39 protein-coding genes are annotated in these 45,805 nt (G+C 41.1%); 3 read left to right on the top strand and 36 right to left on the bottom strand.

Going from position 1 to position 45,805, the window contains the following annotated elements; translation table 11 throughout:
• Both ACFVSH_RS06160 and ACFVSH_RS06165 read left to right on the top strand, forming a co-directional pair.
• A partial coding sequence (locus tag ACFVSH_RS06160) for a cupin domain-containing protein (protein WP_387705250.1) occupies positions 1-632 on the top strand: 632 nt, incomplete at its 5' end.
• A 658-nt stretch (positions 633-1,290) separates the two neighbouring features.
• A complete protein-coding gene (locus ACFVSH_RS06165; RefSeq protein WP_387705252.1) occupies positions 1,291-1,977 on the top strand; it encodes a hypothetical protein in 687 nt (228 codons plus the stop codon).
• Between the two features lie 321 nt (positions 1,978-2,298).
• Here ACFVSH_RS06165 and mutL read toward each other — a convergent pair whose 3' ends face one another.
• From mutL to ACFVSH_RS06300, 27 genes are all read right to left on the bottom strand, one after another.
• Entirely contained in the window at positions 2,299-4,239 is a 1,941-nt protein-coding gene (mutL, locus tag ACFVSH_RS06170; RefSeq protein WP_387600034.1) for a DNA mismatch repair endonuclease MutL, read from the bottom strand.
• Positions 4,240-4,261: 22 nt separating this feature from the next.
• Positions 4,262-6,892, bottom strand: coding sequence for a DNA mismatch repair protein MutS (gene mutS / locus ACFVSH_RS06175; RefSeq protein WP_387600031.1), 2,631 nt, complete (start codon positions 6,890-6,892; stop codon positions 4,262-4,264).
• A gap of 270 nt (positions 6,893-7,162) precedes the next feature.
• Complete coding sequence (locus ACFVSH_RS06180) at positions 7,163-7,702, bottom strand: outer spore coat protein CotE (protein ID WP_192204090.1); 540 nt, start codon at positions 7,700-7,702, stop codon at positions 7,163-7,165.
• Positions 7,703-7,915: 213 nt separating this feature from the next.
• Positions 7,916-8,344 carry a YlbF/YmcA family competence regulator gene (locus tag ACFVSH_RS06185; RefSeq protein WP_063231802.1) on the bottom strand — a complete coding sequence of 143 codons (429 nt, stop codon included), beginning with the start codon at positions 8,342-8,344 and terminating at the stop codon, positions 7,916-7,918.
• Position 8,345: 1 nt separating this feature from the next.
• The gene (miaB, locus tag ACFVSH_RS06190) at positions 8,346-9,890 is read right to left on the bottom strand and encodes a tRNA (N6-isopentenyl adenosine(37)-C2)-methylthiotransferase MiaB (protein ID WP_387705254.1); all 1,545 of its coding nucleotides are present in this window, start codon (positions 9,888-9,890) and stop codon (positions 8,346-8,348) included.
• A 465-nt stretch (positions 9,891-10,355) separates the two neighbouring features.
• Entirely contained in the window at positions 10,356-11,396 is a 1,041-nt protein-coding gene (gene tdh, locus ACFVSH_RS06195) for an L-threonine 3-dehydrogenase (RefSeq protein WP_387600284.1), read from the bottom strand.
• A 225-nt stretch (positions 11,397-11,621) separates the two neighbouring features.
• Positions 11,622-11,954 (bottom strand): hypothetical protein, encoded by a 333-nt coding sequence (locus ACFVSH_RS06200; RefSeq protein ID WP_387705256.1) that lies wholly within the window; start codon positions 11,952-11,954, stop codon positions 11,622-11,624.
• A gap of 136 nt (positions 11,955-12,090) precedes the next feature.
• Positions 12,091-12,957 (bottom strand): 2-oxoacid:ferredoxin oxidoreductase subunit beta, encoded by an 867-nt coding sequence (locus tag ACFVSH_RS06205; RefSeq protein WP_192204085.1) that lies wholly within the window; start codon positions 12,955-12,957, stop codon positions 12,091-12,093.
• The gene (locus ACFVSH_RS06210; protein WP_076366399.1) at positions 12,944-14,701 is read right to left on the bottom strand and encodes a 2-oxoacid:acceptor oxidoreductase subunit alpha; all 1,758 of its coding nucleotides are present in this window, start codon (positions 14,699-14,701) and stop codon (positions 12,944-12,946) included. The genes ACFVSH_RS06205 and ACFVSH_RS06210 overlap by 14 nt, the downstream gene beginning before the upstream one ends.
• Before the next feature lie 217 nt (positions 14,702-14,918).
• Positions 14,919-15,854: a dipeptidase gene (locus ACFVSH_RS06215; protein WP_387705258.1), complete on the bottom strand. Its 936-nt coding sequence runs from the start codon at positions 15,852-15,854 to the stop codon at positions 14,919-14,921.
• A 133-nt stretch (positions 15,855-15,987) separates the two neighbouring features.
• A complete protein-coding gene (spoVS, locus tag ACFVSH_RS06220; protein WP_029281188.1) occupies positions 15,988-16,248 on the bottom strand; it encodes a stage V sporulation protein SpoVS in 261 nt (86 codons plus the stop codon).
• 174 nt (positions 16,249-16,422) lie between these two features.
• A complete protein-coding gene (locus ACFVSH_RS06225) occupies positions 16,423-17,220 on the bottom strand; it encodes a TIGR00282 family metallophosphoesterase (protein WP_260284303.1) in 798 nt (265 codons plus the stop codon).
• Positions 17,221-17,372: 152 nt separating this feature from the next.
• Positions 17,373-18,932: a ribonuclease Y gene (rny, locus tag ACFVSH_RS06230; RefSeq protein ID WP_387600015.1), complete on the bottom strand. Its 1,560-nt coding sequence runs from the start codon at positions 18,930-18,932 to the stop codon at positions 17,373-17,375.
• 353 nt (positions 18,933-19,285) lie between these two features.
• Positions 19,286-20,332 carry a recombinase RecA gene (recA, locus tag ACFVSH_RS06235; protein ID WP_387600013.1) on the bottom strand — a complete coding sequence of 349 codons (1,047 nt, stop codon included), beginning with the start codon at positions 20,330-20,332 and terminating at the stop codon, positions 19,286-19,288.
• A gap of 347 nt (positions 20,333-20,679) precedes the next feature.
• On the bottom strand, positions 20,680-21,912 hold the full coding sequence (locus tag ACFVSH_RS06240) for a competence/damage-inducible protein A (protein ID WP_387705260.1): 1,233 nt from the start codon (positions 21,910-21,912) through the stop codon (positions 20,680-20,682).
• Positions 21,913-21,934: 22 nt separating this feature from the next.
• Entirely contained in the window at positions 21,935-22,519 is a 585-nt protein-coding gene (gene pgsA, locus ACFVSH_RS06245; protein WP_034313524.1) for a CDP-diacylglycerol--glycerol-3-phosphate 3-phosphatidyltransferase, read from the bottom strand.
• A gap of 168 nt (positions 22,520-22,687) precedes the next feature.
• Positions 22,688-23,587 (bottom strand): RodZ domain-containing protein, encoded by a 900-nt coding sequence (locus ACFVSH_RS06250; protein WP_483878282.1) that lies wholly within the window; start codon positions 23,585-23,587, stop codon positions 22,688-22,690.
• A gap of 17 nt (positions 23,588-23,604) precedes the next feature.
• On the bottom strand, positions 23,605-24,396 hold the full coding sequence (locus ACFVSH_RS06255; RefSeq protein WP_034313530.1) for a DUF3388 domain-containing protein: 792 nt from the start codon (positions 24,394-24,396) through the stop codon (positions 23,605-23,607).
• 241 nt (positions 24,397-24,637) lie between these two features.
• Positions 24,638-24,895, bottom strand: coding sequence for a DUF3243 domain-containing protein (locus ACFVSH_RS06260; RefSeq protein WP_192204079.1), 258 nt, complete (start codon positions 24,893-24,895; stop codon positions 24,638-24,640).
• Between the two features lie 79 nt (positions 24,896-24,974).
• A complete protein-coding gene (gene ymfI / locus ACFVSH_RS06265) occupies positions 24,975-25,700 on the bottom strand; it encodes an elongation factor P 5-aminopentanone reductase (RefSeq protein ID WP_387600001.1) in 726 nt (241 codons plus the stop codon).
• Between the two features lie 18 nt (positions 25,701-25,718).
• Complete coding sequence (yfmH, locus tag ACFVSH_RS06270) at positions 25,719-27,005, bottom strand: EF-P 5-aminopentanol modification-associated protein YfmH (RefSeq protein WP_260284298.1); 1,287 nt, start codon at positions 27,003-27,005, stop codon at positions 25,719-25,721.
• The gene (yfmF, locus tag ACFVSH_RS06275) at positions 27,005-28,285 is read right to left on the bottom strand and encodes an EF-P 5-aminopentanol modification-associated protein YfmF (RefSeq protein WP_260284297.1); all 1,281 of its coding nucleotides are present in this window, start codon (positions 28,283-28,285) and stop codon (positions 27,005-27,007) included. The genes yfmH and yfmF overlap by 1 nt, the downstream gene beginning before the upstream one ends.
• Positions 28,286-28,496: 211 nt before the next feature.
• Positions 28,497-29,456, bottom strand: a complete 960-nt coding sequence (locus tag ACFVSH_RS06280; protein WP_387705264.1) for an ABC transporter permease — start codon at positions 29,454-29,456, stop codon at positions 28,497-28,499.
• Positions 29,457-30,500: an ABC transporter permease gene (locus ACFVSH_RS06285; RefSeq protein WP_387705266.1), complete on the bottom strand. Its 1,044-nt coding sequence runs from the start codon at positions 30,498-30,500 to the stop codon at positions 29,457-29,459. It abuts the gene before it with no gap.
• Positions 30,493-32,028, bottom strand: a complete 1,536-nt coding sequence (locus ACFVSH_RS06290) for an ABC transporter ATP-binding protein (RefSeq protein WP_387705268.1) — start codon at positions 32,026-32,028, stop codon at positions 30,493-30,495. The genes ACFVSH_RS06285 and ACFVSH_RS06290 overlap by 8 nt, the downstream gene beginning before the upstream one ends.
• 217 nt (positions 32,029-32,245) lie before the next feature.
• Complete coding sequence (locus ACFVSH_RS06295) at positions 32,246-33,343, bottom strand: BMP family lipoprotein (protein ID WP_387705270.1); 1,098 nt, start codon at positions 33,341-33,343, stop codon at positions 32,246-32,248.
• Between the two features lie 161 nt (positions 33,344-33,504).
• Positions 33,505-34,230, bottom strand: coding sequence for a GntR family transcriptional regulator (locus tag ACFVSH_RS06300; protein WP_192204071.1), 726 nt, complete (start codon positions 34,228-34,230; stop codon positions 33,505-33,507).
• A 304-nt stretch (positions 34,231-34,534) separates the two neighbouring features.
• On the opposite strand from ACFVSH_RS06300, the gene ACFVSH_RS06305 reads away from it, so the two are divergent.
• Entirely contained in the window at positions 34,535-34,834 is a 300-nt protein-coding gene (locus ACFVSH_RS06305) for a DUF6509 family protein (RefSeq protein ID WP_387599991.1), read from the top strand.
• 28 nt (positions 34,835-34,862) lie between these two features.
• On the opposite strand, the gene ACFVSH_RS06310 is transcribed toward ACFVSH_RS06305, so the two are convergent.
• The 9 genes from ACFVSH_RS06310 to dpaA all read right to left on the bottom strand — a co-directional run bounded on the left by ACFVSH_RS06310 (position 34,863) and on the right by dpaA (position 45,508).
• A complete protein-coding gene (locus ACFVSH_RS06310; protein WP_387599988.1) occupies positions 34,863-37,193 on the bottom strand; it encodes a DNA translocase FtsK in 2,331 nt (776 codons plus the stop codon).
• Between the two features lie 239 nt (positions 37,194-37,432).
• Complete coding sequence (locus tag ACFVSH_RS06315; RefSeq protein ID WP_098370978.1) at positions 37,433-37,660, bottom strand: YlzJ-like family protein; 228 nt, start codon at positions 37,658-37,660, stop codon at positions 37,433-37,435.
• Entirely contained in the window at positions 37,657-38,406 is a 750-nt protein-coding gene (locus ACFVSH_RS06320; protein ID WP_387599985.1) for a ClpP family protease, read from the bottom strand. The genes ACFVSH_RS06315 and ACFVSH_RS06320 overlap by 4 nt, the downstream gene beginning before the upstream one ends.
• 128 nt (positions 38,407-38,534) lie before the next feature.
• On the bottom strand, positions 38,535-40,205 hold the full coding sequence (locus ACFVSH_RS06325) for a ribonuclease J (protein WP_192204068.1): 1,671 nt from the start codon (positions 40,203-40,205) through the stop codon (positions 38,535-38,537).
• 284 nt (positions 40,206-40,489) lie between these two features.
• Positions 40,490-41,359, bottom strand: coding sequence for a 4-hydroxy-tetrahydrodipicolinate synthase (dapA, locus tag ACFVSH_RS06330; protein WP_260284290.1), 870 nt, complete (start codon positions 41,357-41,359; stop codon positions 40,490-40,492).
• A 47-nt stretch (positions 41,360-41,406) separates the two neighbouring features.
• The gene (dapG, locus tag ACFVSH_RS06335; RefSeq protein WP_387705272.1) at positions 41,407-42,633 is read right to left on the bottom strand and encodes an aspartate kinase; all 1,227 of its coding nucleotides are present in this window, start codon (positions 42,631-42,633) and stop codon (positions 41,407-41,409) included.
• A 104-nt stretch (positions 42,634-42,737) separates the two neighbouring features.
• Entirely contained in the window at positions 42,738-43,793 is a 1,056-nt protein-coding gene (gene asd / locus ACFVSH_RS06340) for an aspartate-semialdehyde dehydrogenase (RefSeq protein WP_098370982.1), read from the bottom strand.
• Between the two features lie 213 nt (positions 43,794-44,006).
• Positions 44,007-44,609, bottom strand: a complete 603-nt coding sequence (locus ACFVSH_RS06345) for a dipicolinate synthase subunit B (RefSeq protein ID WP_098370983.1) — start codon at positions 44,607-44,609, stop codon at positions 44,007-44,009.
• The gene (gene dpaA / locus ACFVSH_RS06350) at positions 44,606-45,508 is read right to left on the bottom strand and encodes a dipicolinic acid synthetase subunit A (RefSeq protein WP_387705274.1); all 903 of its coding nucleotides are present in this window, start codon (positions 45,506-45,508) and stop codon (positions 44,606-44,608) included. Before dpaA ends, ACFVSH_RS06345 begins: the two co-directional genes overlap by 4 nt.
• Positions 45,509-45,805 lie beyond the last annotated feature (297 nt).

The following is a 45,805-nucleotide window of genomic DNA, read 5'->3' on the forward strand; positions in this document are numbered from 1 at the left end:
GGGACTATACTTCGCCATCCACACAATACTTTTTTGATGTTAATAAAAGCAATTTAATGAAAAAAGACAATCAAAACTATATAAATGTATTAGGTATCAAACAATTGAACACACTCGAAAATGTTTCTTTATTAGATATTTACCTTAGTTCAAGCAATGTCGTAGAACCGCATTATCACCAAAATGCTGCAGAGCTAGTGTATTGCATTTCTGGAGCTGCAACCGTTTCATTACTGAATCCTTTTACTAAGCAAATACAAAATTATCCTATTAAACCTGGCCAAGTAGCCAACGTTCCCCAAGGTTGGTGGCATTATGAAGTGGCTAATACGGATAATACTCACCTGCTGGCCATTTTTAATGCTCCAACACCTGAGGTGATCCTGGGCTCGGATATCTTGAAATTGACACCTGCAAATATTATGGCACATACGTATTGCCTGGATGAAAACCAATGGAAAAAAGCGATAGCACCTGTTCAACCCTCAACATTCATCGGTCCGCCAGCCAATTGCCAACGAGCGGCCGAAGAAGACATGCAGCAATATAATAATCACTATGATAACCAAATGTATATTGCCCCTGCATATAACTATCAATTCCAGCCCACTCCCCCATATTATTATTATTGAAGATATGTGTTGGGAATTTGCTTAACCCTGTCCAACTCCTATCCCCCTTCAAGGATGGCGTCTAATAAAAGCAGAATCGAAAAAAGCAATGGAAAATCCCATTACATCAGGATTCTCCATTGTTTTTCATTACATGACCGGTTTAAAAAACCGAATTCATATACTTTCGCCACATCTTTCATTATGGTGGTCATCTAATGCAGTATAAGGGTATTTTAAAAACCGAAACACACTTGGATACAAATTTCATTATAAATTTTCTATATATTCTATCGAGTTTCTTCTTATAATATAAGAGATTCTCAATTTGATCCCCACTATTGAAACAGATTATTCTTTTAAAGGGCCTACCCATATCAAAGTTTTTTTCAATTCACTTCTATAAATTTTAACTACCTGACTCTTAGTATCTTTCTGGAATTTTATTTTTCCATATTATCATAAGTTCTTTAAATTGCTTTAGCTGAAATTTAGTTTTTGATTATCGTTGTTTGCGCATTCACTCCTTCTGTGTGCGAATTTTCTTCAGCATTCGTTGTATTGTTCCGCATAAAATCAATTCCATTCGCTGTGGTTTTTTAAGGATAAATTTCAGACAGTCATGTCCAATCAAAACCTGCCCCTTTCCCATAAATTAATTTGAAAAGGAGATGAAAAAATGAGTAGTGATAAAAAAAAAGATAAAGATAAAAGAGATAAAGGTACAGGTTCCTTAAGCAATTCTAAAAATGAACCTTTAAAGGAAGAAGCATGTCCATCATCGAGATACCAGGAATGCGTTGATCGTGCTTTTCGTATTCCCATATTTTTAAGCACCACAAATACGTTAAATCCAATACAACAACTGTTTCAAAACCGACTTATTTTAGAGATTGAGAACGCATTGCTTTTTCCACGTACATTACCTGTAAGTGAACAATATCCAGAAACCATTTTAACAAGTATTCGACGGTTGGTTTCATCAAGTTATGGAATGTTAGCAATCAACTTTCGTCGCTTCCTCGTCGAGATTACTGATACTAATGTAGGACAACCTCCATCATCCACTCCTTTCTGGGAAGGGTCAGTTTTTTTACAAATTGAACCCTCTATGGCTTTTCAATTTGGACTACCCATATTATTAGTAAGGGAAGCTAATACTGACACAAATAATGGAATTTGGGCAGGAGGAATTGCCCCTCTCAATACATTCATAGTTTGGGATTCTGAAAAACAATCTGTTGATGAATTCTTTAGCAGTATTCAATGGAGAGAAGCCTTTGCGAATTGGATTGCAGAGGTAAGAAATGGATATTATAATCAGACAGAGCCTAAATTCAAGTACAGATGCAGTACACAAGATTAAAAAATTATTTGATTGGGGTACGCTTTTTCAAAGCAAGATTATCGTAATAAAAGAGTGATATAGTACAAGCATGATTTACGCCATACACATGCAACTATAATGTTGGAGATCGGAGACCAAAGTGGTATCAGAAAGATTAGGCCATTCAAAAGTTACTATCACATTAGATAAATATACTCAGTTACTCAGAATATACAGGACTCCTCTGCAGAAAACTTTTCAAAAGCTACAGGAAAAATGAGCACGGAACAATAAAAGTGGTCATTTAACTAAAAAAGCAATGGAGAATCCCATTACATAAAGGTTCTCCATTGCTTTTCATTACATGACCCTCTTGAACATTTTCTCCATTTCATAAATGGAATAAGAGATGATGATAGGTCTTCCATGAGGACATGTGAAGGGATCGGTTGTCCGCCTTAGTTCATCCAATAATGCTTGGATTTCATCATTGCGCAGATGACGGTTTGCCTTTATTGAGGCTTTACAGCTCATCATGATGGCTGCCTCTTCACGCAGTTTTTTGATGTCGACCTTTTTCATTGATAGCAATTGTTCTATCATTTCTTCAAGGATTTCCTGTTCAATTCCTTTAGGGAACCATTGTGGATGCGATCGGACAATATAGGCGTTATAGCCAAACTCTTCTAAATAGACGCCGACTTTTTCCAATTCATGCCTATACTCATTTATCCTGATACATTGGTCTGTTGAAAATTCAAGAGTGATGGGAACTAGCATGTCCTGTAGCTCGTTTTCAACACGTCCGACCTTTTCTTTAAAATATTCGTATTTGATCCGTTCCTGGGCAGCATGTTGGTCTATGATGTACAACCCTTTTTCGTTTTGGGCAAAAATATAGGTTCCATGCATTTGCCCAATTGGGTACATGGGAGGGATGCGGCTATCCGGTTCATTCACTTCAATTTCTTCCTCTTGTTCAACCGTATAGGTTGTGTACTTTTCAGCTGACTCGTAATTTGGCTTGCTTTCATCATCTTGTAAAACCGGAATATAAGCATCTGCCATTTGCTGCTGTTCATTGCTATAGATTATTTCCTTTATTGGTTCTAGATTGAAATCTTCATTATAATTCACGTAACTCTTTTGTTCCTGCTTTTCCCGAATCAAGGTTTCCTTCAAGAGTGAAGCTTCTTTCTTGGCTTCTTCAAGGATGCGCTTGCCGCTTTCCACAACATGGTCCAATTCCAGCTCAGTTTGCTCACTTTTCACCTGTTCCGCCTTTGGTGTTGGTGTATATCCACTTGGTATTAGAGTCATCTTTTTAAATGAAGATTTGATCGTTTCCGAAACAAGACTGTACAATTCCTGTTCCTTGCTAAGCCTTACTTCCATTTTGGATGGATGTACATTGACATCGACAAGAATCGGATCCATTTCAATATTCAACAAAGCAATTGGAAAACGCCCAATTGGAAGGAGTGTATGGTACCCATCCAGGATTGCTTTCACGAGCGCATAGTTTTTAATGAAGCGGCCGTTTATCATGGTTGAAATATAATTCCTTGAAGCCCGGGTGACCTCAGGCATAACGATATATCCGGATAATTTGAAGTCCAAGGAGCTTGCCTGAACCGGAATCATCTTTTTGGCAATATTCATCCCATAAATAGCGGCTAGCACCTGCCTGACATCACCGTTACCATTCGTATGCAGGATTCGCTTCTCGTTGTGTGATAACCGTATAGAAACATCCGGATGCGAAAGTGCAAGCCTGTTAGCGACATCCGTAATATTTCCTAACTCGGTATGAATCGTTTTCATATATTTCAACCTTGCAGGAGTATTGTAAAACAAATCGGAAACCAGGATATCCGTTCCTTTTCGGCTTGATGAAGCTTCGAGTTCCTTAACCATTCCGCCTTCAAGAAGTATGCGTGTTCCCACATCTTCGCCTGTGCTGCTTTTCATTTCAAAACGGGAAACTGAAGCAATACTGGGCATTGCTTCACCGCGGAAGCCAAGTGTTCGAATTCGGAAAAGATCATTTTCATCTTTTATTTTACTTGTGGCATGGCGTTTAAATGCCGCTTCTATGTCATCAGCCAAAATCCCATCGCCATTATCCACGATCCGTATGGAACCAAGCCCAGCCTCCACCAATTCAATCTCTATAATGGTACTGTTTGCATCTATTGCGTTTTCCACAAGTTCCTTAACGACTGAGGCTGGGCGTTCAACAACTTCGCCAGCTGCGATTTTATTAGATAAAGCCTCATCAAGCTGTATGATTTTTCCCATTTTTATCGCCTCGCTTTAATTCTCATTTAAGTTTCTTTTGTAATTTATAAAGGGTATTCATTGCCTCAAGCGGCGTCATTTCAAGGATATCCAGTGATTTTATGTCATCCAGCACCTTTTTTTCCTTAGGTGAAGAATTCACTCTTCCTTTAGGAGCCTCTTCCCCAAAGAAGGAAAGCTGTGCCTCATTGACGGCTGTTACCGGGGCAGCTTCGGCAATAGGTGCTTCTACAGCAGTAGCAGCAGGCTGTTCAGGCATCGCCTTTGCCTGTCCATTTTCATTTTCTAGCTGCGCTAAAATAGCGGCCGCCCGATCTATTAACTGCTCCGGTAAATCAGCTAGCTTAGCTACATGAATTCCATAGCTTTTATCTGCTGGCCCTTCTTTAATTTTATGAAGGAAAACGACATTCCCATTTTGTTCAATGGCACTGACATGGATATTTTTCAATTTTGGCAGTTCTGCCGCCAATACAGTCAATTCGTGATAATGGGTCGAAAAGAGAGTCTTTGCCCCAATTTCCTCATGAATATATTCAATGATGGCCTGAGCAAGCGCCATCCCATCATATGTTGATGTTCCCCGCCCTATTTCATCAAATAATATCAAACTGTTTTCTGTCGCATTCATGATGGCATTTCTTGCTTCGAGCATCTCTACCATGAATGTACTTTGACCGGAAATCAAATCATCTGCCGCGCCAATCCTAGTAAACACCTTATCAAAAATAGGCAATTCAGCTATACTTGCGGATACGAAGCATCCAATTTGCGCTAGAATCGATGTTAGTGCAATTTGACGCATATACGTACTTTTACCCGACATATTGGGTCCTGTGATCAAGAGTAACTCCCTGTCTCCATCCATAAAGCAGTCATTGGGGACATACTCCTGTGATTGAAGGACTTTCTCAACTACTGGATGCCGGCCATCCTTCAGTACGATTCTTCGATCTTCAGAAAAGACTGGTTTCACATAATGGCGTTCTTCGCTTATCGTTGCAAAGCACTGGAGGACATCTAGTTCACTGACGCCTTTCGCTAAATCCTGTAAGCGCGGGATATAGCTTTTGACCTCTTCACGAAGATTGAGGAATAGGTCATACTCCAAACTGATGCTTTTTTCTTCTGCTTGTAAAATCAAAGCTTCCTTTTCTTTCAATTCAGGTGTGATATAACGTTCGGCATTCGTCAAGGTTTGCTTCCGTTCATACCGGCCTTCTTCAAGCAGATGCAAATTGGCTCGTGTGACTTCAATGTAATAGCCAAATACACGATTATATCCGATTTTCAAAGATTTGATCCCGGTCCGTTCCCGCTCTTCGCGTTCAAGCTGCGCAATCCAAGTTTTCCCGTTTCTACTGGCATCCCTGTAGGTATCCAGCTCCTTATGGAAACCATCCTGAATGATATTCCCTTCCTTCACGGACAATGGCGGGCTTTCTACAAGCGCTGTTTCAAGCAAATCCGTCACTTCTTCGCAAGGATCCAATTTATCGGCCAGAATTGAAATATCCTGATTGGAGACCATTGACTTCACGATTTCACGAATAATCGGCACCTGTTGTAATGAACGCTTCAGTTGAATCAAGTCCCGAGCGTTTACATTCCCGAAGGCAACCCTTCCGGCAAGCCGCTCCAAGTCGTACACTTCCTTCAGGCGTTCACGTAAGTCCTGCCGTTCGAAGTATTGATTTTTCAGGGTCTCAACAAGGCTTTGTCTCCGCTCGATCTGTTTTTTATTAATGAGCGGCCTATCAATCCACTGTTTCAACATCCTTCCGCCCATGGCTGTTTTCGTTTCATCAAGCAGCCATAATAATGAGCCTTTTTTTCCTTTGGAGCGAATAGTTTCAGTTAATTCCAAATTGCGTTTGCTATAATAATCTATTTTCATATATTGTGATGTTTCATATGCAAGCACGGGCTGTAAATGATCCAGGCTGCGTTTTTGGGTACGGTAAAGATAATTCAATAAACGTGAGGTCGTTGTCGCCAGTTTCTTGTCTTTTAACAGATGAAGTAATGCAACGAATGACTCGCTTTGAACCAAATTATTCTCTAGGGATAGAGCGGCAGCGCCCCGTTCTTGCAGCCTTTTTTTCCATTCTTCATTGAAATCCTCGGCAATGACCACTTCACTAGCACCAAGGATGGCAAATTCATTCAGGACTTCCTCAAAACTCTCAATCAAAGTGACCTTATTTTCCCCTGTCGATAAATCATTGTATCCAAAGCCAAACTGCCCATCCGTGAAATAGGTGATGGTGGCAATATAATTATTTTCCTTTTCACGCAGACCCTTACTATCCATTTTCGTTCCCGGAGTAATCAGCTGGACAACTTCCCTGCGTACCACACCTTTGGCTTGCTTCGGATCTTCGGTTTGTTCACAAATAGCTACTTTAAAACCTTTTTCTATCAATATATCAATATAATTAGCAGCCGAGTGATACGGAATGCCGCACATCGGAATTCGCTCTTCACTGCCGCCTTCTCGGCTCGTTAATGTGATTTCGAGCTCTTGTGATGCATTCAGTGCATCGTCAAAAAACATTTCATAAAAATCGCCTAAACGAAAAAATAAAAAGGCATCCTGATACTCTGCCTTAATTTTTAAATATTGCTGTATCATCGGAGTATATCCAGCCATTCCTTCAAAACCTTTCCAAACTAAAATCTATTACACATTTATGTCCTTCATTATAACATACGGGAAAGCAACATTGCCTGTATTCGAAATTGCATGGTAAATCAATTATACATTGAAACCAAACTTTTTTTGAGCTGCCTATGCAAAGCCATACGCACGGATATAGTAACATTCCATCCCTATTTTTGATCATGGCCAGGTCTGCTTGTCCCGCTTCAAATTAAATAAAACCGGATGAAGGGAATGTCATCCGGTATTAATTTCTAAATTCTATTCATCTTCGAATTCATCAAGGAAATCCGGATCTAAATCTTCGAAATCCTCATCATCGAAATCAGAGCCCCAGTCATCCTCACAGCGGCCATCTGGACTAACAGCGACACAAATTTTCGTTTCGCCGACGACTTCCACAAAGAATTCCCTTTCCACATGGACAATGATTTTTTGTCCACATGGGGAGATGCAAGCTTCTAAACAATTCGGCTGTTGGACAGCTTTTGCAACGATTTCATGGTCATCAAGACAATCGGGATCACGGTATTTCAGCGAAATAACGTCGGTATATTGCACTTTTTCAGTTACAACTTCCGTCTTCGAATTATGGTTATAAGAATACCAGACGTTGATTTCGTAGCTGCCGTGAATTTCTACCTTTTTGCCGACTTTCTTTGCATCGTATTTATGGTTGATGATCCAACAACCTAGAATGCTAGAAGGATGATGAGCCGGGCAAATGGTGTGAGAGGACTTTGTGAATTTACGTCCTTTTGCCACCACCGCTTTAGTAATTATCTCTCTATATTGTGACATGCTAGCGAACCCTCCTCATACAGTTTCCATTCATCCTATGCGTGGTAAAAGTCTAGTGTGCGTAGAATTTTAATTGTTTGAAAACTGCTGTAATGTTTTAAACCTAGGTTATTTTATGCGCAAGTTTTGGGATATGTGTCACGAATGGGCACTGTATAAGGATTTCCGCATATAGAAAAAGCCCTTCTGAAATCAGAAGGGCTTTTTCTATATTCATGAACAGCTACCGCCGCCAGCTTGTACTTGTGAACCTGTCTCACCGCGAAGGATGTCCCCTTCAGTCGATTCAATGATCAGGTCCGTCACCTTGTTCGATACTTGTGATGAGACCATTTGTAAAAGATCATTTACATCCACTTGGGATTGTTTGAATTCCTGCACGATCGGAAGTTCATCCAATTGCTTTTCCAGTGCATCAATTTTGGCCTGGACTTGGCTGTATGCTTTCTCTTTGCCGTAATGCTGGAAGTTTACAGCCTGTTTTTGCAAGCTCTTGATGCTGGCGATCATTTCCCTGATTTTTTGGTTTTCATTGATGTGAGCTTCTGCCCGTTTAAAGAAATCGACTTCTTCCGTGCTGGCGATCATTTCAGCAAGCTCGGCTGCTTTGTTCAGAATGTCATCTTTAGTATATTTAGTCATATTACTCCACCTCAATCGCCGTTGCTTCTTCAACCATATCCCCATTTAATGACCATGTTTTCGTTCCGGTGATTTTCACTTTTACGATTTGGCCAATAGCGGATTTTGGTCCTTTGAAGTTCACGAGCTTATTTTTCGTTGTATAACCTGCCAATACTTCCGCATTCTTCTTGCTCTCGCCTTCAACTAGCACTTCAACAATCTGTCCATCATACTCTTTCATTTTCAATGCGCACGTTTCATTGACAAGGGCATTCAAGCGTTGCAGACGTTCCTTTTTCACTTCCATCGGTACATTATCCTGCATTTTAGCAGCCGGTGTTCCCTCACGTGGAGAATAGATGTAAGTATATGCTGCATCGAAACCAACTTCACGGTATAAAGACATCGTTTCTTCAAAGTGCTCTTCCGTTTCATTCGGATAGCCTACAATGATGTCAGTGGTTAGCGATGCACTTGGAATAGCTTTCTTGATCTTTTTTACTAGCTCTAAATATTGTTCTCGTGTATATTTACGGGCCATGATTTTAAGTGTTTCCGTACTTCCCGATTGAACTGGAAGATGGATATGGTCAACGAGATTGCCGCCTTTAGCCAGTACTTCAATCAAGTAATCATCAAAATCACGGGGATGGCTTGTCGTAAAACGAATACGCGGAATGTCGATTTTACGGATTTCATCCATCAAATCGCCGAAACGATATTCGATATCCGTAAAATCTTTACCGTAAGCATTCACATTCTGCCCAAGCAGGGTTATTTCCTTGTAACCCTGTGCCGCTAAATGACGGACTTCTTGGATGATATCTCCAGGCCTGCGGCTTCTTTCTTTCCCCCTTGTGTAAGGTACGATGCAGTAAGTGCAAAACTTATCGCAGCCATACATGATATTGACCCATGCCTTCGTTTTTCCTTTACGCACTTTCGGAAGGTTCTCGATTACATCACCTTCTTTGGACCAAACCTCAATGACCATTTCCTTGGATAGATAAGCTTCATTAAGAATTTGCGGCAGCCGGTGGATATTATGCGTTCCGAAAATCATATCAACAAAATGGTGCTTCTCTAGAATCCGCTTTACAACTGACTCCTCTTGTGACATACAACCGCAAACCCCAAGCAATAAATCCGGCTTTTCCAATTTCAATGATTTTAAATGCCCCAATTCACCGAACACTTTATTCTCTGCGCCTTCCCGAATCGCACAAGTGTTAAGTAAAATGACGTTAGCATCATCCACCGTGTCTGTCGGCTGATAACCAAGTGCCATAAAGATGCCCGCCATGACTTCTGTATCATGTTCGTTCATTTGACATCCATAAGTACGGATGTAAAACTTTTTACCTTCTCCCATTCCACGGAAACCTTCAGGAATTGCAAAGTCATCATGATATTCTACTTCTTCTTTTCCTCGCTTTTTCGCATCTTTTAAGGAAGGCGGAATATAAACGGCTTGGAAGTACTTACTGAAGTCCTTTTCGGATTTTTTGTCCGCTGGATTCTCAGCCTGTACTTGTTGTGATTCTAATCGTTGTTTCTCGTTCATAGTTAATCTCCTTTCAAAATAGTTAGTCTATTTCTTTCACCAACTATTTCAAGACCTATCTTCAAATGGTTTTATAAAGATTCCTTTTTAAGAATTACCAGTAAATATTAGCTATTAAGTGTGATATATCCACATTATTATAGTATAAAGCTTTTAACAGCAAGAAACAATCATTCTGTCGTGGCTTCTTCAATTGTAAGAAATTTTTCATAAATACGGTAATTGTGACTTAAAAAAAAGAGACCTGATTCGCATATTCTAACGAACTTAGCCCCTTCTTATTAAATGATAGAATGATACTATTTCTTCACAGCTATTTCAAATGCAGACCATGCAATTTACTCGTGAGTTTGGGCATTTACTCGTGAATTTGACCGCTTTACTCGTGAGTTTGGGCACTTTACTCGTGAGTTTGGGCGTTTTACTCGTGAGTTTGACCGCTTTACTCGTAAACATTCTCACACTTTAAGGAATAAGGAGAACCTTACCACACTGACCTTTGGTCATCAGTTCAAATCCCTTTTCAAAATCGCTTAGTGAAAAACGGTGGGTAATCATCGGTTTTACATCAACCTTGCCACTTTCAAGCAGACTTGAAACCTGTTGCCAGGTTGAAAACATCTTCCTCCCGGTTATCCCTTGGACAGTAAGGCCCTTGAATACAATATCCTCCGTTATATTAAGCGTGACGGGCTTAGAAGGCAGACTTAGTATTGATATTCTTCCACCATTCGTCGCCATCTTAAACCCTTGTTGGATAGCTGCAGGATTACCGCTCATTTCGCAAACAACATCCACCCCATCCGCACTTGTAAGGCCTTTCGTGATTTCCAATGGATCCTGTTTAATTGAATGAATGAGATCTGTCGCACCCATCTTTTTGGCAAGCTGAAGTCGATAATCATTAATATCTAGAGCGATTACTTTATCAGCTCCCGCAGCCTTTGCAACAGCAATCGCCATAAGTCCAATTGGACCACAACCGATTATTGCCACCGTTTTACCCAGCACCTCGCCAGCTAGCACTGAATGGACTGCATTACCCATCGGTTCTTGGATGGTGGCTATATCGAGTGGCATATCACTTGGATTTTTCCATAAATTTTTAGCTGGCAGAGCTATATACTCTGCAAAGCATCCTTGTTTATCAACACCGATAATGTTTGTTTTTTTACAAATATGGAATTGACCGGTTAAGCATTGCCTGCATGTACCGCAAACGATATGTGTTTCGGCAGATACATAATCACCAACTGAAACATTGCTGACCCTTGCTCCTGTCTTGATTACTTCCCCAGCAAATTCGTGCCCAAATACGTATGGTGGACTCACTCTTCCCCGTGACCATTCATCCCAGGTGAAAATATGAATATCCGTTCCGCAGATCGAGGTCATTTTCACCCGAATCAAGACCTCGTCATCACGAATATCCGGTATATCGACAACTTGTAACTGTGCCCCATAACCTCGGTGGTGTTTGACGACGGCTTTCATTTTACCTCTCAACATGTACATTCCCCCTGAAATAGGGCTGCTTTCTCCATATTCCTTAATATGTAACTATATGAAAAATCCGTCACGAAAATACCATAATCGCTTTTCACATTAATAATGATGATTTTTAGGGCATTCGTACATTTTCGTTAAATGGGTCATGTTTCTATAGCATCCTGTCCGCTCTTGAATAAGATATCTTGTACAAACAAAAATTATGAAGGAGTGACTTATATGTCATGTGAAAGCAAACATCATGATCATCATGATAACCGCAATAATAACGACAGAATCGCAGACGATTTTTGTCGTGCGGTGAGGGGCTGTAATAATCGCGACCGGGACCGGGACCGTGACCGCGATCGGGATCGGGATCGGGACCGCGATCGAGACCGCGATCGGGACTGCGATCGGGACCGCGATCGGGATCGGGACCGTCACCATCATCATCATCATCATCACAACAATGAACGTTGTTGTTGTAGAAGAAGGAATCGTTGTTGCTTCGGTTTCGGTGGCGGCTTCTGTGGCGGTTTCGGTGGCCGTTGCGGTTGCGGTTTTTAACCGCAACTTCGGCGGATGCAACAACGGTTTTGTTAGGCTAAGCCAGTCGAAAGTCTCCTAGCATGTGGCACATCTACTGGAGAGCCTAATAATTAACCACAAAAAAGGTTCACCCCATCTTAGGGGTGAACCTTTTAACTTTTTACATAAATTCAGCAACAAGCTTATCAAAGTGTTGTTGATCCAGTGTCAGCTCTGATTTATTCAACGCTTTTTCAGCATACCCTGGCACTAATTCCTGGTACGAAGGGCGTGAAGAGTCTTGATAAATAATCCCTGTCACAAGGCTGTCATGTTGCATCAAAGTCTGCATGGCCTGTTCTTTATTTGATGAATCATAGCCTTCTATCGTGTTCAATTTAGTTAAGTTTTGTTTAAACCAATCATACGTATTGATCTTATTATATGTTACGCAAGGAGAGAAAACATTGATAAAGGAGAACCCTTTATGGTTTATCCCTGCTTCAATGATCGCCGTCAGGTCTTTCAAGTCAGTGGAAAAGCTTTGGGCGACAAACGTTGCACCGGCTGACAATGCTAATTCCATAGGTGAAACAGCTTGTTCTATTGATCCTTCTGGTGTGGATTTGGTTTTAAATCCAGCAGCAGACCTAGGAGAAGTCTGGCCTTTTGTCAATCCATAAATTTGGTTATCCATGACAATATACGTAATGTCGATATTACGGCGGATCGCATGGATGGTGTGTCCCATCCCGATTGCAAAACCATCTCCGTCACCGCCTGAAGCTATAACGGTCAATTCACGGTTGGCCATTTTTACTCCTTGTGCAATTGGCAGTGAGCGGCCATGGATGCCATGGAAACCATAGGACTTGATGTAACCCGATATACGACCTGAACAGCCGATACCGGAAACAACGGCCAAATTCTCCGGCTCCAATCCTACATTGGCTGCCGCACGCTGCATGGCAGCCTGAACGGAGAAATCTCCGCATCCAGGACACCAGTTAGGTTTTACATCATTCCGAAACTCTTTAAACGTTGCCATATTCGAACATCTCCTTGCATTGTGTGTGAATTTCATGCGGGAGGAATGGGTTGCCATCATATTTTAGGATGCTTTTAATTTTATTAACATGTCCAACATTCATCTTGATAATATTAGCCAATTGTCCAGTCGCATTATTTTCAATAACTACTACTTTCTTAGCACTTTGCACCAATGATAGGACTTCATCTGCTGGGAAAGGATGAATCAAACGGATATGCGCATGATTCACTTTCATTCCATCCGTTTCTAACCGGCCGATCGCTTCATCAATCGTCCCGCGTGTTGAGTTAAAGCCGAGAATTAATAAATCCGCTTCTTCATGCGGTGTGTTTTTGTATACTGGTGTTTGGAATGTGTTAGTTAAATTATTCAGCTTACGCATCCGTTTATCCATTTGCAATTTACGATTCAAAGCCGTCTCGGAAGGTCTGCCCGTTTCATCATGTTCAACACCTGTAACGTGGTGAATCCCATTTTTCATACCAGGCACTACACGTGGTGAGACTCCGTCTTCCGTTACTTCATAACGCTTGAAGTAAGATTTATTTTCAGACTCTTCAATTTCAAAGTCAACCAATTTTCCGCGTCTTATCTCCACTTTGCCGTAATCAAGCGGCTGAACCGTCTGTTTACCTAATGATAACTGTAGGTCGGATAAAACGATAACTGGACATTGATATTCCTCTGCAAGGTTGAATGCTTCTGCCGTATCGTAAAAAGCTTCCTCAACAGTACTCGGAGCCATGACGATTTTAGGTATTTCACCATGTGTACCATAGATCATCGCCATTAAATCGGATTGCTCCTGTTTTGTAGGAAGTCCCGTGGATGGACCGCCACGTTGAGTATCGACGATGACAATTGGCGTTTCGGTAATGCCCGCTAAACCAATCGCTTCCATTTTCAAAGAAAGTCCAGGTCCAGCTGAAGCTGTGATGGCACGTACACCGCCATAGTTTGCACCGATTGCCATTGTAGCCGCCGCGATTTCATCTTCAGTCTGTATGACCGTCCCACCAAATTGAGGGAGTTTTTTAATTAAGTATTCCATAATTTCAGAGGCCGGAGTAATCGGGTAAGCTGCCATGAAGCGGCAACCGCCTGCAACTGCGCCTAAAGCGATGGCATCGTTACCAATCATGAACATTCGTTTTTGGCCATCCGCCTTTTCCAGTTCCATTGCTCCCAGTTTTTCGCCAAGCAACACTTCCATTGCCTTATAGCCAGCAGTAATGGCATCCATATTCTTCTTAACGATTTCTTCACCTTTACGGCCGAATATTTCATCAACCACATCGTTGAATACGGATATTTCCATACCTAGAACAGCACATGTCGCGCCGATTGCCACCATATTTTTCATTAATGATGTTCCTAATTCGGCTGCTATTTCCGTAAATGGAACAATATATAATTCTGCCTTTGTATCTTCTGGGCAGACAGGTTTGAATTTTGCATCTGCGATTATGATGCCACCCTCATGTAATTCTTTATAATTGACGTCAATTGTTTCTTGGTCAAAAGCAACTAAGATGTCTAAATCATCAGAGATAGCACGAGTTTCCGTAGTACTTACACGAATTTTGTTATTCGTGTGTCCACCCTTGATTCGGGATGAGAAATGACGGTAGCCATACAAGTAATAACCTAAGCGATTGAGGGCAATACAGAATATTTCTCCTGTACTTTCAATACCTTCACCTTGTTGTCCGCCAACTTTCCATGAAAGTTGATTGATCATGTCTTACACTCCTTTAGGACGTTCGTATATAAATGCATTTAACCGCACCTCTCTTCAGAACATTCAACTATGTATAATTAATCGTTCTATTTTAGGAAAGGTGTACTAAACGCTTTCAATTCTATCGGTTAAATCATTAAATTGCAACCTTTTTGCTTTTATTATTTATATTTTCAGAATATTAATTCGTATCTATATAGTAAGAATTAAAAATCATTTAAGATATTACCTTTTCTTGCGGAAAATTACGGGTAAAATTATCAAAAAGGAGTCCTTTTACAAACTCACTGGAATAAAGCCTGTTCAGTTCATTGATTAAGTTATGATAATCCTTATAAGACATTAAATTTTCTACCATATGATCGATTCCATCGAAGTCCGACCCTAATCCAATTTGTCTTTCCCCTCCTAAACTGCATATATGTTCTATATGTTTCAAGATATCCTTTATCGTAGCCGAACCGCCTTTTGAAAGAAATTGCGGGACAAAGGTTACGCCGATCACCCCACTTTTCTGCAAAAGGGCTTTTATCTGCCCGTCCTTTAAATTTCGTGGATGCGGACAAAGATGATAAGCATTCGAATGGGAGGCAATTGGGAATTCCGCCAACTTTAGGGTGTCCCAAAATCCAGCTTCAGATAAATGGGATAAATCACACCAAATTGACTTCTCATTCAATAGTGCCACCACATCTGTTCCAAACCCTGTCAAGCCGCCCCCTCTTGTTTCTAATGCCCCATCCGCAACCAAATTAGCGTAATTCCAAGTTAGACCTATGGAGGAAACTCCAAGATGAATAAGTGTTTTCAGTTTCAACAAATCATTCCCAATGCAATCGCACCCTTCCAAAGTTAGCATTGCACCTATTTCCTTTTCTTTTAAAGATTGAATGTCTGCCTTGGTCTTTATAAATTTCATTTCCGGCTCTGATAATATCTTTTCATGAAAAATATCCACCATCGCCAAAGCCGCTTGAAACCTCATATCAGGGTGGACTTTTTCAGGAATATATATTGCAAAACATTGGACCTTTCCCCCTTCATCCAATAATCCCCGCTTTGTTATATGCAATTTATCACTATTCGTAAAAGTAATATCCGGATCGATGAACATTTTCATCAGCACATCACAATGTGCATCAAAAATCGCCAATGTAATTCTCCTTCCTGTTTTTTTTTAAGATTATACATTCAATTATAAAGGGACATGGATTTTTCGTCATTTGGATTTCAGGACAAAAAAGAGCCTGCTCGCCTTCCGACAAACAGGGCACCCAAACATGAAATTATCTTGGTTCAATGATTAGTTTTATTGCCGTTCTCTCTTCGCCATCAATAAGTATATCTGTAAAGGCAGGAATACAAATCAAGTCGACTCCACTAGGTGCGACAAACCCTCTCGCGATTGCTACTGCCTTGACGGCTTGATTTAACGCACCTGCACCGATTGCTTGAATTTCGGCTGCTCCTCTTTCCCTGAGCACTCCCGCTAGTGCGCCTGCTACAGAATTAGGATTAGATTTTGCTGAAACTTTTAATATTTCCATTCCTAGTCCTCCTTGTTTTCCCTGCCGATTCTAACTTGGCTCAATAGTTATAACACTTTCCACTGCTACTATATTCATCAAGTAAAACTTGTATGACAAAGAAAACCTGGATTGTCCACCATTTATTAATGAATGGAAAAACGGATGGACAGTTTGACTGTCCATCCGTTTGAATCATTGATAGAATGGATGATCTTCGTTAATCAGTATCCTTTCTATTTTTATTGCCTTACCGGTTTTATCATCAATTTCAAGGAGAACCCCACTTAATAGGGTCCGCCCCTCTTTAGGCACTTCGAAACGAACAGGAAGGCTGGTTAGGAACCGATGGATGACTGCCCCTCTTTCCATACCAAGAATGCCATCATATGGTCCTGTCATGCCTACATCTGATATGTAAGCGGTGCCTGCAGGTAATATACGGTTATCTGCTGTCTGGACGTGCGTGTGTGTACCGACAACGGCTGTAACTTTCCCATCCAGGAACCACCCCATAGCTTGCTTTTCACTTGTAGCTTCTCCATGAAAATCGACAAAGATGATCGGTGTCTTTTTTCGAGCCTCCGCCACGAGTTCTTCCGCCTTTTTGAACGGGCAATCCAAATCAGGCATGAACGTTCTCGCTTGCAAATTGATGATTGCTATTTCATGATCGTTCAATTTTAAAAATTTCATTCCTTCTCCAGGTGCCCCGTCTGGAAAGTTAGCTGGACGGACAAGATATTTCGCTTCATCAATAAAGTTGAAAATATCCCGATTATCCCATGTATGGTTTCCCATGGTCACCGCCTGCGCTCCCCACTCTAAAAAACTGCGGTAAATCTTTTCTGTAATTCCCCGGCCACTTGCTGCATTCTCGCCATTGATGACCGTGATATGCGGACGATACTTTTCTTTTAACTTAGGAAGGTATTCTTGGATCATGTCACGACCAGGAGACCCCACTACATCTCCAATAAATAGCAATTTCATTGTAAAATCCTTTCTAGATTCACCTAATTATATGAATTATTCAAGTATGTATTGTAACATAATTTGGGGTAATTATAGGAATTACGCTTAACGACTACTAACGGAAATAGAAAAAACGAAGTGGTTTGCACCACTTCGTCCTTCATTTACAATTATTTGGCGTATTCGACTGCTCTTGTTTCACGGATGACCGTGACTTTTATATGACCTGGGTAATCGAGCTCTTCTTCAATCCTTTTCCGGATTTCACGTGCGAGTCGATGTGCAGAAAGATCATCGATTTGTTCTGGTTTCACTAGAATCCGCACTTCTCGTCCGGCTTGAATCGCAAAAGATTTCTCCACTCCATCATAGGATTCAGAAATTTCCTCAAGTTTTTCAAGTCTTCTAATGTAATTTTCAAGCGTTTCACTTCTAGCTCCCGGTCTTGCAGCTGATAATGCATCAGCGGCAGCCACAAGCACTGATATGATGGAAGTTGGCTCCGTATCGCCATGATGTGAAGCGATGCTGTTAATGACAGTTGGATGCTCTTTATATTTGGTTGCTAATTCAACGCCAATTTCAACATGACTGCCTTCCACTTCATGATCAATCGCTTTCCCAATATCATGCAATAAACCTGCACGACGGGCAAGAACTTCATCCTCACCAAGCTCAGCGGCCAGTAAACCTGAAAGCTGGGCCACCTCAATTGAATGTTTAAGTACGTTTTGCCCATAACTGGTACGGAACTTCAAACGTCCTAGTATTTTGATGAGATCTGGATGGAGACCGTGAACACCAACTTCAAAAGTTGTTTGTTCACCAATTTCACGAATATGTTCATCTACCTCACGTCTTGCTTTGTCAACCATTTCTTCAATGCGAGCCGGATGGATCCGTCCGTCCTGAACAAGTTTCTCAAGAGCCAAGCGTGCCGTTTCCCGTCTAATTGGATCGAATCCGGATAAAATGACAGCTTCAGGAGTATCATCAATAATAAGGTCAATACCTGTTAGCGTTTCTAACGTCCGGATATTTCGTCCTTCACGTCCGATTATACGTCCTTTCATTTCATCGTTTGGAAGATTTACTACAGAAACGGTGGTTTCTGCAACATGATCAGCCGCACAACGCTGAATGGCAAGAGAAAGGACTTCTTTTGCTTTTTTATCAGCTTCTTCTTTGGCACGGGTATCACTTTCTTTAATCATAAGCGCTACATCGTGAGCCAGCTCGTTTTCCATTCGGTCGATAATGATTGCTTTAGCTTCTTCACGAGTTAAACCGGAAACACGTTCAAGCTCTGTTTGCTGCTTACGAACCGTCTCGTCCACTTTGCTTTCCATCTCTTCAATATGCTGTTGTCTTTGGTTTAGAGAATCTTCTTTTTTCTCCAAAAGGCTCTCACGTTTGTCTAACGTTTCATCCTTGCGGTCCAGATTCTCTTCTCTTTGCAATAACCGATTTTCTTGTTTTTGTAATTCGTTCCTTCTTTCACGGGCTTCCCGATCCGAATCGGCACGAACTTTATGAATTTCATCTTTTGCTTCCAACAAGGCTTCTTTCTTAAGTGCTTCCGCTTCACGTTTTGCATCCTCTAGGATGTGTTCTGCAGAGCCCTTTGCCCCTGCTATTCTACTCTCAAATTTTGATTTGTGAATAAAATAACCAACAACTGCACCGACGATTAGGCCAAGCAAAGTGAAGATGATTGTCATGGGTTCCATCGTTTCACCTCCCCTTGCTATGAACTTTTTACATAAAATGTTGAACTGTCGGCAAGTACATTGCACATAAATTCAATATACAGCACTTAATTTTCAAAATTTTAGTTTGAAAAATTGTAAAATATACATATTAATTGTATAGTTGAGAATTTTTATTGTCAAGCGTTTGTCCCTTTGTATCAATGATTATTCAAGTTTTCTTGATAATAACCATCATAATCTACAGCATTCATTATGGAAGAAGTCTGTAAATCTGATTTCGATGCCCATTAATCCGCTGGAAATTTCGCACTTTTCTCAAAATATACAGAAAAGGCCTAAGCAAACGGAGCTTAGGCCTTTTCCAAATATCATTAATCAAGCAGTTCAAAATGCTCTTCTGGTTCATTTTCTTCTGGCGGTAATTCATGCTCTCCATCGAGATTATAGTGATCTCTGATTTTCCGAGAAATTTCCTGAGCGATATCCTGATTTTCTTTCAAGAACAGCTTCGCATTTTCGCGACCTTGTCCGACACGCTCTTCATTGTATGAATACCACGAGCCGCTTTTAAGGACGATATCAAGATCAGCACCCATATCGATGATTTCACCTTCCTGTGAAATCCCTTGACCGTACATGATGTCAACTTCTGCTTGACGGAATGGTGGGGCAACCTTGTTTTTTACAACTTTGATTTTCGTTTTATTACCGACGATTTCATTACCTTGTTTTAATTGTTCCGCACGGCGCACTTCCAGACGAACAGTTGAATAGAACTTCAATGCCCGGCCACCAGGAGTCGTTTCCGGATTCCCAAACATAACACCGATTTTTTCACGGACTTGGTTAATGAAAATGGCAATGGTATTTGATTTATTAATGGAACCAGACAGTTTTCTAAGTGCCTGAGACATCATCCGGGCTTGAAGACCCATATGGGAATCTCCCATTTCGCCTTCGATTTCAGCTTTAGGAACAAGTGCTGCCACCGAGTCAATGACAATGATATCCACCGCTCCACTTCGAACTAACGCTTCAGCGATCTCTAAGGCTTGTTCACCCGTATCAGGCTGTGAAAGCAGTAACTCATCGATATTCACACCAAGTTTTTCTGAATATGCTGGATCTAAAGCATGCTCGGCATCAATGAATGCAGCCGTGCCGCCAGTCTTTTGTACCTCTGCAATAGCATGTAATGCAACAGTCGTTTTACCGGAGCTTTCAGGTCCATATATCTCAATGACCCGGCCTCTTGGATATCCTCCCACTCCCAATGCTACGTCCAATGCTAATGAACCGCTTGAAATCGTTGAAATCCTACGATCAGACTGTTCCCCAAGTTTCATAATAGAACCTTTACCAAATTGTTTTTCAATTTGTTTTAACGCCATATCTAAAGCCGCTTGACGATCACTCACTCAATTTCCTCCTCTATATTCAAATAATCGGCTGTCCGATTAAAGGTGTACTTACGTTAGCAATTATTTGAGATCAAGGTTTGTACCCTGTCTCAAAACCTATCTTTACTATATACTCTTTTTACTATTTTGCCAAGCAAAAAGTCGAACATTCATTCGTTTTTTTCTTTCGGGATATTCTTTGTGAAAAAGCGTTTTATCTAAAGGAAATCTCCATTTCGTTTCACTTACTCCCTAAAAAAAACAATTTCATTGAATTAACTTTTTTCTTTTTTCCCTATTTTTCAAGAAACAAACTTCTAAAACCAAATAAAAAGCAGAGCTGTAAAAAGCTCTGCTTATAGCGTTTATAAATCCCTTAATAGGTAATGACAGCCGTATTTCACACTCCGAATACGGTTTTGTGCCCTGCTTCCTGAAAGATTCAACTCCCTGAAATGAGTGTTTCCATCCCGATAGGAAATGCCGATAAATACTGTACCTACAGGCTTGCCTTCTTGTTCATCCGGCCCTGCAACGCCCGTAAAGCTTATGCCTACATCCGCATCGAGCTTGTTCCGGACATTAGAGGCCATTTCCATAGCACACTCACCGCTGACCACTCCATACTCGGATATGGTATCATCACTGACGCCGAGGACATTAGCCTTCGCATCATTCGTATAGCAGACAATTCCGCCTTTGAAAACTTTACCGGCGCCTGGGATGGTTGTCAGCTGTTCTTGGAACATCCCTCCGGTCAAGCTTTCAGCTGCCGCAATTGAAAGCTTGCGGATCGTTAATTCTTTTACAAGTTCCTTTATTAGCGAAGTATTATCACTTCCATAATGGAACTTGCCGACCCTGCTAAGAATTTCTTTTTCCGCTTCCAAAATAAGCTCTTCGCATTTTTCTTTAGATGAGTCTTTAGCGGTGATCCTTAACGTCACTTCCCCTTCGGCTGCCAGCGGGGCAATTGTCGGATTCGTTTGATTGACAAGGAGATCTTCAATCACCGTTTCCAGTTCGGCTTCACCTATACCGTAGAACCGAAGAACCTTGGAATCGATCCGTTCATGCTTTTCCAATTTATTCATGATCTTTTCATAACCATAACTTAAAAACATCGGCTCCATTTCACTTGGCGGCCCAGGTAGAAGCATATATGTAATCCCAGATTTGGACAAGACCATTCCCGGTGCCATCCCATGATCGTTTGCCAACACTTCACTGCCTTCTAAGACGAGGGCCTGCTTTTTGTTGTTTTCCGTCATCGGACGTTCCCTTTTTTGGAAGTAGGCTTCAATGGATTGCAATGCTTCATCATTAAAAACGAGCTTTTTCCCTATATGGCGAGCAATCGTTTCTTTCGTTAAATCATCTTTGGTTGGACCAAGTCCACCGGTAAAGACAATCAAATTTGCCCTTGATTCAGCGATTTCTATAGCTTGTTGTAAACGGCGGTCGTTATCCCCGACCACAGTATGGTAAAAAACGTTGATCCCCATTTCCGCAAACTGCTGCGATAAGAATCTTCCATTAGTGTTATTGATTTGCCCTAAAAGAAGCTCTGAGCCCACTGCAATGATTTCTGCATCCATCTTTTCAAAACCACCATTCGTTTTACTTTGAATTAACAAATACTTCTTTGTTTTTTATAAAATAATCCAAACCTGACCAGATTGTAAAGATTAATGCAATCCATAATGCGATATTAGCAAAAGGAAGTGAAATGAGGGCAAATGGAAGGTTATGCAGCAATAAAGCCGATATAGAAACAATTTGTGCCCATGTTTTAATTTTTCCAAGCTGGTTCGCTGCAACCACTTCCCCCGTACCCGCTAACACCAAACGTAATCCGGTGACCGCAAACTCACGACTTATGATCACGATGGCAATCCAAGATTGACCGTACATTAAATCTAGATCAACCAAAACGATTAAGGCAGCCGAAACCAGAAGTTTATCAGCCAATGGATCTAAAAATTTCCCTAAATCAGTAATCATATTATACTTTCTGGCAAAATGGCCATCGATCCAATCCGTAGTGGAAGCGATAATAAAGAGGATGGCTCCAGCCAGATGCGCCACTGGCAAACTGTATTCTCCCCAAGTTAGTGTCCCCCATGAAAAAGGAACGAGCATGATGATTAAAAATACTGGTATTAAACAGATTCTTGCTACTGTAATCTTATTAGGCAGATTCAAAACTTTTACCTCCAAAATTTACGCGTGCCATTTGGGCAATGCGTCTTAGACTAAAATAATGCTTATATGTATAACTTATCTCAAAATCCAATCTTATATGCCGGGTAAACCATTTACTGCAGCCTTACTATTGTATATATAGAGCAAAAATAGTCATCTATAAGATGACTATTCGGCTTTCGTAAATTGTATCGTAACCAATTGCGTATTCACTTCAGTCGGTGAAATGGAATACTCCAGCTTCTCATCATTCACATAAATCTCAGTTTCATATGCCCTGCCTATATTGATGACAGCTTCTTTCTCATTGGTGAAATCAATTTCCTGGCTCTTGTCCTTGTCGATAGTGCCCTGGAAAAGTAACTTACCTTCACCATTTTTTATGCCTACCCATGGTGAGCCTTTGGAGGTCACCTTTAATTTAAAGGTATCGGTATTTTTTAATTCATACGTACTATTTTTACCGCTGGAACTGGTGACGGCAAGGTTTTGCTCTTTCTTTTCATCCTTGACAACTGCATCATCTTCATTCTTCTTATCAGATGAATCTGATTTTTCTTCATTCTGTTTTTGGTCTGCATTCTCTTCTTCTTTGTTAAACTCTTCACTTTTATTGTATCCCACGGCATCGCTCTGTTTTGGGTCCTTTTTGCCATCGTTATCCGGATTACTCATATAATGCAATACAAGCACCCAAATCAATACGGCCACACCAATGACTAAAACGGCAGCCAAAATCTTCGGTAACATTTCTACAACTTTTGAATTTCCTGCCGGTATGGTTTTCCGGGATTGGACCCTTGAAAGCTGTTCTGGCAATTCCTCGCTATAGACCGATGGTATCTCACTCTTATATTGTTCGAAAATCTCTTCTGAATCCAGTCCGACCGCTTCACAATATTGCTTTATGAATGCCCGTACATAGAACTTCCCAGGCATCATGCTGTAATTTCCCTCTTCAATGCCAATGAGGTAACGCTTTTGAATCTTAGTTAATTCCTGCAAATCATCCAAGCTAAGACCTTTGGCTTCCCTAGCTTCCTTTAATCGAATACCTAACTCAGTCAAATAAAACACCTGCCATTTTAAAAGTCAAAGGAACCAAAATCCGACCCCGAAAACTGGTCTTTTTGGTCGACAACTTCATATGTTATTTCTTCTTCAGGATTGTTTCGCAATTCAATAATATAATCAAAGTCTTCAAGAGTATACTCCGTATTTTGGACAAAAACATCCGGATGTTCGATTACTTTGACAGCATCAAGCCTCATAATTTCGCGAATCAACTGCCAATGACGCTCATTTGCACGGCGAGTTGAAACAATCCCATCTAAAATGAACAAATTATCATTATTATATTCATCCTCAATTAGCTGACTGCGGATAGTCTGCTTTAAAAGGGTCGATGACACAAACAACCATCGCTTATTAGCACATACACTCGAGGCTACGATAGATTCCGTTTTCCCGACACGTGGCATCCCTCGTATCCCAATCAATTTATGACCTTCCTGTTTAAATAGCTCGGCCAGGAAATCGACAAGCAAGCCTAGTTCATCACGAACAAACCTAAAAGTGTTTTTCTCATCAGCATCGCGCTGAATATAACGTCCATGCCTGACTGCCAGGCGATCACGCAATTTAGGTTCCCTGAGCTTAATGACCTTTATCGTATCCATCGTACGGAGGATTGACTCGAACCTTTCTATATTACGGCTGTCTTTCGCCAACAAAAGTAACCCCCGCCTGCCTTCATCGACCCCGTTGATGGTGATGATATTAATGGAAAGCATACCCAGAAGGGATGATATATCCCCTAATAAACCAGGACGGTTGACTTGAATTTCATATTCAAAATACCATTCTTTATTATCCACGATAACACTCCTTAAGCCTAAAAGTCTTTACCCTCTCAGGGGCAAAAAACTCATCCATCGGAAATTTCAAGGTCTGAACACTTTAATAGTAATTGTCTAGCTTCTATAATATAGCATTTCGTGATAAGTTAAAAGGAAAAACCCTAGAAAAATATTCATTTTTATATAAGGGGATAAATAGACATCCACTTCAATCCAAAAGGCCCTGTTATTTAATAACAGGGCCTTTTGGATTGATATTTTACTTCGTTCCATTGTTCTCGACTAACCTGACCATGACGCTTGCCATGGCATGCTTTTCTTGATCGTTTGCGACCGACCAAAGATCAGCAAGCACTTTTTCTTGATCATTCTGGGGCTCAACCTGATTAGCCAGGTAATCACCGATTTCGAAAGCCAAGTTGTTAACAGCACTTTCTGACAAACCTTGTTGTTCACCTTGATTTAATCTGTCGCCTAAGAAATTTTTCCATTGATCCCAATTGTCCAGTACAGACATGAATGGTCACCCTTTCCTTCAAAATAGTACATAGATATTTTGTGAAGGAACCGAGAAAATTATACATGTCTAAAAAAAATCATGTGTACCATCCGCCATTTACGCCTAAGATTTGCCCGGTTATATATGACGACTTGTCGGAAAGCAAATAGTATACGGCCTCTGCGACTTCTTTGGAATGCCCCATCCTGCCCATCGGAATATCGCCTTTGATGATTTCCAGGTCTTCCGCACTGAATGATTCGAGCATGGAAGTGGAAATCGCACCGGGGGCAACGGCATTCACCCGGATTCCATTGAGCGATACCTCTTTGCTAAGCGCCTTGATAAAAGCATTTTGACTGCCCTTGACCATAGAATATAACACTTCACAAGATGCACCTGTCTGCCCCCAAATCGATGTGACCGCAACGATGGCAGCCTGTTCTTGGTACATGAGCTTTGGAAGCAGTTCCTTTGTTAAATGGAATGGGCTCGTTACATGCAGTTGGACCATTTCATTAACGATTGTCTCATCCATGTCCGATATAAGCCCATAATAGCTATTGCCACTATTAAGGACGATTGCATGGAGGGCAAAAATATTTTCCGCCAATTTCTTGTATCCATCCGCTGCAGCCAAATCCGCTTGAACCGGAATAAGTTCGACTTGATGAGGCTTCAGCTCTTCAATCAGTTCAAGTATCGCTTCTTCATTGCTGTTATAATGTAAATAAAGTGAGTAATTCTCCTCGGCGAGCTTTATAGCTATTTCCCTGCCGATTCCTCCGCTGGCTCCAGTAATAAGGGCAAAACGTTTCCCCACATTCCCGCCCCCTTTATATTATTTAGGAAGTACCTGGCAGACAGTCATCCGTTGATCGGATATTAAGTCCTTGGCGACCTCCCTGATATCTTCAATCGTTAGTTTTTCCAATACCGATACAACATCGAACAAGTTCATATCATTGAATGCATATCTGGTGAATTGATTCGCTATATATTCCGGCGAATTCAGGGAGCGAAGGAAAGAACCGATTTTTTTCTTGATTGTCCTTTGCAGGCTTTCTTCATTCAGGCCAGTTCCGGCTTTTGATTTTTGCAGGATACCAAATAAAGACTCCCTCAACTCATCAGGTTTGGCACTGTCCCCGCCAATTAACGCAAACCCAAAACCTTGTTCCTGTGTATAATCATAAGAGAAGGTTTGATCGATCAACCCTTCCTCATATAGCTCCTCATGCAAAGGTGAACTCTTGCCAAATAGCATTTCCAAATATATATTGGTCGCCAATTCCCTTTTCAAAAGCTGTAAACCGGATTGGTGCACATTGATGGCCTTGATGCCCAGCATCACTTTTGGTGTCTGGACATTCATTCTTAAGACTTCCTTATCCTTGGCAACGACTTCCGGCTCTTCGTCAAATTTGCGTTCCACTGCAGGTTGTTCGTTGTACCCTTTATTATTTTGATTATCCCTAATCAGTTTCATGGTGCTTTCGACATCTACCGGTCCTACAACGAATAGGAGCATGTTGCTAGGATGGTAAAAAGTATTATAACATTCGTAAAGCATATCCTTCGTAATATCCGCAATAGATTCCACAGTTCCGGCAATATCGATTTTCACTGGGTGTTGATGATACATATTGGCTATCGTCCCGAAATATAATCGCCAGTCTGAATTATCATCATACATATTGATTTCCTGCCCAATGATTCCTTTTTCCTTCTCTACCGTCTTTTCCGAAAAGTAAGGTTCCTGGACAAAGTCAATTAAGGTAGTTAGATTCCTATCGAAATCGGACGTACTGGAAAATAAATAGGCTGTACGGGTAAAAGAAGTAAAAGCATTTGCGGATGCTCCCTGCTTTGAAAATTGCTGAAAAACATCACCATCTTCCTTTTCAAATAGCTTATGTTCAAGGAAATGGGCGATCCCATCAGGTACTTTAGAGAATTCCGTTCCATTCAATGGTTTAAAATGGTTGTCAATTGAACCATAATTAGTCGTGAAAGTCGCAAATGATTTATTGAACCCACTTTTCGGAAGTATATATACTTCTAGACCATTATCCATTTTTTCATGGAAAAGTTCTTCTTTCAATTGAGTGAATGCTATTTTTTCCATTACCCTTGCACCTCCGCTTCCGTTAGGAAATAAATCGTATCAAGCTGAATTTTTTGACCGACTGCAATGATTTCTTCCTTTGTCGTCCGCTCTGTTTTTGCAAACCAATCGTCGAGCGATATATCCTGCCCGGAAACCACATTATGATATAAAATTTCCACAAGACCTCTCGAAACGTCAATGGTTTCAAGGAGTTGGTTCTTAACGACCGCCTTTGTCTGTGCCAGTTCCTCTTCGGAAAAGTTCCCTTGCTTCATTTCCTTCATTTGTGCATGGATGATATCCAATGCCTGCTTGTAGTTGGCATTCTCAATGCCCGCCATGACCATTAAAAGTCCTTTATGACTTTCGAGCCTTGAAGCTGCATAATAAGCAAGGCTGGCTTTCTCCCTGACATTAATGAAAAGTTTCGAATGTGAAAAGCCACCAAAAATCCCATTGAATAGCTGAAGAGCATAATAATCCGGATCACCGTATGCAACTTGGGTTCGATAACCGATATTCAATTTACCTTGTTTCACATCCGAATTTTCGATGATTTCTTTTTCCTTCTCCACTACCTTGCCCGGCTTCCTCTGCAGTCTTACAGGCACTCGTTCTTGCAACGATACATACTTGTCAGCTAAAGCCTCCACTTCCGATTCATCGATGTCACCGATTACATATAAATCGATTTCATCCTCCGTCAGCACTTTTTTATAATAGGCGTAAAGGGATTCCGGAGTTATCGTTTCCAAGTCTTGAAGATTGCCGCTCGCTTCTAGAGCATATGGTTCGTTTTTGCACATTTCCTCTACAAGGCGTGTAGCTGAGTATCGCATCTTGTCATCGGAAATGGATTGAATCCGCTGTTTTAAAGAACGGATTTCATTGGAAACCGTTTTAGAGTCAAAGGCTTCGCCGTTCTTCTTCGGATTAAAGATCACTTCTGATAATAACCCAAAAGCCTTTTCGAGAAGCGGGGTGGAATCACTAAGGAACTTTTCATTGACGATATCGATCGTAAAACTTATGATTTGATATTCTCCTTTTTTAGCAACATCGACATAAAACCCTGCTCCATATAAATCATCAAGATAAGATTGAAGCTCGGGTGTTGTAGGGTATTTACTTGTATTGCTTTGTAACACATATGGCAGTAATGCACGATATGTAACGTCCTCTTTTGTCAACGGGGCCTTCATCTTCAGCACGAGAGTATTCGTTTTATATTTATCCGTCTGGACCACATGAAGCTTGTAGCCGCTTTTTTCCGTAATTGTATCGGAAGCAATAGACATGAATAATCCTCCTCATTATATAAATCACCTTTATTAGCTTATTGTTTGTAGATTGGAACCCTTTTAAACATCTACTTAAAATATACATGTGAAAGGAAAAATCATGCAAGTTACAGCTACTTTTTTTGGTATTTCACCAGCCTCAGCATCACTTATGGCTCAATCTCAAAAGAAAAAACCGGCCAGCAAAGTTTGCTGACCGGTTAAATACTTATCTTTTCCCTTTGATGTATGGCTGTCCGGATGCTTTCGGAGCATCTGCACGTCCAATGAAACCAGTTAGTGCGATGATCGTCAAGATATATGGCATAACTAATAAGAAAACGGATGGTATGTCTTTTATGAAAGGCAGATTGGATCCAACAATACTTAAACTTTGTGCCAAACCAAAGAATAAGGCAGCTCCCATGGCTCCAAGTGGATTCCATTTACCAAAGATCATTGCGGCAATGGCCATGAAACCTTGCCCATTTATTGTCGTATGACTGAAATCATTCGCAAATAAAGTCGCATGGATTGCTCCTCCGATACCAGCAAAAGCTCCTGAAAGAAGGACAGCTTGGTAACGAATCTTCGTTACATTTATGCCCATCGTATCCGAAGCCATCGGATGTTCCCCTACAGCCCGAAGACGAAGTCCGAATGGAGTTTTAAAAATGATATACCAAACGATAATGGCTACGATAATGGCAAGATATGCAATATAGTATCCATTTGAGAAGAAGATTGGACCAATAAAAGGTATATCACTTAACATGGGAATATCTATCCTCGGGAAAGTCTCGGTAATTATATCCGTCTGCCCTTTATCATAAATCTTCTTTACTAGAAATAATGTGAGTCCAACTGCCAATAAGTTAATGGCAACCCCACTTACCGTTTGATCTGCTCGGAATGTTATCGATGCCACTGCATGAAGAGCTGAAAATAGCAAGGAAGCAATCATGGCGACAACAACGGATACCCACGGTGTCCAGACTCCAAATACGTCTGCATACATTAAGTTAAAAACGATTCCTGTGAAAGCCCCAATTACCATTAACCCTTCTAACCCTATATTGATAACACCAGATCGTTCAGAAAACACACCACCAAGCGAAGTGAAAATTAGCGGAGCAGCGTAAGCAATCATGGACGGAATGATGATTTGTAATACTTGATAAAAGTCCACTTATTTCGCCCCCTTCTTAAAGCGTTGCACAATCCAACGAATAAAATAACTTGATGCAACAAAGAATATGATTAATGCTATGACAATATCAACAATTTCACTTGGAATCCCGGTCTCCAATGGCATATTGATTGCCCCTGCTTTAAGTCCACCGAACAAGAAAGCAGCTAACACGACCCCAATCGCTGAGTTTCCTCCTAGTAAGGCAACCGCAATCCCGTCAAAGCCGATTCCTGTGAACCCACCTTTTATTGCCGCATAGCCGAAAGTGCCTAAGCCTTCCATAGCTCCAGCAAGCCCTGCAAACGCACCAGAAATAACCATAGATAGAATAATATTTTTGTTAACGCTCATACCGGAATATTCCGAAGCCTGCTGATTAAATCCAACAGCTTTCAATTCGAAACCGGTTTTTGTTTTTTCCAAGATGAGCCACATGATGAATACGCAAATGATCGCTATAAAGATTCCCCAGTGAAGACGGGAGAAGTCTGTTAAACTCTCAAAAAGTGGAGAACGAAGAGATGCTGTTTCAGCAATCCGTTCAGTTTTGTCTTGGTTATCAGAAATAACATTTTGTATTAAATAATTGGTTACATATAAAGCAGTGTAATTAAGCATGATTGATACAATTACTTCGTGCACACGGAATTTAGCTTTCAAATACCCAGGAATAAAAGCCCATAGAGACCCAGCTACAGCACCAGCAAGCACTGCTAATGGTAAGTGAATGATCTTAGGAAGATCAAAAGCTACACCGACCCAAACCGCTGCAAGCCAACCTACAATTAATTGACCCTCTACTCCAATATTGAACAATCCGGTCCTAAAGGCGAAGGCAACGGCTAAGCCAGCAAGAATATAAGGAATGATCGTCCTTAAGGTTTCTCCAGCATAGTAGGAATCACCTAGGATTCCCTCTAACATTGCTCCATAACCTTTAACCGGGTTATATCCACTGATCAACATGATAATGGCACCGGCGAGCAATCCGAGTATGACAGCAAATAATGGACTCGTTAATTTATAAAAGTATTTAGACATTCTCTCTTTCACCTGCTTCCGAACACTTACTTCCAGCCATTAACAATCCCAATTCCTGTTCTGTTGTTTCTTTAGGATCAACTATTGCAACGATTTCCCCTTCATAAATAACTGCAATTCGATCACTGACATTCATTATTTCATCTAATTCAAAAGATATGAGAAGCACCGCTTTTCCTGCATCACGCTGTTCAATCAATCGACGGTGGATGAACTCGATTGCACCCACATCCAATCCCCGTGTGGGCTGTGCTGCAATTAATAAATCAGGATTCCGGTCGACTTCACGACCGATAATTGCCTTTTGCTGATTTCCGCCTGATAGTGCCCGGGCCGGTGTATATTCATTAGGGGTCCTGACATCATATTCTTTTAGGATAGTACGAGCTTTTTCGAATATTTTTCTCGAATGTAAAATCCCTCCAGTTGAAAAAGGCTCTTGATAATAAGTTTGTAGCACGATATTTTCACCTATGCTGAAATCCAGGACAAGACCATGTTTATGGCGGTCTTCCGGTATATGTCCTACTCCAGATTCGGTGATTTTACGTGGTTTCATATTTTGTATTTGTTTTCCGTTTAATTTTATAGTACCTGAAGCCACTTTCTTCAATCCTGTAAGTGCCTCGATAAGTTCAGATTGTCCGTTCCCATCCACTCCGGCAATTCCGATAATTTCACCGGCACGTACAGATAGGTCAAGGTTATGAACAGCTGAAACACCACGGGAATCCTTCACTTCCAGGTTCTTCACTTCTAAAACGACTTCTTGCGGAATTGCTACCGATTTATCTGTTTTAAAAACTACATCCCGTCCAACCATTAAACTGGCTAGTTCATCAGGATTTGTATCCTTTACGTTCACTGTACCTATACCTTTGCCTTTTCTAATAACCGTGACCCGGTCGCAAACTTCCATAATTTCTTTTAACTTATGTGTAATCAGGATAATCGATTTTCCTTCTTTAATAAGAGCTTTCATAATCGTTATTAATTCTTTTATTTCCTGGGGTGTCAAAACCGCAGTAGGTTCATCGAAAATCAGAATTTCAGCACCACGGTACAAAGTTTTCAAAATCTCTACTCTTTGTTGCATCCCCACCGATATATCTGCAATTTTCGCATCTGGATCTACGCTTAAATGATATCGTTCAGAAAGTTCCCTTACCTCTTCACTCGCTCCCTTTACATTAACTTTCCCATATTTCGATGGTTCTTTTCCAAGAATGATATTTTCGGTAACTGTAAATGGATCAACCAGCATAAAATGCTGATGCACCATCCCAATTCCGAGGTCATTGGCAACATTCGGGCTTGTAATCTGAACAATCTGCTCATTTACTCGGATTTCGCCCTGTTCCGGTTGATATAATCCGAAAAGCACATTCATAAGCGTGGATTTACCAGCTCCATTTTCACCTAACAATGCGTGAATTTCCCCTTTTTTCACTTGAAGGGTTATATTATCATTTGCAATAATACCAGGAAATTCTTTGCGGATATTGAGCATCTCAATTACATGTTCCACGTATAATCAACTCCTATAAAAATGAGGATTCTGATACCTAACTAGGAGATATTGATAGATTCCTAATAGTTCTCATTAATTGGTTTTCTTTTATAAAAAACCAAATGAAAAACTACAAATTCTTTCATAGTCTTTCATTCGGCTTTTTCTTCAGAATGAAAGAGGATTTGAAGACCTTTGACAGGCCTTCTCCTCTCCTTATCATGTTATTCTTGAATTATTTAAATCCTAATTCCTTCAACTCTTTTTCTGTTCCAGGTGTTTTTTGTTCACCAGATTTAATTTTTTCAACATATTCTTCTACCGCTTTTAATGATTCCTTGGTTACATTTTCTTGAGATTCCGAAATCATAATTCCGTTTTCTTCAAGACCATATTCAATTGTTTCTCCACCAGGGAAGTTACCCTCTTTTGTCTTTTTCGCTAAATCTTGAACTGCTACATCCACACGTTTTACCATGGAAGTCAAAGTGACATTGTAGTCCTTGCCATCCACTTTCAATGCGCCTTCTTCTTTTTGGTCACGGTCTACCCCGATAACCCAAATGTCTTTTTTAGGATCTTTTTTCTTCAATTCCTTCGCAGATGTGAAGACGCCGTTTCCAGTTCCGCCAGCTGCTTGGTAAATGATATCAATTCCTGATGAATACATGTTGTTTGCCATTTGTTGTCCTTTTGCCGCATCACCAAACGATCCTGCATACTGTGCTGTAATTTTTGCATCAGGATTAACAGAGAGAACACCAGCTTTAAAGCCTACCTCAAATTTCTTAATTAGTTCAGAATCCACACCACCAATGAAGCCTACTTTATCCGATTTTGTCTGCAAGCCAGCAATAACTCCTACTAGGAATGACCCTTGCTGCTCTTTGAAAACGATGCTTGCTACATTATCTTGTTTAACAACGCTATCAACGATTGCAAATTGAGATTTAGGCCGCTGTGTTGCTACTTCATCAACAGATTCGGCTAATGCATAGCCAATAGCATAGATAAGATTGTAATCTTCTTTAACAAGAGTATTTAGGTTGGTCGTATACTCAGAATCTGATTTTGACTGAAGGTAATTAAAGCCGTCTTTTCCTTTTTCCAATCCATTGTCTTTTCCAAAAGCCTGAAGGCCTTCCCAAGCAGATTGGTTGAAGGATTTGTCATCGATACCACCAATATCGGTTACCATCGATACCGTGAAGTTATCTTTGTTTTTCCCATTTGAAGATTCTTTATCATCATTCTCTGAATTACCACATGCCCCAAGTAGCGTACCGGCTGCAAGAACAAGTGAAAGAGCTAGTCCTAATTTGCGCTTTTTCAATTTTTATCCCCCTAATTTACATAGTTTTTTGAGCAGGAATGTTCTGAAAAGTCATTTATGTTTGCGTTTTCACTTCTCGTTAATTTTTTTTGCTTATGTTTGATTTGAATTTTACTGAATCAAAACAAACGCTTGCATTCACCCGTATGCAGAGTCAACACCTACACACGTTTACGAAGAACATGAAAGCTGAACATATTGGCTTTAAAGTAGTTAACAGAATACAGGATAGGCTGGTCCCAGTCATCCAGATGCATCTGCTTTAAAACGAGTAGTGCGGCTTCTGGAGAGCATTTAAGGATAGGAGAAACTTTCTCATGATATCCAATAGGCTCAATCTCCGCTACGGCATGCGTAATTTTCCGATGCGCATCTCTTTCCAAAATATCAAAAAGAGATTCATCATTCCGGTCAAAATTTTCTGATAGTATAGATTCAGGAATTTTGTCAATGCAGTAGACAACTGGCTCCCCATTCGCTGTCCTTACTCGCTCGATGATGACGATGCGTTCATCTGTTGAACATGAAAACCTGCGTATATCCTCTTCTGTAGGTTCTTGGGCCGTCGAGCTTAAGAAAATCGTACCCGGTTTCATTCCTGCCTCTTCAATCATGTTCGTGACACTTTTTAATTGCTCGATACCTGAAGTGAACCGAGGTTTCGGATTGACGAAAGTCCCAACTCCATGGCGGCGAATGATGATGTTTTCTTCTTCTAAAATTCGCAGCGCTTCTCGAAGTGTCGCCCTACTCACTCCCAATTTTTTTGCAAGATCGAATTCTGAAGGGAATTTTTCATTTTCCTGATAGACTCCTGCTTCAATATCCTGCTTCAGGTAATCAATGACCTGCAAATATAAATGTCGACTATCTGATTTTATTGACATACAGTTTCCCCCAGCTAATTTCTTAAGACATCAGACCTCTGATGTTGAATCATTCCTACTAATCGAAAATAATATAACATTTTTTTTGATATAAATAAATAGTGTTTTACTATTTACTTTAAAAGAATTTAGGAGAAATTACCCTTACATGTGTCTTTCAATCTAGATAAGGCCGCGGAATTTGTACGATTATTCTCCTAAATCGGATAAATTCATTTTAAAAACGCAAAATGAATGCCGCTCTGTTCAAGATGATGTTTTCCTGTATAATAGGATTTATCTTCTTTGAAGGGATGTACACAAGATGTTAAAGATTACAGAATACACGATTGAAAAATTGAATGATCCATTTGGTATTTTGTCCGGGGAACGTTACGAGTTGTTCTTGGATATTGAAGTGCCTGAAGAGGATGAGCTCTTTTCAGAAAATGGTTTATATATCAGGGTGCTTTTTGTTGTGGAAGAACAAATAGGCAAATTGATTAAATATGATATTTTTGAAAAAGGGAACGAAGGCGCACTCGAATTCGATTTAGAAGATGATGAAGAAGCGATGATTACCGACTTCTGCCTTAAACATTTGGACGAGGCGATGAATAATTAAAAAACCGGGCTGCAGCCCGGTTTTTTAATTATGATGAATGTGCTTCATCCTGTTCATCTTTAGTAACCAATACATTTCGTGGTTTACTGCCTTCATAGGGACCGACAATTCCCCTTGCTTCCATTTCATCGATCAATCTTGCTGCCCGGGTATAGCCAATCCGGAAACGGCGCTGCAGCATGGAGACAGATGCAGTCTGCATTTCTACGATCAAGGACACCGCATCCCCGTATAAATTATCTTCGACTTCACCATTAGAAGTTTCTGCAATTTCATCCGGTATCATCTCTTCGTTATATTGTGCTTTTTGCTGTGAAATGACATATGTGACAACTTCCTCGACTTCATTGTCGGATAAAAAGGCCCCTTGAACGCGAACCGGTTTTGATGCTCCTGCAGGCAGGAAGAGCATGTCACCCCGTCCTAACAGTTTTTCGGCTCCGCCCATGTCGAGAATCGTTCTTGAATCGGTCATGGATGAGACACTAAAAGCGATCCGAGATGGGATGTTCGCTTTAATGACCCCTGTAATTACATCTACGGATGGCCGCTGAGTGGCAATTATCAAGTGGATGCCCGCGGCACGTGCCATTTGTGCAAGCCGTGTGATGGCATCCTCTACATCATTTGAGGCGACCATCATCAAATCCGCCAGCTCATCGACAATCACAACGATATAAGGCAAGAGCGGTTGTTTGGCATCTTCTTCAATGTTATACCGGTTAATATAATCATTGTAGCCTTCAATATTACGGGTACCGGAATGAGAAAATAGCTCGTAGCGCCTTTCCATTTCACTGACCACTTTTTGCAAAGCCTGTGCAGCTTTCTTTGGATTGGTCACTACAGGCGCGAGTAAGTGAGGGATTCCATTATATACATTCAACTCCACCATTTTTGGATCGATCATCATCATTTTCACTTCATGCGGTTTAGCGCGCATCAGAATACTCGTGATAATCCCGTTGATACAAACGGATTTCCCGCTGCCGGTGGCACCAGCAACTAGTAAATGCGGCATTTTATTAAGCTCCGCCTTAACCGCTTCACCAGAAATATTCCGTCCTAAGCCTATTTGCAGTTTTGCGTCAGGCTTGTCAACTTCTTTGGCCTCTAAAACTTCCCTTAATGACACCATTGCCACTTCAGAGTTGGGCACTTCTATTCCGATAGCCGATTTCCCGGGAATCGGAGCTTCGATCCTAATATCCTTTGCGGCAAGTGCAAGAGCCAAGTCATCGGATAGGCTGACAATTTTACTTACCTTCACCCCTACATCCGGATGGACTTCATATTTGGTTACGGCTGGGCCTAAATGAACTTGAGTGACCCTCGCTTTCACTCCAAAGCTATGAAAGGTGCGCTCAAGTTTTGCCGCATTCTCATGAATCAATTGGTACTCTCCGCTTTGGTCCGTTTTTTTGGGCTGCACTAACAAAGAAAGAGGGGGTAAAAGATATTCTTTATTCTCCACTTCCGTAAAATTCATAGGCGGAACGGCGTCATCCTGTTCCTCTGCACTTTCGGCTGCAGGTTCCGTAACTACTGGAGTTATTTCGTTTTCGTCGCTATAGGCTTTATCAGCAAAGCTGGAAATGATCCGTTCGGTCGCCAGTTGCTGTGTTTCCTCTTCTTGATGAAGGGGCTGATCGGTTTCCTCCACCGGATCGGTTTCCCGTTTCTTCTTTTTCACGGGATTCTTTTTCTTTTCTTTTTTGTCGTCATTCCACGTTTTCATATCATCTCTGAAAGCAGACCATTGCTTTTTGAAAAAGACGCCAAGACCCCTGAAAAACTTCCCGAGGGTTTCACCTAACGTTTTCCCGGTCAATAGGACGGCACCTACAATGATAAAAAGGAATGAAACGATTTTCGATCCAGCTTCGTCGAATAAAAAGTATGAGGCTGCAAATAATATCGCTCCAATCATACCGCCCCCGAGGTCCTTTGTGCTGGCCTTTCCGGTCACTTCCATCCAGAATAGTTCCCATGTATTCGAAATGACACTTGGCTTCGTAAACGGCCCTCCATCTGCAAGCATGTTAAACAGTGTCACATGACTTAGCAGGAGCATGCTCGCGACAAGAAAATACATCCCGACGAATTGCCGTTTTAACAGGTAAGGGACCTCCCTCTTTATCATCAAATAGAAGCCAGCTGCAATTGCTCCCAACAAAAAGAGGATATACCATTCCCCCATGAAGAAGCGGATCAAAAAGACCGTCCCGTTTCCCACAGCTCCAAGCTTGGCAATGGCAATGATGGCCAAACCTATTATGGTTAGGCCGATCAATTCATATTTAAGCGTTAGTTTTAATTTCTCTGTACTATTCTTTTTTCTGCGTTTCTTTTTTGCCATAATATCACCTGATTCTTCATGAAACTATTCTAACTTTCCTATTCAACATCACTACATGATTTCCCTTCTAGAAACAAACGTTCGCTCCCTGATTATATCAAATATATTTGTACCTGTCCTTGATATATATACCATTTATTATTTAGACGAACATTTTGCCCACATAATGAATAAAGCAGCCAAGCGGCTGCTGATTTTCATTCCAGTATATCATAATTTACCTCAGTTAGTCGTTTTTACTAATGATTCATCTGTTCGAACACATTTATGACAGCCCCCGGCTGGATGTGTACATTCATATAATCTTCAGGATCCGTGCTTACAATTCGATCAATGCGAAACGTGCGGCCTCCGTCATGTTCAACCATTACATGTACACCATTATAGATCATTTCTATTAAATTTGCCGTCTTTTCATGGTGATGAGGGAAAATTATTTCTTCAGGAACGATCGTATAAAGCGTCATTGCAGAAGCCCCTCCTCTTCCCCGGCAATTTTTGGCCTTCTTTCTTCCATGAAGCTATTTAGTTTTCTCATGGCCTGGCCTACTCCTCCTACATCATCGATCATACCGATTTCAACTGCCTCGGCCCCGATTACATTCGTGCCGATATCCCTGGTTAAATTTCCTTTAGCAAACATTAAATCCTTAAAACTTTCTTCCGATACGTTAGAGTGCCGTGTAACAAATTTAATGACTCTTTCCTGCATTTTATCCAAGTATTCAAAGGTTTGAGGCACGCCAATGACTAGCCCTGTCAAACGAATGGGATGAATCGTCATCGTTGCTGTTTCTGCTATATAGCTATGGTCACACGAAACCGCAATCGGCACACCGATTGAGTGACCTCCCCCAAGTACAATCGAGACGGAAGGCTTTGAAAGGGAGGCCAGCATTTCTGCGATGGCTAGTCCCGCTTCGACATCTCCTCCGACTGTATTTAAAATTACAAGCAGCCCCTCTATATTGGGATTTTGTTCAATTGCCACAATTTGCGGAATAACATGTTCATATTTGGTCGTTTTATTTTGAGGCGGCAGCTGCATATGTCCTTCAATTTGTCCAATGATCGTCAAACAATGGATTTTTGAGTCCTGAGATAGTTGCGGAACATTAGTAGCCCCCAGCTGCTGGATCTTTTCGATTAAAGTTGAATTCTTACCTTCCTGTTTGCCTTCATTTTCATTTGGTAATGGTGCATTATTATCCACTATGCCAACCCCTTTCTCTTAAGCCTATAGCTTTATTATGTCTCGAGTCTCGGACTTCATTCTTCAAGATATAAGAGGTTTGACACAGAAAAAAGAACCCCTGACTGTTTAAACCAGGGGTTCCTTACTTAATATTCCATGATTATAGGTAAAATCATTGGGCGGCGTTTCGTTTTCTCATAGAAGAATTGGTTTAACGCATCACGCATTTCCTGCTTCAGCGTGGACCAATCAAAGGGTTGGCGCGACCCATTTTTCTTTACGATCTCACTTACTATTTCAGTTGCTTCCCCAATCATTTTTTCAGATTCGCGAACATATACGAAGCCCCTTGAAATGATTTCAGGTCCTGCTGCAATGCTTTTATCCTGACGGTTCAACGTGACCACTACAATCAAAATGCCATCCTGGGATAACAAGCGACGATCACGAAGAACGATATTACCCACATCTCCAACACCACTGCCATCTATCAGGATATTTCCTGCAGAGACTTTGCCGGAAAGACCCATTTTATTGCCCTTTAGTTCGATGACATCACCTTTTTCGGCAATGATGATGTTTTCACGTTCAATTCCCGCAGCAACCCCAACTTTTTGATGGGCATATAAATGGCGGTATTCCCCATGTACAGGGATCAAGAATTTAGGATTCATCAAATTGATCATCATTTTAAGTTCTTCCTGGCTTCCATGCCCTGTTACGTGCACTTTGTATTTATTTGCAGATACCACTTCAGCACCTACCCTGTAAAGCAAATCGACGGTTTTGGATAAAATAAGTTCGCCGCCCTGTAGGGGTGATGCACTGATCAAAACTGTGTCCCCCTTTTTGATCGTCACCTGCTTGTGGGTCTGTTTTGCCATTTTTTGCAGTGCCGCTATGGGCTCCCCTTGATGACCTGTCGATAACACGACGATTTCACGGTCGTCATACTGGCGAATTTCATTAATCGGGATTATCAGCTCTTCTTCGACCTTTAAGTAGCCAAGGTTCAAGGCTGTTTCATAAACGCGTTGCAGGCTTTTTCCTACAACTGCCACTTTTCTGCGACTTGCAGCCGCTGCATTGAAAACATGTTGAATCCGGTTAATGTTCGAAGCGAAGCACGCTACGATGATCCTTCCGGAGGCTGCATGAAAAACCTCTGTAATATCTTTGGCCACAACTGCTTCTGATGTCGTATAACCTGGCCTCTCGGCACCGGTACTATCCGAAAGCAAGCATAGGACACCTTCTTCACCGATACCAGCCATTTTACCGATTTCCGGTTTATATAAATCAGTTGCTGCTTGATCGAATTTGAAATCCCCAGTATAAACGATTGCACCTTCACGAGTGTGGATCACGACTCCGACGGAATCGGGAATACTATGGTTTGTCCGGAAAAAGGACACAGCCGCTTGAGGGAAACTTAAAAGAGAATCCGAATCGATTTCAGTGAATGTTGCCCTGCCGTTAAAGCCATCTTCCTTTAATTTCGTTTTAATTAAAGCCAGTGTAAGCTTTGTTCCATAAACAGGTGCCGGTAAATATTTTAAGACATAAGCAAGTGCTCCCATATGGTCTTCATGACCATGGGTAATGAATATCCCCTGCACCCTTTCCTTATTATCCATCAAATAAGAAATATCAGGGATGACCGCATCGATTCCGAGCATTTCGTCTTCTGGCAGCATTAACCCTGCATCAAGAAGATAGATGTCCTCGTTCACCTCAACGACGTACATATTTTTACCAAGTTCCCCTTGTCCTCCAAGAGAAATGACTTTTATTCCATTATTTTTATCTTTACCCAATCGAATATCCTCCTTAAAAATTCCCGTTCATAATTTCCCAATGAATTCATTATAACCGATGTTCAAAAAACATGACAACACTTACCATTTTCAGAGGGACATTTTCATATAATTCAAAAAAAACAACCTATTATGTAAGAGATCCTTTGTACTTTTATCCAGTTTCGATCGATAATAAAAAAATTCAAATATTTTCATCTCGAAATCGGAAAGGATATCCCATTCATTTACATATTTATGTAAAAACAAGCCAATCTTCAACGATCAGCTTGTTCCGTGTCTTTTTATTTATTTAATACCTTTGTTAATGCAAGGCGCTCCTGTTCCGTCAATGGCACGATTGGAAGTCTCACCGAGCCAACGTCTATTCCATTTAACTGAAGCGCTGTTTTGACAGGTGCAGGGCTTGGCGCTGCAAACAAACCTTTTATAAGCGGTAACAGTTCCTGGTGCAGCCTCGCTGCCTCTTTCAAATTCCCACTGATGAAGGCCTCCACTATTTTCTGCAACTCATTACCGGCAATATGCGAAGCAACCGAAACTACACCCACACCACCAATAGCCAATACTGGGAGTGTTAATGCGTCGTCCCCACTATATAACGCAAATTCTTCATCCGTGCCGGCTATGATTTGGGTCATAGCGTTTAAATCCCCGCTCGCTTCTTTAACGGCTACGATATTAGGAATTTTTGAAAGGCGGATGATCGTTTCCGGTTCAATGTTAATCGAAGCGCGCCCAGGGATATTATATACCATAACAGGGAGAGTCGTACTAGCAGCAATAGCCTTAAAATGCTGGTATAGACCTTCTTGATTCGTTTTACTATAATACGGGGCCACCAGCATTATCGCATCGGCGCCATTTTGTTCCGCTTTTTTTGTCAACTCGATGGAAGCATACGTATTGTTGCTTCCTGTCCCCATGATGATGGGCACACGTTTTTCTACAACCTTAGAAACATGACGCAATAACGCAATTTTCTCCTCCGAAGATAAAGTTGGAGATTCCCCTGTCGTTCCCGAAAGCACAAGCGAATCGGTTCCATTCTTTAATAAATAATTAACCAATGAAGTCGTCTTTTGAAAATCGACATTTCCCTTGCCATCGAAAGGGGTGACCATTGCGGTTGATACTCTACCAAATATCATAATCTAACACCTCTTTAATTTTTAAAACCTTTATTCATTAAAAAGCCAAATCATTGGACTTCCCTTTCATGCAATTGAAATGCATAGTGCAGGGAATTAACAGCTTCTATTAAATCTTCCTCTTTCACAAGTACCCAAATTGTCGTATGGCTATCCGCAGACTGGAGAATGGCAATTTCCTTTTCGGAAAGCGCTGTGACAATCTTCGCTGCAACGCCTGGCACTCCATTTATACCTGCACCGACTACTGAAACCTTGGCACAATTTCTTTCAATGACCGGTTCATGACCAAGCTCGGCCAAAATCGAGAGGGCATGTTCTGTCATCTCTTCCGAAACGGTATACACTACGCCGCTTGGATATATATTTATAAAGTCCACTGAAATAGAGGCATTGGCCATTGCTTTGAAAACTTCTGCCTGCAGATTATATTGATCTTTTTTCGCACGTACCTTGATTTGAGTGATTTTTGGTACATGGGCAATCCCGGTCACGAGCCTTTCACGTATGTCACTGCCCTGGCTTCCCTTGTTCATGCTTGTAACAAGGGTCCCCAAACCTTCACTGTATGTTGACCTTATCCGAATCGGGACTTTCGCCTGCATTGCAATTTCAACAGCTCGCGGATGAATGACCTTCGCCCCTTGATATGCCATATTGCAAACTTCCGTATATGAAACGATTAATAATGGACGAGCTTGATCGGCAATACGTGGATCTGCCGTCATAATTCCTTCCACATCCGTAAAAATATCGACCCGTTCAGCTTGCAATGCTGCACCTAATGCAGCGGCAGAAGTATCACTTCCACCACGGCCGATGGTCGTGATGTCCCCGTTTTTAGCCGCTCCCTGGAATCCTGCAACAACGACTACATCCTTCACCTCAAGTTCCTTCATGAGACGGTCGCATTTCATTTCGATAATTTTCGCACTTGAATAGTCGGTATTCGTCAAGAATCCCGCTTGAGCTCCAGTATAAGCAACCGCATCAATACCATGTTCCAAGAGCATGTTCGTGAATATGACAGATGATATCGTTTCTCCAACTGACATAAGTAAATCCTGTTCCCGTTTTGAAAGGCTGGCTTTCGCTCCATTTACTAGAGAAAGTAAGGTATCCGTTGCATAAGGATCGCCTTTTCTTCCCATTGCTGAAACCACAACCACCACTTTATAGCCTTCTTTAATCGCATTTTCAATATGCCCCTTGGCAAATAAACGGCTTTCCTCATCGCGAACGGATGTCCCACCGTACTTCTGGACGATAATTTTCATAATATGCACCCCAAATATAAGCCAGCTTCCCAAACCGGGAAGCTGACAAAAACTCTCTATCCTATTGGAATTTAATTTTTTATCTAGTTATTAAAAATAAATTATTACTTAACGGTAACCAAACCTAATTTTAAAAGGCTCTCAGCAATTTGAACGGAATTCCAAGCTGCTCCTTTTAATAGATTATCGGAAACCACCCATAAATGGAAGCCTTTATCTTCATCCAAATCTTTGCGAATCCGACCGACGAATACATCATTCTTGCCGACGGATGAAGCAGGCGTAGGGTAAACTTGTTGCTCGGGTTCATCTTCTAGCACTATTCCAGGTGCCGTTTTCATTAAATCCTTGATTTGAGAAGCCGCTATGCCTTCTTTTTCAACTTCAATGTATACAGATTCCGAATGACCTGTTACAACAGGAAGTCTCACACAAGTTGCAGCCACTGGAAGGTCTTGCATATGCATGATTTTCTTTGTTTCATTAATCATTTTCATCTCTTCGAATGTGTACCCGTTATCTTGGAATTTATCGATTTGGGGAATGACGTTAAATGCGATTTGATAATGCTTTTCGTCCCCTTTTACCGGTAAAATCTTCGGATCTATTTCTTTTTCATCAAGCAAGTCGCGAGCCTGTTCCTTTAATTCATTTATCGCTGCTGCACCTGCACCCGAGACAGCCTGATAGGTTGAAACAACAATTTTTGATAAGCCGTATGTCTTGCGGATCGGTTCTAATGCCACAACCATTTGGATAGTTGAACAATTCGGGTTTGCAATGATCCCATTATGCTGTTTCAAGTCTTCTTCATTTACTTCAGGAACGACTAGCGGAACATTTTCATCCATGCGGAATGCGCTCGTATTATCCACTACTATCGCACCGCGTTTCACTGCTTCTGGAGCCAATTCCTTAGACACGCTTCCTCCAGCACTGAATAAAGCGATATCTATGCCTTCAAAGCTTTCAGGTTTTGCTTCCTGCACTTCGATTTCCTCGCCCTTAAACGTAAGTTTGATTCCAGCGGAACGAGCCGATGATAAAAAGATGATTTTCTTTATCGGTAAGTCCCTTTGTTCGAGTGTTGAAATCATTTGTTGTCCTACCGCTCCAGTTGCTCCCACAACTGCAATACGCAATCCCTGTGTCTCAGTCATTTATCCATACTCCTTTTCTATCTCTTAAATTAATTATTTACTGGATTTACTGCTTCTTGTTCAGAATATCATTTATTTTATCACATTAACATTCCAAAGGGTCGCACTTTAACAAAATATTCTGGTAGTGGAGTGGTTTTTCATAACTTCAACCTACAAATTTATGCATATATGTTAGTCGTTAGAATGCGGGATGGAGGCAGAAATACTTGTTCAGACTAAATCATCCTTGAACCTTTCGACGATGACAGGTTGAATCTGTTCCCTTTCCAGTGCAGCTATGATCGTATCCCTTATCATGCTCATTCTTGCAACCATGGAACTTGGTTTGCCTGTGGGATTATCCTGGCCATATGGAACGAAATAAATATCTTTTGCTGCCATCAGCCTCATTAGATTGACACCATTTAACCCAAGTGCATCATTCGTTGAAATCGCGACCACGACCGGACGGTGATTTCTCATCGTCGCTTTTGCCGCCATAAGTACTGGCGAATCGGTAAGAGCATTTGCCATCTTACTCATTGAGTTACCCGTTAAAGGAGCGATCACCATGCAATCAAGTGGCAATTTAGGTCCTAAAGGCTCTGCTTTGACGATTGTATCAACGACATGATTCCCCGTCAATTTTTCTATTCTTTCGACCCAATCCTCGCCCTTTCCAAAACGGGTTTCCGTGTTTTGAACTGTCGATGTTACGATGGGAATGACTTCCGCCCCTTCATCTACAAGTTTTTCTATTTCCGGGAACACTTCATCATATGTGCAATGTGATCCTGTTAATCCGAAACCAATCCGTTTACCTTTGAGACTCATATCTTTTTCCCCTTCCTTTTCGTGAACTCGCCTTGTATCAATAGTCCCAGTGCATTCGCTAATATCTGACCAGCTGTTTTCGGGGCAACTATTCCCGGCAGGCTTGGTGCCAATAGCGCCTTAATTCCCCTTTTTTCAGCGTAACGAAAATCAGTCCCCCCCGGTTTTGAAGCAAGGTCGATGATTAATGTATGAACGGGCATTTTAGCTATAACTTGTGCGGTAATTATCGGAAAAGGAATCGTATTGATACATATATCAACATTTTTCATTTCAGCAGCAAGATCATTTAAATGAAAAGGGGCTAATGCCATTTCACTGATCCTCGCAATATCTTCGCTTTTTCTTGCCCCCACCTTCACTTTTGCTCCCAGTGCCTGGAATGACCGGGCTACACTCATACCGACCCTTCCCAGTCCGAGAACGGCTACATTCGATCCATGGATCGTAAAATCCGTATGTTGAATGGCCATCATGATCGTACCCTCAACAGTTGGAATCGAATTATAAATAGCCACATCATCACGTTCGAACAATAGTACAAGTTTGCGATCCACTTTCTTGAATATCCCATCGAGGTAATCGTTACTGATTCCTGCATAAAAAGTGCAATGTGCCGGGGTCTTTTTTATCATTTCTTCAGTTAAAACAACTTCTTCACTGGAAAAAATCGTTTCTACTTTCCCATTTGAATCGGTGCCCCGGACAGGTAGGATAACTGAATCTATTTCCTTGAAATTTATATCCTCCATTTTTTCCTTAACCGCTCCGGTAAAAGCATGGTCGAGCTGTTCAAAACCTACCAATAATAGCTTTGCATCAAGCTCTGTCAGTTTACGGACAACTTCAAGCTGACGCGCATCTCCACCAATTACAGCGATTTGCATGCCTGTGAGCATTAAAACCGTCACCTTCTTTATATAAAAGATCCTAAACATTCCTTGCCCTGTGATACAATCCCTTCAGTAAACAATTCGTTTTTTGCTACAATCTCTAGTTACCCTGCCATCTTATGTTTTTAGTTAAAAAACGGTGATAAGAAATCAAAAAACGCCTTAGCTATTGCCAGCTAAGGCGTTTTCGGATTGCATTTCGTGAAATTCCAAGGAGTAGGCGCGAGCATCATCATCCATCCATTTGCTCTCCGTCTTTATTTGAAAGTCCTTCTTGAAAATCAATGATGACCATATCCGCAC

Source organism: Peribacillus sp. NPDC058002 (assembly GCF_042886655.1).
GTDB classification, from domain to species: Bacteria; Bacillota; Bacilli; order Bacillales; family DSM-1321; genus Peribacillus; species Peribacillus aracenensis.

Bases quoted from the DNA above. Each gene is read 5' to 3' on its own strand.
- ACFVSH_RS06165 (WP_387705252.1), top strand. From the start codon at position 1,291: ATGAGTAGTGATAAAAAAAAAGATAAAGATAAAAGAGATAAAGGTACA.
- mutL (WP_387600034.1), bottom strand. From the start codon at position 4,239: ATGGGAAAAATCATACAGCTTGATGAGGCTTTATCTAATAAAATCGCA.
- mutS (WP_387600031.1), bottom strand. From the start codon at position 6,892: ATGGCTGGATATACTCCGATGATACAGCAATATTTAAAAATTAAGGCA.
- ACFVSH_RS06180 (WP_192204090.1), bottom strand. From the start codon at position 7,702: ATGTCACAATATAGAGAGATAATTACTAAAGCGGTGGTGGCAAAAGGA.
- ACFVSH_RS06185 (WP_063231802.1), bottom strand. From the start codon at position 8,344: ATGACTAAATATACTAAAGATGACATTCTGAACAAAGCAGCCGAGCTT.
- miaB (WP_387705254.1), bottom strand. From the start codon at position 9,890: ATGAACGAGAAACAACGATTAGAATCACAACAAGTACAGGCTGAGAAT.
- ACFVSH_RS06205 (WP_192204085.1), bottom strand. From the start codon at position 12,957: ATGGCAACGTTTAAAGAGTTTCGGAATGATGTAAAACCTAACTGGTGT.
- ACFVSH_RS06210 (WP_076366399.1), bottom strand. From the start codon at position 14,701: ATGATCAATCAACTTTCATGGAAAGTTGGCGGACAACAAGGTGAAGGT.
- spoVS (WP_029281188.1), bottom strand. From the start codon at position 16,248: ATGGAAATATTAAAAGTTTCAGCAAAATCTAATCCTAATTCTGTAGCA.
- ACFVSH_RS06225 (WP_260284303.1), bottom strand. From the start codon at position 17,220: ATGAAATTGCTATTTATTGGAGATGTAGTGGGGTCTCCTGGTCGTGAC.
- rny (WP_387600015.1), bottom strand. From the start codon at position 18,932: ATGGAACCCATGACAATCATCTTCACTTTGCTTGGCCTAATCGTCGGT.
- ACFVSH_RS06240 (WP_387705260.1), bottom strand. From the start codon at position 21,912: ATGGATGCAGAAATCATTGCAGTGGGCTCAGAGCTTCTTTTAGGGCAA.
- ACFVSH_RS06260 (WP_192204079.1), bottom strand. From the start codon at position 24,895: ATGTCTGTACTGGACAATTGGGATCAATGGAAAAATTTCTTAGGCGAC.
- yfmH (WP_260284298.1), bottom strand. From the start codon at position 27,005: ATGGAAAAAATAGCATTCACTCAATTGAAAGAAGAACTTTTCCATGAA.
- yfmF (WP_260284297.1), bottom strand. From the start codon at position 28,285: ATGTCTATTGCTTCCGATACAATTACGGAAAAAAGCGGCTACAAGCTT.
- ACFVSH_RS06285 (WP_387705266.1), bottom strand. From the start codon at position 30,500: ATGTCTAAATACTTTTATAAATTAACGAGTCCATTATTTGCTGTCATA.
- ACFVSH_RS06300 (WP_192204071.1), bottom strand. From the start codon at position 34,230: ATGTCAATAAAATCAGATAGTCGACATTTATATTTGCAGGTCATTGAT.
- ACFVSH_RS06305 (WP_387599991.1), top strand. From the start codon at position 34,535: ATGTTAAAGATTACAGAATACACGATTGAAAAATTGAATGATCCATTT.
- ACFVSH_RS06310 (WP_387599988.1), bottom strand. From the start codon at position 37,193: ATGGCAAAAAAGAAACGCAGAAAAAAGAATAGTACAGAGAAATTAAAA.
- ACFVSH_RS06315 (WP_098370978.1), bottom strand. From the start codon at position 37,660: ATGACGCTTTATACGATCGTTCCTGAAGAAATAATTTTCCCTCATCAC.
- dapG (WP_387705272.1), bottom strand. From the start codon at position 42,633: ATGAAAATTATCGTCCAGAAGTACGGTGGGACATCCGTTCGCGATGAG.
- asd (WP_098370982.1), bottom strand. From the start codon at position 43,793: ATGACTGAGACACAGGGATTGCGTATTGCAGTTGTGGGAGCAACTGGA.
- ACFVSH_RS06345 (WP_098370983.1), bottom strand. From the start codon at position 44,609: ATGAGTCTCAAAGGTAAACGGATTGGTTTCGGATTAACAGGATCACAT.
- dpaA (WP_387705274.1), bottom strand. From the start codon at position 45,508: ATGCTCACAGGCATGCAAATCGCTGTAATTGGTGGAGATGCGCGTCAG.